Annotated in this window: 46 protein-coding genes; 16 read left to right on the plus strand and 30 right to left on the minus strand. The window is 72.0% G+C overall.

Annotated features, from left to right (window positions below):
• The 16 genes from ABEA77_RS25030 to ABEA77_RS25105 all read right to left on the minus strand — a co-directional run.
• Positions 1–192, minus strand: a 192-nt coding sequence (locus tag ABEA77_RS25030) for a hypothetical protein (RefSeq protein WP_345651846.1), incomplete at its 3' end; no start/stop codon positions are given.
• A 44-nt stretch (positions 193–236) separates the two neighbouring features.
• The gene (locus ABEA77_RS25035) at positions 237–1,154 is read right to left on the minus strand and encodes a LysR family transcriptional regulator (protein ID WP_345651848.1); all 918 of its coding nucleotides are present in this window, start codon (positions 1,152–1,154) and stop codon (positions 237–239) included.
• A 304-nt stretch (positions 1,155–1,458) separates the two neighbouring features.
• On the minus strand, positions 1,459–2,325 hold the full coding sequence (locus ABEA77_RS25040) for an alpha/beta fold hydrolase (RefSeq protein WP_345651851.1): 867 nt from the start codon (positions 2,323–2,325) through the stop codon (positions 1,459–1,461).
• Positions 2,326–2,396: 71 nt separating this feature from the next.
• On the minus strand, positions 2,397–2,807 hold the full coding sequence (locus ABEA77_RS25045) for a hypothetical protein (protein ID WP_345651854.1): 411 nt from the start codon (positions 2,805–2,807) through the stop codon (positions 2,397–2,399).
• 261 nt (positions 2,808–3,068) lie between these two features.
• Positions 3,069–3,266, minus strand: a complete 198-nt coding sequence (locus ABEA77_RS25050; protein WP_345651857.1) for a hypothetical protein — start codon at positions 3,264–3,266, stop codon at positions 3,069–3,071.
• A gap of 26 nt (positions 3,267–3,292) precedes the next feature.
• Complete coding sequence (locus ABEA77_RS25055) at positions 3,293–4,012, minus strand: ABC transporter substrate-binding protein (protein WP_345651859.1); 720 nt, start codon at positions 4,010–4,012, stop codon at positions 3,293–3,295.
• A gap of 14 nt (positions 4,013–4,026) precedes the next feature.
• Positions 4,027–4,668 (minus strand): 3-oxoacid CoA-transferase subunit B, encoded by a 642-nt coding sequence (locus tag ABEA77_RS25060; RefSeq protein ID WP_345651861.1) that lies wholly within the window; start codon positions 4,666–4,668, stop codon positions 4,027–4,029.
• A complete protein-coding gene (locus ABEA77_RS25065; RefSeq protein WP_345651864.1) occupies positions 4,668–5,417 on the minus strand; it encodes a CoA transferase subunit A in 750 nt (249 codons plus the stop codon). Before ABEA77_RS25065 ends, ABEA77_RS25060 begins: the two co-directional genes overlap by 1 nt.
• Positions 5,414–6,619, minus strand: coding sequence for a fumarylacetoacetase (gene fahA / locus ABEA77_RS25070; RefSeq protein WP_345651867.1), 1,206 nt, complete (start codon positions 6,617–6,619; stop codon positions 5,414–5,416). Before fahA ends, ABEA77_RS25065 begins: the two co-directional genes overlap by 4 nt.
• A gap of 16 nt (positions 6,620–6,635) precedes the next feature.
• Positions 6,636–7,487 carry a hypothetical protein gene (locus tag ABEA77_RS25075; protein WP_345651870.1) on the minus strand — a complete coding sequence of 284 codons (852 nt, stop codon included), beginning with the start codon at positions 7,485–7,487 and terminating at the stop codon, positions 6,636–6,638.
• Positions 7,484–8,686, minus strand: a complete 1,203-nt coding sequence (locus tag ABEA77_RS25080) for a homogentisate 1,2-dioxygenase (protein WP_345651873.1) — start codon at positions 8,684–8,686, stop codon at positions 7,484–7,486. The genes ABEA77_RS25075 and ABEA77_RS25080 overlap by 4 nt, the downstream gene beginning before the upstream one ends.
• A gap of 24 nt (positions 8,687–8,710) precedes the next feature.
• On the minus strand, positions 8,711–10,060 hold the full coding sequence (locus ABEA77_RS25085; protein ID WP_345651875.1) for an MFS transporter: 1,350 nt from the start codon (positions 10,058–10,060) through the stop codon (positions 8,711–8,713).
• A gap of 30 nt (positions 10,061–10,090) precedes the next feature.
• A complete protein-coding gene (locus tag ABEA77_RS25090) occupies positions 10,091–11,512 on the minus strand; it encodes an FAD-dependent oxidoreductase (protein ID WP_345651878.1) in 1,422 nt (473 codons plus the stop codon).
• A complete protein-coding gene (locus tag ABEA77_RS25095) occupies positions 11,512–12,324 on the minus strand; it encodes an SDR family NAD(P)-dependent oxidoreductase (protein WP_345651881.1) in 813 nt (270 codons plus the stop codon). Before ABEA77_RS25095 ends, ABEA77_RS25090 begins: the two co-directional genes overlap by 1 nt.
• Complete coding sequence (locus tag ABEA77_RS25100) at positions 12,317–13,168, minus strand: SDR family NAD(P)-dependent oxidoreductase (protein ID WP_345651884.1); 852 nt, start codon at positions 13,166–13,168, stop codon at positions 12,317–12,319. The genes ABEA77_RS25095 and ABEA77_RS25100 overlap by 8 nt, the downstream gene beginning before the upstream one ends.
• A 58-nt stretch (positions 13,169–13,226) precedes the next feature.
• A complete protein-coding gene (locus ABEA77_RS25105; protein ID WP_345651886.1) occupies positions 13,227–13,637 on the minus strand; it encodes a nuclear transport factor 2 family protein in 411 nt (136 codons plus the stop codon).
• Positions 13,638–13,843: 206 nt separating this feature from the next.
• Here ABEA77_RS25105 and ABEA77_RS25110 point away from each other — a divergent pair, with 206 nt between their 5' ends.
• Both ABEA77_RS25110 and ABEA77_RS25115 read left to right on the plus strand, forming a co-directional pair.
• On the plus strand, positions 13,844–14,512 hold the full coding sequence (locus ABEA77_RS25110; RefSeq protein WP_345651889.1) for an IclR family transcriptional regulator: 669 nt from the start codon (positions 13,844–13,846) through the stop codon (positions 14,510–14,512).
• Between the two features lie 333 nt (positions 14,513–14,845).
• Entirely contained in the window at positions 14,846–15,007 is a 162-nt protein-coding gene (locus ABEA77_RS25115) for a hypothetical protein (RefSeq protein WP_345651892.1), read from the plus strand.
• Between the two features lie 131 nt (positions 15,008–15,138).
• Here ABEA77_RS25115 and ABEA77_RS25120 read toward each other — a convergent pair whose 3' ends face one another.
• Positions 15,139–16,158: an NAD-dependent epimerase/dehydratase family protein gene (locus tag ABEA77_RS25120; protein ID WP_345651893.1), complete on the minus strand. Its 1,020-nt coding sequence runs from the start codon at positions 16,156–16,158 to the stop codon at positions 15,139–15,141.
• 72 nt (positions 16,159–16,230) lie between these two features.
• Here ABEA77_RS25120 and ABEA77_RS25125 point away from each other — a divergent pair, with 72 nt between their 5' ends.
• Positions 16,231–16,845 carry a TetR/AcrR family transcriptional regulator gene (locus ABEA77_RS25125; protein ID WP_345651896.1) on the plus strand — a complete coding sequence of 205 codons (615 nt, stop codon included), beginning with the start codon at positions 16,231–16,233 and terminating at the stop codon, positions 16,843–16,845.
• A 328-nt stretch (positions 16,846–17,173) separates the two neighbouring features.
• Here the strand turns inward: ABEA77_RS25125 and ABEA77_RS25130 are convergent, their stop codons facing one another.
• Positions 17,174–19,939, minus strand: a complete 2,766-nt coding sequence (locus ABEA77_RS25130; protein ID WP_345651899.1) for an AAA family ATPase — start codon at positions 19,937–19,939, stop codon at positions 17,174–17,176.
• A 186-nt stretch (positions 19,940–20,125) separates the two neighbouring features.
• Here ABEA77_RS25130 and ABEA77_RS25135 point away from each other — a divergent pair, with 186 nt between their 5' ends.
• The 11 genes from ABEA77_RS25135 (at position 20,126) to ABEA77_RS25185 (ending at position 34,641) form a co-directional block, all read left to right on the plus strand.
• The gene (locus ABEA77_RS25135) at positions 20,126–22,885 is read left to right on the plus strand and encodes a helix-turn-helix transcriptional regulator (RefSeq protein ID WP_345651902.1); all 2,760 of its coding nucleotides are present in this window, start codon (positions 20,126–20,128) and stop codon (positions 22,883–22,885) included.
• 179 nt (positions 22,886–23,064) lie between these two features.
• Positions 23,065–24,054, plus strand: coding sequence for a polyprenyl synthetase family protein (locus tag ABEA77_RS25140; protein WP_345651905.1), 990 nt, complete (start codon positions 23,065–23,067; stop codon positions 24,052–24,054).
• Between the two features lie 33 nt (positions 24,055–24,087).
• Positions 24,088–26,187 (plus strand): tryptophan 2,3-dioxygenase family protein, encoded by a 2,100-nt coding sequence (locus tag ABEA77_RS25145; protein ID WP_345651908.1) that lies wholly within the window; start codon positions 24,088–24,090, stop codon positions 26,185–26,187.
• Positions 26,188–26,293: 106 nt separating this feature from the next.
• Positions 26,294–27,319, plus strand: a complete 1,026-nt coding sequence (locus tag ABEA77_RS25150; protein WP_345651910.1) for a polyprenyl synthetase family protein — start codon at positions 26,294–26,296, stop codon at positions 27,317–27,319.
• The gene (locus ABEA77_RS25155; RefSeq protein WP_345651913.1) at positions 27,316–28,764 is read left to right on the plus strand and encodes an MFS transporter; all 1,449 of its coding nucleotides are present in this window, start codon (positions 27,316–27,318) and stop codon (positions 28,762–28,764) included. Before ABEA77_RS25150 ends, ABEA77_RS25155 begins: the two co-directional genes overlap by 4 nt.
• Before the next feature lie 107 nt (positions 28,765–28,871).
• Positions 28,872–30,083, plus strand: a complete 1,212-nt coding sequence (locus ABEA77_RS25160) for a cytochrome P450 (RefSeq protein WP_345651916.1) — start codon at positions 28,872–28,874, stop codon at positions 30,081–30,083.
• 20 nt (positions 30,084–30,103) lie between these two features.
• Positions 30,104–30,325 carry a ferredoxin gene (locus tag ABEA77_RS25165; RefSeq protein WP_345651919.1) on the plus strand — a complete coding sequence of 74 codons (222 nt, stop codon included), beginning with the start codon at positions 30,104–30,106 and terminating at the stop codon, positions 30,323–30,325.
• Positions 30,326–30,380: 55 nt separating this feature from the next.
• Positions 30,381–32,174, plus strand: coding sequence for an FAD-dependent monooxygenase (locus tag ABEA77_RS25170; RefSeq protein WP_345651921.1), 1,794 nt, complete (start codon positions 30,381–30,383; stop codon positions 32,172–32,174).
• Positions 32,171–32,578: a limonene-1,2-epoxide hydrolase family protein gene (locus ABEA77_RS25175; RefSeq protein WP_345651924.1), complete on the plus strand. Its 408-nt coding sequence runs from the start codon at positions 32,171–32,173 to the stop codon at positions 32,576–32,578. The genes ABEA77_RS25170 and ABEA77_RS25175 overlap by 4 nt, the downstream gene beginning before the upstream one ends.
• A gap of 2 nt (positions 32,579–32,580) precedes the next feature.
• A complete protein-coding gene (locus ABEA77_RS25180; RefSeq protein ID WP_345651926.1) occupies positions 32,581–33,777 on the plus strand; it encodes an acyl-CoA dehydrogenase family protein in 1,197 nt (398 codons plus the stop codon).
• Between the two features lie 54 nt (positions 33,778–33,831).
• Positions 33,832–34,641, plus strand: a complete 810-nt coding sequence (locus ABEA77_RS25185) for a transmembrane-type terpene cyclase (protein ID WP_345651929.1) — start codon at positions 33,832–33,834, stop codon at positions 34,639–34,641.
• On the opposite strand, the gene ABEA77_RS25190 is transcribed toward ABEA77_RS25185, so the two are convergent.
• The 4 genes from ABEA77_RS25190 to ispH all read right to left on the minus strand — a co-directional run bounded on the left by ABEA77_RS25190 (position 34,621) and on the right by ispH (position 39,617).
• On the minus strand, positions 34,621–35,259 hold the full coding sequence (locus tag ABEA77_RS25190) for a helix-turn-helix transcriptional regulator (protein ID WP_345651932.1): 639 nt from the start codon (positions 35,257–35,259) through the stop codon (positions 34,621–34,623). The two genes, ABEA77_RS25185 and ABEA77_RS25190, sit on opposite strands and share 21 nt — an antisense overlap.
• Positions 35,260–35,635: 376 nt before the next feature.
• Positions 35,636–36,787, minus strand: a complete 1,152-nt coding sequence (gene ispG, locus ABEA77_RS25195; RefSeq protein ID WP_345651935.1) for a flavodoxin-dependent (E)-4-hydroxy-3-methylbut-2-enyl-diphosphate synthase — start codon at positions 36,785–36,787, stop codon at positions 35,636–35,638.
• Complete coding sequence (locus ABEA77_RS25200) at positions 36,784–38,580, minus strand: 1-deoxy-D-xylulose-5-phosphate synthase (RefSeq protein ID WP_425588384.1); 1,797 nt, start codon at positions 38,578–38,580, stop codon at positions 36,784–36,786. Before ABEA77_RS25200 ends, ispG begins: the two co-directional genes overlap by 4 nt.
• 38 nt (positions 38,581–38,618) lie before the next feature.
• Positions 38,619–39,617, minus strand: a complete 999-nt coding sequence (gene ispH / locus ABEA77_RS25205; protein ID WP_345651938.1) for a 4-hydroxy-3-methylbut-2-enyl diphosphate reductase — start codon at positions 39,615–39,617, stop codon at positions 38,619–38,621.
• A 217-nt stretch (positions 39,618–39,834) separates the two neighbouring features.
• Between ispH and ABEA77_RS25210 the strand changes: the two genes are divergently transcribed.
• A complete protein-coding gene (locus ABEA77_RS25210; RefSeq protein WP_345651941.1) occupies positions 39,835–40,647 on the plus strand; it encodes an IclR family transcriptional regulator in 813 nt (270 codons plus the stop codon).
• Between the two features lie 817 nt (positions 40,648–41,464).
• Positions 41,465–42,697 carry a D-arabinono-1,4-lactone oxidase gene (locus tag ABEA77_RS25215; RefSeq protein ID WP_345651944.1) on the plus strand — a complete coding sequence of 411 codons (1,233 nt, stop codon included), beginning with the start codon at positions 41,465–41,467 and terminating at the stop codon, positions 42,695–42,697.
• A 53-nt stretch (positions 42,698–42,750) separates the two neighbouring features.
• Here the strand turns inward: ABEA77_RS25215 and ABEA77_RS25220 are convergent, their stop codons facing one another.
• The 8 genes from ABEA77_RS25220 to ABEA77_RS25255 all read right to left on the minus strand — a co-directional run bounded on the left by ABEA77_RS25220 (position 42,751) and on the right by ABEA77_RS25255 (position 52,411).
• Complete coding sequence (locus tag ABEA77_RS25220) at positions 42,751–43,521, minus strand: SDR family oxidoreductase (RefSeq protein WP_345651947.1); 771 nt, start codon at positions 43,519–43,521, stop codon at positions 42,751–42,753.
• Positions 43,518–44,411, minus strand: coding sequence for a dihydrodipicolinate synthase family protein (locus ABEA77_RS25225; protein ID WP_345651950.1), 894 nt, complete (start codon positions 44,409–44,411; stop codon positions 43,518–43,520). Before ABEA77_RS25225 ends, ABEA77_RS25220 begins: the two co-directional genes overlap by 4 nt.
• Positions 44,412–44,469: 58 nt before the next feature.
• Entirely contained in the window at positions 44,470–45,843 is a 1,374-nt protein-coding gene (locus ABEA77_RS25230) for an aldehyde dehydrogenase family protein (RefSeq protein ID WP_345651952.1), read from the minus strand.
• Between the two features lie 24 nt (positions 45,844–45,867).
• Positions 45,868–46,761, minus strand: a complete 894-nt coding sequence (locus tag ABEA77_RS25235; protein ID WP_345651955.1) for a dihydrodipicolinate synthase family protein — start codon at positions 46,759–46,761, stop codon at positions 45,868–45,870.
• A gap of 81 nt (positions 46,762–46,842) precedes the next feature.
• Positions 46,843–48,315 carry an aldehyde dehydrogenase gene (locus tag ABEA77_RS25240; protein WP_345651958.1) on the minus strand — a complete coding sequence of 491 codons (1,473 nt, stop codon included), beginning with the start codon at positions 48,313–48,315 and terminating at the stop codon, positions 46,843–46,845.
• A gap of 60 nt (positions 48,316–48,375) precedes the next feature.
• Entirely contained in the window at positions 48,376–49,437 is a 1,062-nt protein-coding gene (locus ABEA77_RS25245) for a proline racemase family protein (RefSeq protein ID WP_345651960.1), read from the minus strand.
• 86 nt (positions 49,438–49,523) lie between these two features.
• Positions 49,524–50,450, minus strand: a complete 927-nt coding sequence (locus ABEA77_RS25250; protein ID WP_345651963.1) for a transporter substrate-binding domain-containing protein — start codon at positions 50,448–50,450, stop codon at positions 49,524–49,526.
• A complete protein-coding gene (locus ABEA77_RS25255; RefSeq protein ID WP_345651966.1) occupies positions 50,447–52,411 on the minus strand; it encodes an FAD/NAD(P)-binding protein in 1,965 nt (654 codons plus the stop codon). The genes ABEA77_RS25250 and ABEA77_RS25255 overlap by 4 nt, the downstream gene beginning before the upstream one ends.
• Positions 52,412–52,485: the final 74 nt, after the last annotated feature.

Consider the following 52,485-nt stretch of genomic DNA (forward strand, 5'->3'; position numbering starts at 1 on the left):
CCCGGCCCCTACCCGGCCGAGGCGGACGGAGTATTCCGGCGCGCAGCGAGCCGCGAGCGCCGGGCGCCGGCAGCCGATGCCCAGCACCGCCACGGTCCGCAGCCGGCGCTCCGGCCCCTGCGGGAGGGCCGCCGCCAGGTCGGCGTTGCTTGCCCCGGCCCCTCCCCCCAGGCCGTGGACGATGACGGGCACGGTGATGGGCTGCTCGCCCTGTGCCGCCGTACTCGCGGCGCATGTCAGTGCTGAGAAGAACGCGGCCGGTCCGCCGCGCGGGCACCGAGGACGCCGCGGGCCGACGCGACGAGGTCGTTCACCAGAGGCGCGGCCGTGTCCCGCCGCCATGCCAGCACGACGGTACTGCCGGACAGGTCGTCGACAGGAACGAAGGCGAGCCCGGGGCGCGCGTAGTACCTCTGCGAGGACGATTGCGTGAAAGCGATCCCCCGGCCCGTCAGCACGGCTTCCAGGCATTCGTCGACCGTCGACACCTCGGCTCCCACGCGAACCGGGTGTCCGTACCGGTGATCGACGCCGAGCCAGAAGTCACGCCACTCCTGGGGCGCGCGGCGCGCGACGAACGCCTCGTCGAGCACCATCTCCACGGACACGGCGGGGCGTTGGGCCAGCGGGTGGCGCTCCGACAGGATGAGAACCCGCTCCTCGTGGAGGAGGGGGAGACAGTCGACGTGGGCGTCGGGCCGCAGAGGCGGCCGGACGAAAGCGGCGTCGACGTCTCCTGACGCGAGCCCCGCCAGCGGATCGGCGAAAGCGTACTGGCGCATGCGGACATCGACATGCGGATGCCGGCGGCTGAATTCCTCGACGACCGCGGGGGTGAGTTCTGCTGCCGCGTTCGCGACGAATCCGATGTCGAGACGGCCCGATCCGCGGGCGATGTTGCGCGCCACAGCCACGGTGTGATCCGCCGCCGCGAGTGTTCTGCGGGCCTCTTCGAGGACGGCCTCGCCGGCCGACGTCAGCTCTACATGCCTGCTGTCCCGCAGGAACACGTCGACGCCGAGGAGTCGTTCCAGTTTGCGAATCTGAACACTGAGAGCGGGCTGCGATATATGCAGCTTGTCGGCCGCCCGCCCAAAGTGCAGGTCTTCGGCAACGGCGACGAAGTACCTCAGAGAACGCAGCTCCAACTCCATGAGCCGGATCCTACAGCCGCGGAACCCCTCGGCCCAGATGCGCGTATCTCCCGCTGGGCACCGTGGATTGGCACCTGCTATATCGCCGAATCGCCCACCGCTCGGGAATCGATGGGGCGGAGGTGTGGACCGCATCGACAGAGGGAAATTCCGTCCAGCCTCCGGTGGGAACGCACATGCGGGCATGGACGGAGCGAACTGATGGGGCGGTGCCGGCCCGCCGCTCCTCGCGGCGGGCCGGCACCGGCCGGCTGCGCACGGCCTCTGACGGCCCGGTCAGGGCTGCCGCGCGGCCGGGAGACGGTCAGGCGGCGGAGCCCTTCACCGCCTGGAGCCGCTCAAGGGCCTCCAACAGGTGGACGCGGAAGCGGTCGTGGTTCTCGCTCATCGGGAAGTGGCCGATCTCGGGCATCTTGATGAACGACCCGTTCGTGATCTCGGACGCGGTCCTCGCGCTGTCCTCGGGAGTGGTGAGGTAGTCGTACTCTCCCGTCATCATCACCACGGGGCAGCGCGTACCGTCGATCTCGCCCAGCCGGCCCCGCAGATCGTGGTCGACGGAGTAGAAGTGCAGATCGCCCTTGAACGCCTCCGAACCCTGGGAGTAGTAGAACCAGGTCTTCCACCGGTCCGACTCGGGCGACTGCGGGGCCATGAGGTCCCAGGTGCCGCTCGCGCACACCTGCGCGGCGTTCGCGTGCGGGTGCTGCCACCAGTCCAGGTAGAAGCCGGGAGAGTAGTCGGCGCCCTCCACACAGAGCACTCCGGCGAACCGCTCCGGGTGGCGCAGCGCCAGTTGCAGAGCGACGTTGCCGCCGAACGACGAGCCGATGAAGATGGGGTCGTCCAGCTCCAGGGCGTCGCAGAGCGCCACGATGAAGTTGACGAAGTGGTCCGCGGTGAGCTTGTACTCCTCCTTCCACCACTCCGTGTTCTCCGGCGGGTCCGACTTGCCGTGGCGGGGGAGGTCGTAGGCGATCACACGGTAGTTCGCGGTGATCTCCTCGTCCTCCAGGAGCCCGCGCCACTGGTGGTTGTGGCACCCGGCCGTGTGCTGCGCGACCAGGGGCTGCCCGGTGCCGTTCTCAAGGTAGAAGACCTTGTATGCGAGGCCGTCCACCTCGATGGTGACGTAGCGTCCTGTGACCGGGGAGATCTTGCTGTTGCTCATGCTTGTGCTTCCTTCTGGCTGGGCGAGGCCCCGCGGAGGGCCGAGGTCGGTCCGTGCGGTCCTGCGGGGGGTCAGACCGGGGAACCGATGGCGCGCAGCAGTTCGATCTGCCGGGTGACGCAGCGCAGGTTCTGCATCAGGACGAGCACGTCGCCTTCGAGGCGCATGTCGCGCTGGAAAGAAGCGGCCCAGATACCGTGGTACATCGGTGCGGGAACCTCGGCCCCGAAACCGCGCCACGTCTCGGCACTGGCACGGATCGCGAACTGGTAGGGCTCGTCGAGGGGGCCCGGGTCGACGGCGACATTCGTCACCGTGCCCGACTCCGACTTGATGACGTAACTGCGCTCGCCCGCATCGAGAAGCCATGAGCACGAGAAGTACTTTCCGTGTGCCTGGATCTCCGGGTCCGAGTTGCTCGCTTCAGTGAAGGCGGTCGCCCATTCTTCAGCGGACCGGGCAGTCGTAGGCGCCGTTGTCATACGACACTTCCTCTCGTCTCGACCTCGTGGACCCACCCGCGTCACCCGGCTGACAAGCCCGTGGCGGGGCGGTGCCGAGTGCGGTCATTCGCTGGTGACCCTGGGATGGGCATCACCAGCAAATCCCTGATTCGGTCAGCCGTCCAATATCAGACACTCTCCGATCAATAACTCAACGCTATTGATCGGCCGAACGGCCGCACCGGCGCCGGTATTCCACGAGCGCGCCTTCCGCCTGCGACGAACGGTCCGGGAACTGCCTCAGTCGCGCAGCGCCTTCGCGAACAGGGGTACGGTCCTGCCGAGGGCGTACCCGATGGACAGCGCGGAGTTGGCGGCGAACGCCTGGCAGATGTCCTGGTTGTCCAGAACGACGGAGTGGCCCCTCCGCACGGCGGGGACGGTCTGGAAGAGCTTGTCCCCGGGGATCTTCTCCGGGCCGACGCCGACCGGTGCCATGACGACGAGGTCGGCGTCGGGCAGGTTCAGATTCTCGCGCGAGACCGCGAGACGTTGATGAGGAAGGTGCTGCTCCCCGCCTTGGCCCCGACGTTGGGGTTGTTCGTGAAGCCGGGCCTCTCGGCGAACGAGATCCGGCTGTCGCCCTTGACGCAGGCGCCGTACCCGTCACCGCTGGGCGCGCCGACCGAGATCGTCTCCCCCTCGGACTCGGGGCGCGCCTTCGCTGCCGCGACGAACTTCTTGTCGACGCCCGCGATCAGCCTGCTGCCCGCCCCCTTCTTCCCGAGGGCGGCGGCGATCATCCGGATCTGCTCCTGCCACGAGGTCTTGTACGCGTCTTGGCCCTTCGGCACGTCAACGGTGGGAGCGATCCTGCTGAGGGTCCGGTACGGCTTGGCGTCTCCGCTCGACGCGGTGTCCAGGATGAGGTCGGGCCTGAGGGCCGCGATCTTCCCCCGACTGGGCTCCAGGGTCCCGATGATCCCGGGCTTCTTCTTGTACGGGCCCTTGGCCCAGGGGCCCACACCGTCGCCGCCGGAGGCCAGCCAGTCACTGGCGCCGACCGGCTGTGCGCCCAGGTCCTGCGCGGGCTCCGCGTCACCCCGCCCCAGCGCGAGGATCCTGGCCGGCTTCTTGTCGACGGTGAGGGCGTCGTCCTCGACGCGGACCCCTCTTCTCTTCCCGCACCCGTCGACAGCGCCTTGCGCGGCGCCTCCCTGCGCTGACGAGTATCCCCAGGTCACGGTCGGGGCTGCCTTCAGGGGGCGGGGGGAGCGGCGACCTCCGCGTCGGTGGCGGCGCGTACCTCGTCGAGGGTGACGCCGGGGGCGAGTTCGACCACGGTCAGGCGGGGCGGGGTGATGTCGAAGACGCCGAGGCCGGTGATGACGCGGTCCACGCACGCCGTCCCGGTCAGCGGCAGGGTGCAGGCGCGCACGATCTTCGGGCTGCCGTCCTTGGCGGTGTGGTCCATCAGGACGATGACCTGCCGGGCGCCGTGGACCAGGTCCATCGCCCCGCCCATGCCCTTGATCATCTTGCCGGGGACGGTCCAGTTGGCGAGGTCGCCGCCGGTCGAGACCTGGAGGCCGCCGAGGATCGCGGTGTCCAGGTGGCCTCCGCGGATCATGCCGAAGGAGAGCGCGGAGTCGAAGAAGGAGGCGCCCGGTGCCAGGGTCACGGTCTCCTTGCCGGCGTTGATGAGGTCGGGGTCGACCTCGTCGGGGCGGGGGTAGGGACCGACGCCGAGGATGCCGTTCTCCGAGTGCAGGACGACGTCGACGCCGTCCGGGAGGTGATTGGGCACCAGCGTGGGAAGTCCGATGCCGAGGTTGACGTAGGAGCCGTCGGTCAGCTCCGCCGCCGCGCGCGCGGCCATGTCGTCGCGGTTCCAGGGCATCAGCGCACCGTCGCCTTCTCGATGGACCTGTCGGCGGCCTGCTCGGCGGTGAGCGGCACCACGCGCTGCACGAAGACGCCCGGCAGGTGCACCTCGTCGGGGCGCAGGGCGCCGTCCACCAGCTGCTCGACCTCGGCCACGGCGACCGTTGCGGCCATCGCCGCGAGCGGGTTGAAGTTGCGGGCCGAGCGGTGGAAGACGAGGTTGCCGTACCGGTCCCCGCGCGCGGCCCTGACCAGGGCGAAGTCGGTGGTGACCGACTCCTCCAGCACATAGGTGCGGCCTCGGAACTCGCGCTGCTCGCGGGCCGGGGAGGCCACCTCCACGGCGCCGTCGGCCGTGTACTTCCACGGCAGTCCGCCGTCCGCGACCTGGGTGCCGACGCCCGCCGGGGTGTAGAACGCGGGTATGCCGCAGCCGCCGGCGCGCAGCCGCTCGGACAGGGTGCCCTGCGGGATCAGCTCCACCTCCAGCTCGCCGCCGAGGTACTGGCGCGCGAACTCCTTGTTCTCACCGACGTACGAGGCCGTGACGCGGCTGATCCGGCCGTCGGCCAGCAGCACGCCGAGTCCGTGGCCGTCGGTGCCGCAGTTGTTGGACACCACCTTCAGCTCCCCGACGCCGCGCGCGTGCAGGGCGTCCAGAAGGACCGTCGGGATGCCGCACAGGCCGAAGCCGCCGACCGCGAGCGAGGCCCCGTCACCGATGTCGGCCACGGCCTCGCCGGCACTGGCGATCACCTTGTTCACGCGTCCTCCCGCCCGGCGACGATCCGGCCGCGGACCTCGCCGAAGCCGATCCGGGTGCCGTCGGGTCCGGGGGCGGTCGCCGTGATGGCGACCTCGTCGCCGTCCTCCAGGAAGGTCCGGACGGTGCCGTCGGCCAGCTTCAGCGGGTCCTGCCCGTTCCAGGTCAGCTCCATCAGGCAGCCGCGCTCGTCCGCGCCGGGACCGCTGACCGTGCCGGAGGCGTAGAAGTCGCCGGTGCGCAGGGAGGCGCCGTTCACGGTCAGGTGGGCCAGCATCTGGGCGGGCGTCCAGTACATGGAGGTGAACGAGGGACGGGCGACGACCTCGCCGTTGAGCCGCACCTCCAGGGCCAGGTCGAGGCCCCAGTCCTCGCTCTCGCGCAGGTAGGGCCGAAGCTCCTCGGCGCGCTCGGGCGGGGCGGTGCGCGCGGCGTCCAGCGCGTCGAGCGGCACGACCCACGGGGAGACGGACGTCGCGAACGACTTGGCGAGGAACGGGCCGAGCGGCACGTACTCCCACGCCTGGAGGTCCCGCGCGCTCCAGTCGTTGACCAGGCACACGCCGAAGACGTGCTCGGCGAAGTCGTCGACGCCGACCCGGGTGCCCTGCGCGGACGGGGTGCCGACGACGAAGCCGACCTCGGCCTCGATGTCGAGGCGCCGGGTCGGCCCGAAGGGCGGCGCGCCGCCGTCGGCGGGGCGGGTCTGGCCCCACGGCCGGACGACGTCCGTGCCGGAGACGACCAGTGTGCCGGCCCGGCCGTGGTAGCCGATCGGCAGGTGCTTCCACTGCGGGGTCAGCGGGTCCTGGCCAGGGCGCAGCATCCGGCCGATGTTCGCGGCGTGGTGCTCTGAGGCGTAGAAGTCGACGTAGTCGGCGGGCTCGAACGGCATCAGCAGCCGCACAGACCCGGCGGGGTGCAGCGCCGGCTCCACGGCCTCGCGGCGCGCGGGGTCGGTGAGCAGTCCGGTGATCTGGGCGCGGACCGACCGCCAGCGGGCGCGGCCCTGCGCGAGGAAGGCGTTGAGGGAGGGCCCGGCGAACGTTCCGTCGTCCAGGGCCCTGGCCAGGTCCAGGACGTGGTCGCCGATGGCGACGCCGACCCGGGGCGCGCCGCCCTCGGGGGCGAACACACCGTAGGGGAGGGCGTGCGGGGTGAAGGGGGAGCCCTCGGGCACCGGGACCCAGCAGGGGGAGGTCATCGCGGAAGCAGTCCTTTCAGGCGGCGCCGAGGAGGGTGCGGGCCTCGGACACCGGTGTACGGGTGGAGCATGAGCCGTAGGAGACGAACAGGGTGCGGGCGGCGGCCACGGCCGGTGCGGGCACCGCGGCGAGACCGCGTGCCAGGTCGTCGGCCGAGGTGGTCTCCAGCGCGTGCAGCACGGGCGCCATGGCGCCGGGGCCGGCGGCGGCGAGCGCGGAGGCCAGCAGGAGATTGAGGTAGCCGTGGTGGGTGAAGCCGGTCTGCCCGGCCCGATGGCGCACCGCGTGGTGCAGGCCCGCGGTCGCCTTGAACGGGACGCCGGCGCGCGCGCACGCCGTGACGAAGTGTGCGACCTCGGCGGGGGAGGGGAACTGCTCGGCCCGCAAGCCTCCGCAGCGCAGCTTGGCGCCCACCCCCGCGGTGCCCTGCACCGCGGCCAGCAGGGCGTCGACGCCGCGGGGTGCGGCCGGTTCGAGGAACACCGGCACCCCGGCGTCCGCGGTGGCGGCGAGCACGGCGGGGACCGCCCTGGCAGGGTCGGTGCCGAACACGGTCAGTGGCGCCTCGACAAGCGCCGTCTCCAGGCGCTCGTCGTCGGCGACTGCCGCCAGCGCGGCGCGCAGGCGCTCGCCCGCGTCGCCGGGACCGGCCGCGTCGGCGATCAGGCCGAGCCGCAGCCGATCCGCCGACCCCAGTTCGGCGCGGAGCCCGTCCAGCCGTCCGACCGGGACGAGGAACCTGAGGGTGTGCATCGGGTGTCCGGCGGTCTGGTCACGGCGGTGCCGCGCCACTGCCTCCGCGACCGGCAGGGCGGTCGGCGGGAACAGGCCGGCATCGTCGACGAGATGGGCGAGCAGCGCGTTCACGCGGCCGGCCCCCGGCCCGCCCAGGTCCAGGCATAGCCCGGGTCCTCCGCGGCGAGCGCGCCCTCGCCCAGCTCCAGCGGCCGGAACGTGTCGACCATGACGGCGAGCTCGTCGAAGAACTCCGCGCCGATGGACCGCTCGTAGGCACCGGGCTGCGGGCCGTGCGCGTGCCCGCCCGGGTGCAGCGACACCGAGCCCTGCCCGATCCCGGAGCCCTTGCGCGCCTCGTAGTCGCCGCCGCAGTAGAACATCACCTCGTCGCTGTCGACGTTGGAGTGGTAGTAGGGCACGGGAATGGCCAGCGGGTGGTAGTCGACCTTGCGGGGGACGAAGTTGCAGATCACGAAGTTGTCGCCCTCGAAGACCTGGTGCGCGGGCGGCGGCTGGTGCACCCGCCCGGTCAGCGGCTCGAAGTCGTGCACGCTGAAGGTGTACGGGTAGAGACAGCCGTCCCAGCCCACCACGTCGAGGGGGTGAGTGGCCTGCGTGAACACGGTGCCGAGCACCTCACCGCGCGGTCCGCGGTGTTTGACGTACACCTCGACGTCGGTGCCGGTGGCCAGCAGCGGCTCGGCGGGGCCGTGCAGGTCGCGTTCGCAGAACGGGGCGTGTTCGAGCAGCTGCCCGTTGCGGGAGAGGTAGCGGCGGGCCGGGGAGATGTGCGAGTTGGCCTCCACGCAGTACAGGCGCAGCGGCGCGTCCCCCTCGGGCAGCCAGCGGTGCGTGGTGGCCCGGGGCAGCAGCACGTAGTCGCCGGCGCGGGCGGTCAGCGCCCCGAACACGGTCTCGACGGTGGCCTCGCCGGCCTCCACGTACACGCACTCGTCGCCGATGCCGTTGCGGTAGAAGGCCGAGGCCGCGCCCACGACGGCGTAGGAGATGCGTACGTCGCCGTTGCCGAGCAGCAGGCGCCGCCCGGTGACCGCGTCCGCGGCGCGCCAGCCGTCCCCGGAGAAGAGGTCGTGCAGCTTCAGGTGCCGCGGCTTGAGCGGGTGGTTGGCGGCCGTCTCCTGGCCCGGCAGGTCCCAGGGGCGGGAGCCGGTGATCGCCGACGGGATCTCGCGGTGGTAGAGCAGCGAGGAGTCGGAGGAGAACCCCTCCTCGCCCATCAGCTCCTCGAAACGCAGCCTGCCGTTCGTATCCCGGTGCTGGGTGTGCCGTTTGGGCGGGATGTCGCCCACGCTGCGGTAGTAGGGCATCGCTGGTGTGCTCCTTGCTGTCGGTCAGACGCCTGCCGCGGTGGGCAGGGCGGAGGCGTCGTCGGTGTGCGGGGCCCGGGGCGCTTTGAGGAAGGCCAGCATCACGGCGCACACCACCAGGCAGGCGATGGGGAAGTACAGGCCGACGGTGACGTCGTCGGCCGTGGCGTTCTCGCCGATGATGTAGGGGCTGAAGAACCCGCCGAGCGCGGCGATGGAGTTGATGCCGGCCAGTCCCACGGCGGCCTGCTCCCGCGGCAGCACCTGTGCCGCCAGGGCCCAGTACGGCGCCATGTAACCGAGCACGCCGATCGCCACCAGAGACAGGCACACCATGGCGGGTACCGGGTCGTGCCGGAAGGCGATGGTGCCGCCGAGACCGAGCGCGCCGAGCAGCATCAAGCCCATGACGTGGTAGCGGCGCTCGCCGGTGCGGTCCGAGTTGCGCGCCACCAGCAGCATGCCGACCGCACCCACCAGGTAGGGAACGGCCCCGAGCAGGCCGATGTTGGTGGCCGAGTAGGACGGGTCCAACTGCTGCACGATCTTCGGCAGGAAGAAGGAGAATCCGTACAGACCGCACGCGGCGAAGAAGTTGGCGGCGGCCATGTACAGCACCTTGCCGTTCTTCAGGGCGCGCAGCTGGTCGCGCGCGGTCTCCCCGCGGGCGGCTGTGCCCGGATGCTCCCGGTCGAGTTCCGCCTGGAGCCAGCGGCTCTCCGCGGGGGTGAGGAACGCGGCGTCTGCGGGCCGGTCGGGCAACCAGAGGAGGGTGACCAGGCCGATGAGGATCGCGGGCGCGCCTTGCAGGATGAAGATCCAGCGCCAGCCGTCCATGTCGAACCAGTGGACGTGGTCGAGGATCCAGCCGCCGGTCATGCTGCCCAGGATCATGGCGACAGGCTGGGCCAGCGCCAGCATGGCGATGGCCCGGCCGCGCTCCTTGCCCCGGTACCAGAACGTCAGGTACAGCAGCAGACCGGGGAAGAGACCCGCCTCGGCGACGCCCAGCGCGATGCGCGCCAGGTAGAGGTGGGTGACGCTGTGGACGAGGCCGGTGACAGCGGTCACCAGCCCCCAGCTGATGGCGATCCGGGCCAGCCACAGCCGGGCCCCGACCTTCTTCAGCATCATGTTGCTGGGAATCTCGAAGACCACGTAGGCGAGGAAGAAGATGGCGGCGACCGCGCCGAACGTGGCCGTCGTGACGCCCAGTTCCTTCTCCATGCCGAGTTGGGCGTAGCTGACGTTGGACCGGTCCATGTAGTTGAACACGTACAACAGGCCCACGATGGGGAAGATCCGGTAGGTGACTTTTCTGGTGACTCTGCTGCCCAGGGCGGCGGTGTCCTCGGCGTTGAGGTGCGCTCCCATGACGGCTCCTGAAGGGGGAGGGTGAAAAGGTCAGTTGCGGCGGGCCGCGGTGCGGCCGGCGATGCGCCCCATGGTGAGGGCGTTGGCGATGGCGTTGCCCCCGCCGACGTAGCGCATGCCGAGCACGCCGCCGCCGGCCTCGCCCGCCGCGTACAGGCCGGGTACGGCGGTGCCGGCGGCGTCGAGCACGGCGGCGCGCTGGTCGATCTCCAGCCCGGTGTGTGTGCACACCAGCTCGGCGGGGAGGAGGCGGGCCGCGTAGAACGGAGCGACGGCGATCGGGTCGGGCGGCTGCGGCGAACCCTTGGCGGCGAGGGAGTCCTCGCGTCGGAAGCCGGGGTCCTCGCCGGTCGTGGCGAGTGTGCCGTTCCAGCGGGTGACGGTGGCGGTCAGGGCGTGGGCCGGGACGTCCATGGCGGCGGCAAGACCGGCCACGGTGCCGCTGCTGAGCAGGCGTCCGGCGCGGACCTCCTCGGCGATCCGCTCGGGTGTCCAGTCCGCGTACCCGGTGGGCAGTTCCAGCCGGGCCTTCTCGTCGAACACCGCCCACACAGGGCCGTCCTGGGCGAGGATGATGCCGCCGGAGACGGCGTAGGAGGCGTCTTCGTCCATGAAGCGGCGCCCGGCGCCGTTCACGTACACGCGGGACTTGGGCGGGAAGCCGGCCTGCCAGTGGTGGTACCGCTGGAAGTAGGCGGTCGGCAGCATCAGGCCCCAGCCGTGCCCGGTGAGCGCGGCGCCGGTCTGCTCCGCGAACGCCAGGTGGTCGCCGCGGCTGCCGGGTGCCGCGACCACGAACAGCGAGTCGCCCGCGGCGCGCGCCTCCGGGTAGTACCGGTCCAGCAGATCGGGCTGCTGCGCGAAGCCGCCGCTGGCGACGACCACAGCGCCGGCCCGGACCTCGACGCCGTCGGCGACCACGCCGACGACCCTGCCCTCCTCGACCAGCAGCCGCTCCACGCGGGTGTTGAGTACGGCCTCCACGCCGTGCCCGCGCCGGGCCCGGTCCAGGACCTGCACCAGGCCGTAGCCCTGGTCGCGGGGGACGTGGCCGCGCCAGACGTCCTCCACGCCGGCCCGGCACAGGCCCGGGGTGTGCGCGTCGGGCGACACCGTGGCCGGCACGTCAAGGCCGAGGCCCAGCAGCCACTCCAGGGTCGGCCCCGCGGCGGCGCAGAACGCCCGGATCAGACCGGGCCCGAGGCGCCACTGGTTGAGGTCCATGTAGTGCTGGTAGTGCCGCTCGGCGGTGTCCTCGATCCCCAGGCCGCGCTGCACGCTGGTGCCGGCGGCCGTGAACATGCCCGCGGACAGCTGCGTGGAACCGCCCAGTTCGCGTTCGGACTCGAACAGCACGACCTGGCGGCCGAGTTCGGCGGCGCTGACCGCGGCGGCCAGACCGGCACCGCCGCCGCCCACCACGATCACGTCGAGCGCGTCGAAGTCGGTCATCACAGTGCTCCTTCGGCGTCGTCGAGGATGCGGTGGTACAGGCCGTTGGAGACCAGGCCGCCGTCGAGGGTCACCTCGCTGCCGGTCATGTAGGAGCTGCGGTCCGAGAGCAGGAACAGCACCGCGTCGGTCACCTCGCGCACCTCGCCCAGCCGGCCGGCGGGGATACTGCGCCTCGCCGACTCCACGAACTCGTCGGAACCGGCGAGCAGGCCGGTGCCGACCAGCCCCGGATGCAGCGAGTTGACCCGGATGCCCCAGGCGGCCAGCTCACCGGCGGCCGACTTGGACAGCCCGGTCAGACCCCACTTGCTCGCCGAGTACGACGGTGAGAAGTAGCCGATCTGACCGCTGATGGAGGAGATGTTGACGACCGCACCGCCGCCGCTGTCCCGCATCAGCGGCGCGGCGGCCCGGATGCCGTGGAACGGGCCGTACAGGTTGATCTTGAGGACGCGGTCCCAGACCTCCTCGTCGGTGTCCATGAACCGCAGCCGCCGCGAGATCCCGGCGTTGTTCACCAGCCCGTCGAGTCGCCCTTCCGATCCCCGCAGGGCGCCGACGACACGGCGCCAGCCCGCGGGGTCGGTGACATCCAGTTCGTGCCCGGTGGCCCGGCCGCCCGCGGCGGTGATCTCCTCGACCACGGGCGCGCAGTCGGCCACGTCGGCGAGATGGACGTGGCTGCCGCGGCGGGCCAGCGCGCGGGCGTGCTCGGCCCCCATCCCGGCGGCGGCCCCGGTGACCAGGACGACCGACGGGTAGCGCACCTCCTCGCGGTGGCTTTCTGCGGCGGTGTGTTTCTCAGACATGGCGGGAACCGCCGTCGACGGCGATGCTGTGCCCGGTGACGTAGCGGGCGCTGTCGGAGAGCAGGAACAGCAGCACGCCCAGCACCTCCTGCGGTGAGCCGAGGCGGTGCAGCGGCACACTGTCCAGGGCGTGCCTGAGGGCGGTCGGGTCCTCCTGCACCCAGCGGGTCATCTCGGTGTCGATGTAGCCGGGCGCGATCGAGTTGACCCGGAGCCCCTTGTCGCCCAGCTCCACGGCGAGAGACTCGGTCAGGTGCGCCACCGAGGCCTTGGAGGCGCAGTACGCGCCGCGGCCCCTGCGCACCCGGACCGCGGAGACCGAGGACATGTTGACGATGGCGCCGCCGGGCCGCATGTGCCGGGCGGCGGCCTGCGAGCCGAACAGCACGCCTTCCACGTTGACCTTGAGCACCGCGTCGATCTGCTCGGGGGAAATGTCCGAGATGTACGCGAAGGGGAAGATGCCGGCGTTGTTGACCCAGTGGTCGAGGCCGGCGAACTCGGTGTGCGCCAGCCGGGCCAGCTCCTCGTGTCCGGCCGGGTCCGCCACGTCCACGGCGGCGGGGATGACCCGGCCCCTGGCGGTGCCCTCGGGGAGCGCGTCCTGTCGTGCGTTGACGGCCTCGGCGGTCGCCTTCATGGCGTCGAGGTCGATGTCGGCGGCGATCACGTTCACCCCGCGCAGCGCCAGGCCCTCGGCGAACACGGCGCCCATGCCGCGGGCGGCACCGGTGACGACGGCGGTGCTGCCGGCCAGTTCGGGATAGACGGCGGAGGGCGCCCGGCCCACCACCCGGCCGGGGCCTTCGGAGCCGGGGGCCTGTGGGTATGCGGTGTCGCTCATGGGTGTTTCCGTTCCTTCGTCGTTGAAGTGCCGTACTGGCGCGCCGCCGGGGGACTGCTCAGCGGCCGGGGGCGTCGTCCCGGCGGACGACGCGGGCGGCGATCCGCCAGCCCTCGCCGTCGGCGACGACCCGGTCGGCGAGGGTGGTGAACCGCTCGATGTGCGGTGCCCCGCCCCGGGGCGTGGCGACGATCTGGAGGTACGCCTCGACGCGCACCGCTCCGTCGTCGTCCGTGCCGGTCGCGGCCATGTTGGTGACCACGTGCCGACGTACCACGCCGTCGGCGGCGCAGCCCGCGGCGAACCGTTCGGCGAACCTGGTCAGGGCGGCGGTTCCGACCACCGGGGACGGATAGGTGGGCGAGTCGAAGGTGCCGTCCGCGGTGAAGGTGGCGGCCCACTCGGCGGCGCGGCCGCCGTCGATGAGGTGGCTCTGGAGGTGGTAGAGCTGCTGGATTCCGGCGTCCATGCGGGCGTCCCTTCGGCTCCTGGGTCCCGCGCCTTCGGCCGTCCTTGCGGCCGTGCGGGGAGCTTGCCGCACACCCGCGAGGTGTGCGATAATCGCACTCAGTGTGCGAATAATGGGAGCATAGGTAACGTGCTGGAAACCCGTCAAGGGATGGAACAGTGAACCCACCGCCACCGACCCGCTCGGCCCCCGAGTGGGATGCGGGCATGTCGAAGACGCTCCACCACGGGCTGCTGATCCTCAGAGTCCTGTCGGAACATCCGCAGGGGCTGACCGTCAGCGAACTGGGGGAGGCCGTCGGGGTGCACCGCACCGTCGCGCACCGCCTGGTGCGCACCCTGGAGGCGCACCAGTTGTGCCGCCGCGACCACCAGCGCCGGATCGTGCTCGGTACCGGCCTGGTCGCCTTGGCCGAGCCGGTCCAGCAGGACCTGCGCACCTTGGCCCGCCCGGTTCTGGAAGAACTCGCGGAGGCCACCGGCGCCACGGCGCACCTGATGGTCCGCGAGGGCGCCGCCGAGATGCGCGCGTTGATGGTGGTGGAGCCGCGCGGCGCGCTGGTCCATGTGTCTTTCCGGCCAGGCCAGGCCCACTCGATCGAGCGCGGCTCGGGCGGTCTGGCCCTGCTCGCCCACGGGCCGCGCAGGGAGGGGGAGCGCCCGGAGGTGACGGCCGCGCGCGCGAGCGGTTACGCGGTCACCATGGGGGAGGTGATCCCGGCAGTCACCGGCATCTCGGCGCCGGTCCCGCCGCGTGCGGGCGAGGCGACGACGAGCATCGGCATCTCGGTTTTCGACTCCGCGGGATTCGACGACCTGGGAACCGTGGTCGTCCGCGCCGCGATGCGGCTGGGAAAGATACTCAACGGCAGCTGAAGGGTGGTGCGGGACCCGCTCGACGCCGCTCTCGCACCGTGTTCGAGCAAGTGCGGCGGGGCGATGCCCCGTGCCGGGCGCCGCGGCGGCCCGTACGGGTCGCGGCGGCCGATCGGACACTCGGCGGCGCCGCCGGAGACCACGGAGCCGAGGCGGAGCGGGCTCCTGCTCCGGACCGCGCCCCACGGCTCACGGCCTCGTCCACTCCGGCCGCCTCGGCCTCGCCGACGACTCCGCCGCCACTCCCCGCGGTGTGGGCCGCCCCGTCTGCGAACGCCTCGACCGCTCCCGACGAGCCGCACCGCCCCGGACCGTCCGCCGCGCGGGCCCGCCATGAGTCCCGCGGTTCCGCGGGCGGTGTCCGCCCGGATCGTCCGTCCGGGCTGGGGTGTGGTGCGCCACCGCGTCGCTTTGGTCATGCCGGGCGAGGAGGAGCCGCTGTCGAACCGCTGCTTCACGCAGTTGTTCGCGCTCGTGTGGCAGAACGACCGCTGAGAGGTCGCGGCACTGCACAACGCGCGTCTGGTGCGGCTGGACACCGACTGATCGCGGCCGGCGGACAGCGCGTCGGCGCGGGCGCCCAGGGCGGGCGAGAGCCTCGGCAACCGGCTGGGGGATCCCGGAGTTCAGATGAGCCGGCGTTCGGCCAGGCTGCGCCCGGTTTCCTCGATCGCGTCGGGGACCGGCCGCAGCGGGTGTCCGAGGAGCGTCTCGGCGGGGGTGCGGTCGAAGCGTTGTTTCTGGCCGATCAGCCATCGGTTGTCGCGTAGTTGGGGTTCGAACGCGCTGGCGAGCCAGGTGAACCAGGTCGGCATCGCACGCTTGGGCAGCTTGTGGCTTGCCTGGGGGAGGCGTTCACGGATCACCCCGGCCACCTCGATGAGCGACATCGGGTCGGTGGCGATGATCGTGCGGCGGCCGCCGGCATGCGCGGAGGACATCGCGGCGATGTGGACGTCGGCGACATCCCGCACATCGACCCAGGGGAGCCGGAGGTCGGGGACCATCGGGAGTGCTCCCGACATGATCTGCTGGATCGCGGTGACCGAGGTTCCGGGATCGTCCGTCAGAAGCGGTCCGATCACCGCGCCGGGGTTGACGACGGCGAGCCGGTCCTGCGCCCCGCGCCGCTGCGCGAGCTCTCGCGCGGCACGCTCGGCCCTGACCTTGGAGACGGTGTACGCGTTGAGGCGCGGGTCGTCCGGGTCGGTCCAGTCGGAGTCGGTGCAGATGTGCCCCTTGGGCGTACGGGCGAACTGCATCGTCGCCAGCGCCGAGGTCATGACCACGCGCTCCGCGCCCGCGTCCAGGGCTGCCCCGACTGCCCGGGTCGCGCCCTCGGTGGCGGGACGGATCAGTGTGTACGGGTCCTTCGGCTTCTCCAGCACGAACGGGGACGCCACATGCAGCACGTAGCGGCACCCGGCTGCCGCCTCCGCCCACCCCTGGTCGGACAGCAGGTCGAGCCGGCAGATGTCGAGATCTGCCGGCTCGACGCCCGCCGCCGCCATCGCGGTATGCACCTCGCCGATACGAGAGGGCGACCGCACCGAGCCCCTCACCGAGTATCCGCGCCGCAGCAACTCGGCCGCGAGGTGACCACCGATGAACCCCGAGACGCCCGTGACCAGCACTCTGTCTGCCATTTCAGCTCCCATGCCCCCCATCTTGACAGTGAGCAGTTTACGGAGCATCTGCCCACTGTCAAGATGGGGGGCATGGGCAAGGAGACAGCCGCCGGAGATCACTACCACCACGGCAACCTGCGCGCCGCGCTGCTCGACAGCGCACTCGTGGTGCTGACCGAGAAGGGCGTCGCCGGGTTCAGCATGCGCGAGGCCGCACGGCGCGCGGGGGTGTCGCAGTCCGCTCCCAAGCATCACTTCGGTGACGCGCGCGGGCTGCTCGGTGCCCTCGCGACCCGCGCCTACCGGCGGCTCTGCGACCGGCTCGAAGGACTCGACCTTGCCGGGCTCGCCGCTCGGGAGCGGGTCGCGCGCATCGCCGCAGAGTACGTCTCGTTCGCGGGCGAGAACCGCGCCCTGTTCGACCTGATGTGGCGAATGACCCAGTTCGACTTCACCGCACCCGAACTGGCCGAGCAGAAACACCGTGCCCTGCGCGCCCTGGACCGCGGCCTGCGCGGCGAGAAGGCCGCACCAGTCCACGACACCGACCCCGCGCTGGTCCCGAGCTATGCCGTCTGGGCTCTCGTCCACGGATACACCACCCTCGCGCTGGAGGGCGCGATCGACAGCGGCAACCCGGACCCGCTCCACGGCGACCTGCTCCCCGCGATGCTCACGCTTCTCGCCGTACCCGACCTTCCGTAGGCGGGCGGCAGGCCGGGCACAGCCCCGCGGCCCCGAACGCGGCGAGCGCCTCCCGGGGCGGAGGGGCCGGCGCACCGCCGGCTCGCGTCAGCCTGTGTGACCGTGAGGGCACGGGGCGGGCCGGTTCCCGCCGGACCACGGCTCGGAACCGCACCGCGCGCGGAGCGGTTCCGAGCCGTGGTCGTCGGTCGCGACGCCGCGGATTCCGTACCGGCCCTGTCGAAGGGAAGCCCCGACCGTACCGCCGCCGTGGGCGAGGGCCGCTGCGGCGGGGCCACCGACGCGGGCATGGGCGTGGTCCCGCCGGGCTCGACCGCCGCCCTTGCGCTCAGAGCGGGTACTCGCCCGTCAGCACCGCCGAGGCGAGTTCGACCCGTGAGCGGTGGCCCGTGCGGCGGAAGAGCCGGCTCAGGCGGCCCTCCACGCTCTTCTCGCTGCGTCCGAGCACGGCCGCCAGCTCCCGGTTGGTCAGCCCCTCGGTCACCAGGGTGGCCAGCAGCCGGTCGTCCTCCGCGCTCGTCGCGCCGCGGCCCGGCACGCCGACGTCGCGTTCACGCATCATGATGCGCAGCCGCGCCCGCCGGAGCAGCGCGCCGAGGTCGCCGTACAGCGCGTACGCCTCCCGCAGGAGCACGGGGTCGGCCACTCCGTGCCGGACCGCGGTGACGATGGTGTCCGCCTGTTCCAGCGGCTGCCCGCGCCGCCGCGCGGCGCGCAGGGCCTCGGTCGCGGCCCGCGGGTCCCCGTGGACGAAGGCGGTGGTGAGCAGCCGGAACAGCCGGGCCCTTCCCGGCCCCGTCAGCTCGTCGACCCGCGTGACCTCGGCCAGGCAGCGCTCCGCCCCTTCCCGGTCGCCCGCGGCCAGCCTGGACTCGGCCTTGCGCGCCCACAGTTCGTCGGTGCCGACGAGCGTGCCGCGCTCGACGGCGCGGCGCAGCCCCTCCTCGACGGCCGCGTCGGCCCGCCCCGGCTCCCCCAGCGCGTGTTCGAGCTCCGCCTCGGGCACGGCCAGCAGATGCAGCAGGACGGGCTGCACGGTCCTCGCCCTCGCGAGCACCGCACGGGCCTGGGTGAGCCGGCCGCACGCGCCGAAGATCCGGCTCGTCTCCCGGCACATCAGCGTGTGGCTGGGCAGATCACCGACCGAGGAGTCCGTGACCAGGCCCTGCCGCGCCAGGTCGAGTGCCCTGTCCCACTGCCCGGCCTGGCTGTACGTCACCACCCTGTCGGGCAGGGTCCGGTACTCGGACGGCAGCGTGTGCGCCGCGAACAGCTCCTGCGCCGCGCCCAGTTCGCCGAAGGTGAGCGAGGTCCTCGCCAGTGTGGACAACCGCTCGAACCGGTGCCGCCTCCCGCTGCCCCACAGCGGCCAGCGCGTCGGGTCGGTGAGCGCCCGCCCGAACGCCTCCGGCCTGCCCAGATAGGCCGAGTCGCACTCCAGGATCAGCTGGCCGAGCCCGGCCACGACATCGTTGTCCGCGGTCCAGATCTCGCGGGTCGCCTCCAGGTGCTCGGCCGCCTCGCGCCAGCGGTCCAGATGGCTGAGGGCCGTGGCCCTGGCCACGATCCTGTGCCCCTCGCTGCCCGGTAGCGAACGCCAGCCGTCCGCGCAGATCTTGTCGAGCGCCGCGGCCTGGAAGGTGCCCGCGAGAGAGACGATGTAGATCATCTCCATTTCGAGCAGGGCCTCGGGCGGCACCTGGCAGGCATGGCGGGAGAGCACCTCGGCCGCGCTGCGCAGCGCGTCGGTGAAGCGCAGGTGGATGCAGCAGGTGGCAGCGTGCGCGAGCAGCGCCTTGACGCGCCGGCCGGGATCCGTGGACAGATCGGCGGCGGCCCGCAGCCAGCGCTCCGCGAGGTAGCCGTCGTCCAGCATGGCGGCGGCCCCCCGGGCGAGCAGCTCCTGCGCGGCCCTGCGCGGGTCGACGAATTGCCCCGCGACGACCAGCTGTTCTGCGAGGTACCTGTCGTCCGCCGCGGCCCTGCCCGCCCAGATCGCGGTGACGGCGAGCTGCGCGAGCCTGCGCCGCTCGTACTCGCCGAGGCAGGCGGTGAGCGCGGCGGGCAGGAGCGGCAGCCGGAAGCGCCAGCGGTCGGCACCCGGTCCCGCCCGCAACACGCCCTCGGCGCACAGCAGGGCCGCCGCGGCGCGGACGTCTTCCTCGCCGGTGCTCACGGCCTCCGCGACCAGCCGGACGGCGGGGGTGCCCAGCGGGTGCAGCACCGCAAGCGCCTTGGCCACCGGCCAGACCGGCTCGCCCAGCCCCCGCAGGTACGCGACGACCGGCAGGCCGGCAGGCCGCTCGGGTGGGCGGTCGGGCGGTACGAGGTAGGCGAGCCGGTCGTACACCCTCAGGGTGCCGCTCCTGCGGTGGCCGGCCAGAGCGGCGAGCACGGCGGCGGGGATGCCGCGGCAATAGCGGTGCAGGTGCGACGCCAGTGGTGCCGAAGGGACAGCCTCCAACTCGTGGGCGACCAGGGCGCGTACGGCCGGATCGCCCAGCGGCCTCAGGTTCACCGCCCTGACGAGTCCCGCGGCACGCAGCCGCCCCAGCAGGTCGCGGTGGCGGCCGAGGCCGCGCGGCGGGAACGCGAGGGAGCAGACGAGGGAGATCGGCCGGGTCGCCAGCATGCGCACCATCGGCAGCAGCAGCGCGAGGGAGTCGGCGTCCACCCACTGGGCGTCATCGACGAGGACCACGAGCTTGTCCCCTGCGGTGATCGCGGAGCGCAGCTCTGCGGCGAGGCGGCGGGCCGGCGGGCCCGCCGTGTGCGCCTGCCGCTCCGCGCCGAATCCCCTGGAGCGGGAGCCCAGTTCGGCGGAGAGCCGGGAGGCGAACGAGAAGGGGCGGGACCGGTCGACCGGCATCAGCCGCAGCGTCAGGGAGTCGACGGCGCGTCCCCGGAGCCCGTCCTCGACGGCCGAGAGCACCGAGCTGCGCCCGACGCCGATCGGGCCGGTGAGCAGGACGAGGGGAGCGGCCTCGGGGGCGATGGCGGTGTCGATGACCCGCGCGACGGTGTCCTCCCGGCCGAACAACGCGCGCCGCAGCGGCCGGCCGGCTTCGACCGGACCGGCCGAGTCTTCGATCACTTCACCAGTATGCCCGCCCCAAGTCGCCCTCGACAGACCGACTTTGTGCGGGCATTCTGCCATGGCGGGACAGGCGCGTGGGACGGCTCGTGGGCACCACGACGGCCACCCGGCCACGTGCTCACAGGTGATCCTCCCGGCAGGTCGGCCGCGTCCTTCCTGTCGGCATGTCGGGGAAGGGGACCGATGTCCACGGTCAGGGACCGGGCCGCAGTGCAGGGCAGGGACGACGAACTTGCTTTATTGCTGAGGGCCTTGACGGACAGTGCGCCGAGTCTCACCGTGCTGCGGGGGCCGGCGGGCGTCGGCAGGACCTCGTTGCTCGGCGCGGTGGGCAGGATGCTGCGGGCGGAGGGGTGGCGCGTGCTGCCCGCGCTCCCTGCGGGCGGCCGGGCCGACACCTTCGGCGCCACGGCGCTCGTCCGTGCCGTACGCGACCACTTCGAGCAGTTCGACGACGTCGGACTCGCGGACGCCCTCGGCCTGGTGGCCAGGGCCGACGCACTCGGCCCTGCGGCCCGGCCGGGCCATGCGGAAGGGCCGGCGGGCGCCGACTGGGACCCGGCGACGGTGGCCGCGTTCGATGTGCTGTTCGGGCGGCTCGCCCGGCAGGGCCGCGTCGCCGTCCTCGTCGACGACGCGCAGGACGTCGCCGAGCCCGCTCCGCTGCTCGCCGCGGCCCGCAGGGCCGGCTGCCCGGTGCTCGCCGCCGTCCGCGAGGAGGGCACGGCCCGGTCTCCCGGTCTCGCCGAACTGCTCGCCACGGCCGACCGGGTGGTCGCCCTGGGGCCTCTGGCCGACGAGGTCGCGGAGTCCCTGGTGCGGCGCGCGGCGGGCACGCGCCCCGACGAGGCGGTACCCGGAGCACTGCGGGCCGCCCTCGGCCCCCTGTTCACCCGCCCCGGCACGCTGCTGGCGACCGTCGCCGCGCTGCGCGAGAGCGGCCGGCTCGTGTCCCACCGCGGACGCACCTGCCTGCGCGACCCGGCGCGACCGATCGAACTGTCCGCGGACGACCACCTTCTGCGCCGGATCAGGGGGATGGGCGCCTTGGCGGAGCGCCTGACGGCGTCGGTGGCCGCGTGGGACGGAGCCGAGGTCGGCGACCTGCCGCTCCTCGCCGACGTGCTCGGGGTCCGGCTCGACGACTGCGGGCGGATGCTCGACACGCTGATCGACGCGGACGTGCTCGTCGTCGACGCGGAGGGACGGATGCGCTGCCGGTGCCCCGCCCTCGCCGCCTCCGTGGCCCGCAGATCACCCGACGGCTCGGGTACCGCTCTGCACGCGGCTGTCGCCGAGCGCTTGTTGGCCCGGGGCGCCGAGGCCGACTTCGCGGCGCTCGCCGACCACGTCGCACGCGGCGGGGCGGCCGTGCCGCTCGGCGCGGAGACGGTCGGCCGGCTGCTCGCCCTGGCGACGGCCGAGGCGGACGACCAGCCCGAGCGGGCGGCCCTGTGGTGCGCCGCCGCGCTGAGCCGCCTGCCGCAGTCCGGCTCCGCTTACGCCTCCGGGCTGACCCTCCTGGTCGGCCTGGTGATCCGCACCGGCAGGTACGAGGTACTGCGCGGTGTGCTCAGCAGGTACGCGGAGGACGGCTGCGCCGCGAGACCCCTGGCGGAGATACGTCTGGCCGCGGTGCTGCTCGCCCTGCACACCGGCGAACCGCCTGCGGAGGAGGCTCTGCGAGCCCTGCTCGACGAAGAGCTTCCCGGCCAGGAGCCGCTCTGCTTCTCGCTGTGGTGGTTCGGCCACCGCCTGGCCCCCACGGCGGGCAGGCCGGCGCCGCACGGGCCGGTCCACTGGGCCGGCGGCGACGCCCCGGTCAGCAGTGAGGAACTGGAGCTGCTGAGTGCCGCCCTGTACGGGAGTTCCGAAGGGTGCGAGCGGCTCTGGCACCGGCCGGGCGGTGCGGCGGACACGCCGGACCTGCGGCGGCTGAGAGAGGCGGCCTCGGTGGTCGACATGGCGGCCGTGGCGCGGATCGTGGCGGGCCCGCGCTACCGGCTCAGACCCGACGGGGTGCTCGGCACCTACCACAGGGTGGTGCGCGGCTACGGCTCGGGGGACTGGTCCCGCGCCATCTCCGCGGTGCGTGAGCTGGTGCTCTCGGGCTCCGCCGAGACGCTCGCGCATCACGCGGCCCGGCTGTTCGCGGCCGACATGTGCACCGCGCGCGGCGAGTTCCGGCAGGCGGCGGAGTGGCTCGCCGACGCCGCCCCCGTCCCACGGCTCGCCGCCCTGCGGATCTGGGTGCGCGTCGGCCTGTTCGCCAGGAGGGGAGAGAGCCGTGAGGCGATCCGGCTCGCCCGGCAGGCCGGTCGGCGACTACGGGCCGCCGGGCACTACGCCGGGCTCGACCTGCTGCTGACGCGGGCGGTGAGGGCCGCGGTCGACGCCCAGGACCACGAGGGCGCCGGCGCCCTGCTCGACGAGATCGAACTCCTCCACAGGGACGGCGCGCGCGTGCACGCGACGGACGAACTCCTCCTCGCACGCGGCCTGGTGCACCGCGACCTCCGCGCGACCCGGCACGCCGTCGGCCTGGCAAGGGACCGGGGGAACATCCCCGCGCTGCTCGAATCCTGCCTGGCCGTCGCGCGGCTCGCCGACGATCCGCGGCCCTGGCTGCGGGAGGCCCACGACCTGGCGACGCAGTGCGGCGCATCCCTCCTGATCAAGCAGATCCGGGCGCTGAGCCGCGAGCGCGGGGTGTCGGCGCCGCGGGCCCGCGGCCGTCGGGAGGCGCTCGCGGACGCCGAGCGGCGCGTCGTGGAGCTGATCGGGGAGGGCCTGACGAACCGGCAGATCGCGCTGCGCCTCCGGATGAGCGAGAAGACCGTGGAGCAGTACCTGACACGGCTGTTCGCCAGGACCGGCTGCCGCTCCCGGGTCGACCTGGTGGCGGCGGCCCTGGCGGGCCGGCTGGCCCCGGTGGAGCCCTGAGGACCTGAGGCGCGGGGCCCGGCGCGGGACGCCGCGTACGGCGGCCCGTCCGTACGGGAGCGCCTCCGCACAGGGCCGCGGGCCGCGCCGGGCCAAAGATGCCATCCCCCGGTCCCACTCGGGCCCAAGTCGCTCCGGGGTGCTGACGGTCGGCGAGCTGCCTTTCTAACGTCACACACATGACCGACATCGATGTGCCCCAGGTCGCCGACCGGAAGGTCGCTGCGATGGTGCGTGCCGAGGTCGAGGGCCGCTGGCCGAACGGCGTTTCGGACCTCGACGAGGTGGTGCGTTACGGGCTGGTGCCCTTCGGCAAGATGATGGGCCCCTGGCTGGTGGTGCGCTCGGCCCTCGCGGTGGGCGGCGACGTGACGACCGTACTGCCCGCCGCCGTGGCGCTCGAGTGCATCCAGGTCGGGGCCATGATGCACGACGACATCATCGACAGCGACGCCCAGCGGCGCGGCAAGCCCGCGGCCCACACCGTCTTCGGACAGCCGATGGCGATCGTGGGCGGGGACGGGCTGTTCTTCCACGGCTTCGCCGCGCTGGCCGAGTGCCGCGAGGCCGGAGCCTCGGCCGACAGCGTGACCCGGGCGCTGACCGTGCTGTCCCAGGCGGGGCTGCGGATCGGCAGCGCCGCCGTGCAGGAGATCCGCATGAGCCGCCGGATCTGCTCCGTCACCTCCTACCTCAAGATGATCGCCGACAAGAGCGGCGCCCTGCTGTGGATGGCGTGCGGTGTCGGCGCCACCCTCGGGGGCGCCGAGGACACCCAGCTCAAGGCGTTCAGCCAGTACAGCGACCAACTGGGCATCGCCTACCAGATCCGCGACGACCTGATGGCGTACGACGGCACCCGCGCGGGCAAACCGAACATCTCCGACGTGCGCAACGGCAGGCCCACCTTGCCGGTGCTGCTGGCCCACGAGCGCGCCCCCCTGGAGCGCAGGCGGCGCATCGAGCAGCTGCTCGCCGACGTGGAGGCGCCGGCGGCCGAGCGCCACGGCGCCATGGCGGAACTCGTGCACGCCTACGACGGGATCGAGGCGGCGCGCATGGTGTCCCACCACCATGTCCGGCTCGCCGCAGCGGCACTCGAAAGCCTTCCGCCCGGACCGCACCGCGATGCCCTCGCGGAACTGACCGTGCCGGGTCGCCTGGTCTGACAGCGCGCCGAACCCCCCCGAGAGGCTGACCCGATGACCTCCCCGAGCTATGCGACGTATCTGCGCCTGGAGGAACTGCTCGCCCTCCAGCACCCTCTGACGCCGGTGGAACAGCGCGATCTGAGCGACAGCGAGCGTCTGTTCATCGTCGTGCACCAGGTCTCCGAGACACTGCTCAGCCAAGTCCTCGTGGATCTGCGGCACATCGACGCCGGAGAGTGCGGCGAGCAGTGCTTCGCCGAGCGGGCGGAGCGTTCCGCCCGGCTCGTCGACGCCCTCGCGGAGCAGCTGACCCTGCTGCGGCGCACGCTGCGGCAGGAGGACTTCCTGCGGTTCAGGGACCGGTTCGGCACCGCGAGCGGACTCGACTCCGAGCAGTTCCGCGCGCTGTTCGCGCTGATGAAGGACCTGACCGCGGACGGCAGGGACGGCTTGCCCGTGCCGGAACAGCAGCTCAAGGAGCTGGACGGGGCCGTACGGCGCTGGCGCAAGACGCACTGGGAACTGGCCGGCCAGATGCTCGGTGACCGGCCGGGCACGGGGCAGACGTCCGGCGCCACTTTCCTCGCCGCACGGATCGACGAAGTGGAGGAAGCGGAGGAGACGGGCACGGGCGCCGCGGGCGTGGCCGGTTCGGAGACGGGCACAGCGCTCGCCGCCGGCGCGGACGCGGGCACGAGCGTGGACCCCGGGCGGCCGGGCGGCAGCGGAGCGGCCCACGGGCCGCGGGTCCGCGACGGCGGCCCGCGACGGGCGCCCGCCCTGCGCCCCGCCGCTGGGCGGCCCACGCTCGGCCGTGTGGTGGTGCTCGGCGGGAGCGTGGCGGGGCTGCTTGCCGCGCGCGTACTCGCCGAACGCGCACGGGAGGTGACCGTGCTCGAACGCGACCGCTACGAGGACGGCCCGCTGCCCCGCGCGGGGGTGCCGCAGTCGCGCCACACCCACGTCCTGCTGGCCGGCGGCATGAACGCCCTGGACGAGCTGCTGCCCGGCCTCGTCACCGAGCTGCGGGACGCGGACGCCCCGCAGCTCGCGGTGCCGGGCGAGGTCGGTGTGTGGCAGGCCGGGCGGTGGATCTCCCGCCGCAACCCGTCAGCGCCGATCATGACCCCGTCCCGGCCGCTGCTCGAACTGGCCATCCGCAGACGGGTGCTGGCCGACCCCCGCATCGAAGTCCTCACCGGGGTCGAGGCGACCGGCCTGCTCGGGCGGCCGGACCACGTGACGGGCGTGCTGCTGCGCGGTCGCGGGGACGACAGCGACACCCCGGAGGAACTCGCCGCCGACCTGGTGGTGGACGCGACCGGCCGCGCCAGCCGTACCCCGCGCTGGCTTGCCGCGCTCGGCGGACGCGCCCCGGCGGAGGAGGTGGTGGAGACCGGGCGGGCGTACGCGACCTGCGTCTTCACCGGCGACGGGCCCGCGGAGGACCTCAGGGGCTTCTACATCGTCCCCGACTCGGGGCAGCCGATCGGTTCGATCCTCCTGCCCGCCGAGGGCGACCGCTGGATGGTCACCCTGTCAGGCCCCCGGGGCCAGGAACCGCCCACCGACGTGGCGGGGTTCGTCGACTTCGCGAGCCTCCTCCCGCACCCCGCGCCGCACGACTGGCTGCGCTCCGCGCAGCCGGTGACCCGGCCGGTGGGCTATCGGCACACCGCGAACCGGCGGCGGCGCTACGACCGGCTGCCCAGGGACAGGCGCGGACTGCTGGTCGTGGGCGACGCGGTGTGCGCGCTCAACCCCGTCTACGGGCAAGGGGTTTCCGTCGCGGCCCTCAACGCCGTAGCGCTCGCGCGCGAGCTGGCGGGCGAGCAGCTGCCCCCGGTGCACGGCCTCCAGCAGGCGGTCGTGCGCTCGTCCCGCGCGGCCTGGTCCATCGCGACCAGCGCGGACAGCCCCATGCCCGAGGTGTCGGGCAACGCCGTGCGCTCCGGCCCCGTCACCCGTCTCCTCGTCCGCTACCTGGACCGCGTGCGCGACCACGTGCCGGGCGACCCGGTGGTGTGCGCGGCCAACCGCGACGTCCTCTTCCTGCTGGCGCCGCCCCGCGCCCTGCTGGCCCCCGGTGTCGTACGGCGCAGCCTGCTCGGCCCACCCGTCCCGACCCCCCTCGACCTGCCCACGCCGTGACCGCCTCGACCTCACAGGGAAGGTGCCCATGCGACACACCAGCGCGTCCGCCGTCCGTCCGCGCCCGCCCGGGTCCCCCTCCGGCCACGACGGATCGGCGGGTGCCATGACGACAGCGTCGGTCAACTCCCTCACCGAGGTTCTCGACAGCGGCAGGACGCTCGTCGGACCCGCCCTGCGCAGCGCCGTCGAGCGACACCTGGGACCGGAGATGAGCCGGGTCAGCGGCTACCACCTCGGCTGGGCGGACGCCGACGGCCGGCCGGCGGGCGCCTGGGGCGGCAAGCTGGTCAGGCCCACCCTCGTCCTGCTGTCGGCACGGGCGGCCGGCGCCCCGGCCGCCGACGGCGTGCCCGCGGCGGTCGCCCTCGAACTGGTCCACAACTTCTCCCTGCTGCACGACGACATCATGGACGGCGACGAGACCCGGCGGCGCCGGGCCACCGCCTGGACGGTCTTCGGCGTGCCGAGCGCCATCCTGGCCGGTGACGCGCTGATCACCGCGGCCACGTCCGTACTGGTCGAGGCGCCCGCGGCGGGCGCGGGGGCGGCCACGGCCGCCCTGATGGCCGCCACCCAGCGGATGATCAACGGCCAGGCCGCGGACGTCGCGTTCGAGCACCGCGACGACGTGCCGCTGAGCGAGTGCGTCCGCATGGCGGGCGACAAGACGGGCGCGCTGCTCGGCTGCGCCTGCTCCCTCGGCGCCGCCCTGGTGGGCGCGGGGCGCGACCTGGTCGACGGGCTCGCCGCGTTCGGCGAACACATCGGCCTGGCCTTCCAGTTGGTGGACGACCTGCTGGGCATCTGGGGCGACCCGGCGAGCACGGGCAAGGCGGTGGGCGCGGATCTGCGCGTGGGGAAGAAGTCCCTGCCCGTGGTCGCGGCGCTCAACGCCCCGGGGTCCGAGGAACTGCGCGCCCTCTACCTGCGCCCCGAGCCCCTCGACGAGGACGGCGTCCGGCGCGTCACCGCCCTCGTGGAGCGCGCGGGGGGCCGGGACTGGGCGCGCGAGGAGGCGGCGCGCCAGACCGCCGCGGCGGCGGAGAGCCTTGCCGCCTGTGGCGTCCCCGACGATGTGCGCGCTGAGTTCGCGGACATCGCCGAGTTCATCGTGGGCAGGAGCCTGTGACGCGGGAGGGCGCCCCCGACCAGCGGCAGGCCGACGCCCCGGCAGGCGCACGGCCGGACGGACCGCCGGGCGAGCGCGGGATCGTGGTGGTCGTCGCGCTCGCCGCCGGGGTGGCCGCGATGGCGCAGACCACGGTCGTACCGCTGCTCGGCGAGCTGCCGAGGGTGCTGCACGCGGGGGCGGCCGGCACCTCGTGGGTCGTCACCGCCACGCTGCTCGGCGGCGCGGTCACCAGCCCGGTCGTCGGGCGGCTCGGGGACCTCTACGGCAAGCGGCGGCTGGTGCTGACCGTGCTGGTGCTGGTGACCGCGGGCTCGGTGCTGTGCGCCGTGGCCGACTCGCTCGCGCCCCTGATCGCGGGCCGCGGGCTCCAGGGCATCGGCATGGGCCTCGTACCGCTCGGCATCAGCCTCCTGCGCGACGTGCTGTCCCAGCGGCGGCTCGGCTCGGCGATCGCGCTGACCTCGTCCGTGCTGGGCATCGGGGCCGCGGTCGGGCTGCCGCTCGCCGCGGCGGTGGCGCAGTTCGCCGACTGGCACCTGCTGTTCTGGGGCATCGGCACGCTGACGGCGGTCATCGGTGTGCTGGTGGCCCGGCTCGTCCCGGTGACGCCGCCGCTGGCGAGCGGGCGGTTCGACGGGGTGGGCACGTCGGCCCTGACCGCTGGTCTGACCGCGCTGCTGCTGGCCGTCTCGTACGGCGGCGAGTGGGGCTGGGCCGGCGCCGCCACGACCGGCCTGCTGGCGGGAGCCCTCGTGGTCCTGGTGCTCTGGGGTGTGTGGGAGCGCAGGACGCGCGACCCGCTCATCGACCTGGGCACCGCGGTGCGGCGGCCGGTCCTGCTGGTGAACGCCACCTCGGTCCTCGTGGGCTTCGCCCTGTACGCGCAGCTGCTGATGGTCCCCCAACTGCTCGAACTGCCCCGCACCACGGGGTACGGGCTCGGCCGCTCGCTGGTGCAGGCAGGACTCCTGATGCTGCCCGCCGGAGTGGCGATGATGGGCGCGTCGACGGTGGGCGCCCGGATCTCCGCGGCACGCGGCCCGAAGACGACCCTGCTCTCCGGCACCGTGCTGATCGGCCTCGGATACGTGGTCTCCCTGGCCGGGATGGGCTCCGTCACGGCGCTCGTCGTCGGCACCGTGGTGACTCAGGGCGGTGTCGGCTTCGCCTACGGGGCCATCCCCGCGCTGCTCATGACGGCGGTCCCGGCGACGGAGACGGGCGCGGCGAACGGCTTCAACACGCTGATGCGCTCCCTCGGCACCTCGCTGTCGGGCGCCGTGGTCGGGGCCGTCTTCGCGCAGCTGAGCGCGCCGCTCGGCGGCGCGACCGTCCCCCGGCGCGAGGCGTTCGTGCTCGTCGCGGCGGTCGGTCTGGCCGGGGCCTTACTCGCCTTGGCGACCGGCTCCGCGATCCCCGGGCGGTCGCGGCCCCCCGGATAGCCCCCGCTCCCTCTCTGCTCCCCGCCCCCGATCTTCCCCTGTTCCTCCCACCCCCGCACACACACGCACAGCCCGTTGTTCCTTTCCCGCACCAGAGAGGCGATCCCATGACCGAGCCCCACTCCCTTCCGATCGGGGGGCGGGCCGACACGTGCCCGTTCGCGCCCACCGCCGAGCTGTACGACGCACAGAAGGACGACGAGCTGCGCAGGGTCAAGGTGCCGAGCCCGCTGCTCGGCGAGTTCGACGCGGTGGTCGTCTCCCGGTACGACGACGTCAAGAGCGTCCTCGCGGACGACCGTCTGCGGATGGGCGGCGCCATGCCGTACCAGGCGGGCAACCTGCTGAGCTACGACGGCGCCGAGCACACGCGGCTGCGGCGCATGCTCACCGGGTCGTTCACCACCAAGCGTGCGCGGGAGCTGCGGCCGAGCATCGAGCGCGTCGTGGCGTCGGCGCTCGACGCGGTGGCGGAGGAGGGGCCGGGCGCCGACCTGGTACGGGTCTTCTGCGCGCCCATTCCCACGCTCGTCATCTGCGAACTGCTCGGCGTCCCCTACACCGACCGCGAGGAGTTCCAGCGCCGCACCGCCGCCGCGCTCGACTTCGACGTGAGCCGTGAGGTGCAGATGGAGAAGGCCGCCGAGATGGAGGCATACATGGCCGGCCTTGTGGCGCGTCACAAGGAGGCGCCGGGCGACAACGTCCTGGGACGCGTCGTACGCGACTTCGGCGACCAGCTGAGCGACAGCGAACTGGCCGGCATCGGCAACATGCTGCTCATCGCGGGCCACGAGACGATCGCCAGCACCCTCTCGGCCAGCATCGCCCTGCTGCTCCAGCACCCGGACCAGCTGGAGATCGTGCGCGACGACCCCTCCGCGACCGACGGCGCCGTCGAGGAACTGCTGCGGTACACAGCCCCTGCCACCATCCTGCCGCGGCAGGCGTCCGGGCCCATCCGCGTGCGCGGCCAGGAGATCAGGGAGGGGGAGCGGGTCGTGGCGTCGGTGCTTGCCGCCAACCGCGACGTCGCGTCGCCCGACCGGTCGCAGGACCAGGAGCCGCAGGAAGAGGCGGACGCCGACACGGATCTCGACCGCCTCGACGTACGCAGGCCGCCGCGGCGACACCTCACCTTCGGCTTCGGACCGCACCAGTGCCTCGGCCAGCAGCTCGCGCGCATGGAGCTGCGGGTCGCGCTGCCCGCGCTGTTCACCCGCTTCCCGACGCTGCGTACAGCCGTGCCGCACGAGAAGCTCGACTACCGCACCAACGCGCTGGTCTTCGGCGTGAACTCCCTGCCCGTCACCTGGTGACGCGGGAAAGAGAGGGAGAGATGGCCCTGAAGGTCGAGATCGACGAGGACCGGTGCGGCGCGATCGGGAACTGCGCCGCGCTCGCACCGGCCGTGTTCGACCAGAACGACGACGACGGCACGGTGGTGCTGCTCGACGCGGCCCCGCCCGCGGACGAGCACGAGCGGGTCAGGGACGCCGCCCTGCGGTGCCCCACGGCGTCGATCGCCCTGCACGAGACCCTGCCCGGCCATGACGAGTGACCGGCCCGCGGCAGGCCGGACGACACACCGCAGGACAACACACCAGGGGAGAGCAGTGTCCACCGTCGAAGTGCCCGTTCTCGTCGTCGGCGGTGGCGGCTGCGGACTCGCCGCGTCGGTCTTCCTCTCCGACCTCGGCGTGCGCCACCTGCTGGTGGAGCGCCGCGAGTCGACGTCGGTGCTGCCCAGGGCGCACTACCTGAACCAGCGCACCATGGAGGTGTTCAGGCAGCACGGCATCGCCGACGACGTCTACCGGATCAGCACACCGCCGGCCCATATGAGCGAGGTCGTCTGGCGCACCTCGCTGGGCGGTGACGGACCTGTGGACGCCCGGGAGCTGCACCGCATGGAGGCGTTCGGCGGCGGCAGCACCGCGGGCCCGTACGCCGCCGACAGCACGGGCCCCCCGACCAACCTCCCGCAGCACCGGCTCGAACCGCTGCTGCGCGGGCACGCGGAGCAGCGCGCCCCCGGGGACCTGCTCTTCCACCATGAGATGGAGGGGTTCACGCAGGACGACGAGGGCGTGACCGCGCGGGTGACCGACCGGTTCACCGGCGAGGTGACGACCGTACGCGCGCGGTACCTGCTGGGCGCGGACGGCGGCCGGAGCGTCGGCGCGGCGCTGGGGATACCGATGGACGGCGCGGGCGGCGGATTCACCATCATCTCCGTCCACTTCAGCGCCGACCTGTCCCGCTGGTGGTCGGACCCGGTGCTGATGACCCACATCTTCGGCACCGACGGCGAGGTGTCGGTACTCGTCACGTCGGGGCCCGAGTGGGGCCGGGCGTCCAGGGAGTGGGCGCTGCACTTCCGGGTGCCGCCGACGACCGCGGCGGGCGACCTGGGCGCGGAGACGGTCACCACCAGGGTGCGGGAGCTGCTGAAGCTGCCCCGGGACGTGGACGTACACGTGCACCATGTGAGCGAGTACCGGCCCGAGGCCGTCGTGGCGCGGGCGTTCCGGGCCGGCCGGGTCTTCCTCGCCGGTGACGCCGCGCACCGCCAGCCGCCCGCGGCGGGCGGCGGCCTCAACACGGCGATCCAGGACGTCCACAACCTCGCCTGGAAGCTCGGGGCCGTGCTGGCGGGGCAGGCGGGTGACGCACTGCTCGACACGTACGAGGCGGAACGGCTGCCCACGGCGCGGCGCAACGTCGGCTGGGCCATGCGCTGTCTGCTCAACTACGGCGTGCTCTTCGCCGGACTCGGCATCGCGCACGGGCAGCGGGCCGCCACCGAGGCGAACCTGCGCGAACTGCTCTCGGACACGCCGATGGGCGAGACCCGGCGCGCGGTGGTGCGCGAGGTGTTCCACACGCAGCGGATCGAGTACCAGGCGCACGACATCGAACTCGGCCACTCCTACGCGTCGGACGCCGTGCTGCCCGACGGCTCACCGCCGCCGCCCCGCGACCCGATGGGCGCGGTCCACCACCCGTCCACCCGGCCGGGGCACCGGCTGCCGCACGCATGGCTGCGGCACGGCGGCACCCGGGTGTCCACGCACGACCTGGTCGGTGACAGCGGCGGTTTCGTCCTGCTGACCGGGGCGTCGGGCGAGGTCTGGACCGAGGCAGCCAAGAAGGCCGCCGACACGTGCGGCGTGGCACTCACGGTGGTGCGCGTCGGCGGCGGGAACGACGCGGCGGACCCCACGGATGCCGAGGGCGCCTGGGCCCGCGTGCGGGCCACAGGCGACGACGGCGCCGTGCTGGTACGGCCCGACCAGCACGTCGCCTGGCGCGCCCGCCACGCCGGGCCGAGCCCCGACCTCGACCTCGGCGCCGCACTCCGCAGGGTGCTCGGCCGCCCCGACAGGGAACGGGGGGACGACGCGTGAACCGCACCGGAAGCGAGCGCGTCGTCCACGACTTCCTGACCCGGATGGGGCCGACCCCACAGCGTGTGCGCTCGGCGGTGGAGGACTTCCTGACCGACGACTGCGTGTGGGAGAACCCCGGTTCGCCGGTCTGCCGGGGCAAGTCGGAGATATGCGCGCTGCTGCCCGCCGACTTCGCCCGGCTCGACGTCCGCTTCAGGCACCTGGCCACGACCACAGACACAGAGAAGGCCACGGCCACCGTCCTGGTCGAGCGGACGGAGAGCATGTTCCGCACCGACGGCACGCCCATCGCGCTCAACCTGAGGGTGATGGGCGCGTTCGAGCTGCGGGACGGCCTGATCAGCGCCTGGCGGGACTACTTCGACCCCACCCATCTCATCACCGAGCGCACGGAGTGGTGACCATGACGAACGACCGACCGGACCAGAGCGAACTGCGCGCCGAACTGGTGGCCACAGCCCACAAGTTCGGGCCGACCCTGGCAGACGGAGCCGCCGAGGGCGAACGGGAGCGCAGGCTGCCCGACACGACGGTGCAGGCCATCGACGACTCCCGGCTGAGCAGGCTGTGGACCGCGCGCGCCTACGGCGGCCTCGAAACCGGCGTGAGGACCCTGAGCGAGGTCACCAAGGCCCTCTCGCACTACTGCCCGTCCACCTCGTGGGTGGTCAACAACATCAACGGTTCCAACCTGCTGGCGGCGAAGTTCCCCGGTGCCGCCCAGGACGAGGTCTTCGGGGAGAACCCGGGCGCCAAGCTGGCGTCGGTCTTCGCCGCCACGGGCACCGCCGTGCAGACCGGCGGCGGCTACCTGCTCTCCGGCGCCTGGCCGTACGCGACCGGCGTCCTCCACGACGACTGGGCCATCCTGGTGGCGCGGGAGACGGGCCCCGACGGCCGGCCGGTGCGGGGGCTCTCCGTCCTCGTGCCCGTCTCGGAGCTGACGATCGAGGACACCTGGCACACCGTCGGGATGCGGGCCACCGGCAGCCACACCGTCGTGCTCCACGACGCGTTCGTCCCCGGGCACCGGGTGATCTCGGGCGAGGTGCAGCGGGGCCGCGAGAACGCGACGGACACCACGCTGCCGCCGCTGTTCAGGACGGCGGCGATCGCGGCCATGGCCGTCATCTGCGCCTCCGTGGTGCTCGGCATCGGCCAAGCCGCGCGTGACTTCGTCGTCGACAAGGCCCCGGGGCGCGGCATCGCGCCCAGCCACCGGTTCAGGAGCCAGCCGGAGTCTGCGGCCTTCGTGTCCGCGCTCGGCAGAACGGCGTTGACGATCGACGCGGCCGAACTGCACGTCGACCGCGCCGCCGACGTGCTCGACGCGGCGGCCGAGGCGGCGCGCGGGGTACCGGAGAACGAGCTGCGCCGGATCAGGGCCGACGTGGGCCAGGCGGTCAACCTGGTCACCGTCGCGCTCGACGAGCTGATGTGGGCCCACGGCGCGGCGGCCTTCGCGGAGTCGAACCCGCTCCAGCAGTACTGGCGCGACGCCAACACGGCGGCGCGGCACGCCATGCTCAACCCGCGCATCGGCCAGGAGCTGTACGGCGGTTCGTTCTTCGGCCTCGACCTCATCGTGCCCAGCCTCTGACCGCACCGCCCACCCGTTCGCCCCCCGCCTGTCCCGGTCCCGCGAAGGATTCCCATGAGCTGGCTGCCGCCCTTCCTCTTCCCGCTGTCGCACGTCCCGCCGGTCACGGTGGGGGCCGCCGACGTCCCTGACGGGCTCTTCGCCCTGGTCGCGGGGCCGACCGTGGTGGGCTGGATCGTGACCTACGTCCTGGCGATCAGGCAGGCGGCGCGGGACGGACGGGTCGGCATACCCGCCTTCCTCGTGGCGGTCGACTTCGCGTGGGAGTTCAGCCTGACCTTTCTGCTCGAACAGACGCCGCAGCAGCGGCAGATCAACTTCCTGTGGGTGCTGTTCGACGCCGTGCTGCTGTACCAGGCGCTGCGGCTCGGCCCGCGCGACTACCCGGCCGTCTCACCCCGCCTGGTCCGCTGGGCACTTGCCGGCGTGCTCGTGTGGGCGTCGGTGATCGTCGTGGTCGGCGCCAACGAGTTCCACGACGACGACGGGATGTACACGGGGATGATCATCCAGGTGCCGCTGAGCGCCTCGTTCATCCTGCTGCTCAAGCGGCGCGGCTCCAGTGCCGGCCAGTCCATGTACATCGCCGTCGCCAAGGCCGTGGGCTCCTTGTTCGCCGGGTTGACCGCCTTCGTCGTCCACCCCGACCACCACCTGCTCCAGGTGCTCGTGCCGACCTATGCGGCGCTCGACATCGCGTATGCGGTGCTGCTGCACCGGACGATGCGCAGGGAGGGGCGCCCCCCGTGGGCCTTCCGCGCACCGCGGCCGGATGCCCGCCTGCCGCGGTCCGACAGCCCCGTACGGCGGTCCGATGCCCCCGTACCGCACCGCGCACCGCAGTCAGATGACGCCACTCCGTAGGGCGTACGCCACGGCATGCGGCCTGTTGCGCAGGTTCAGCCGCTGCGTCATCCCGAAGATGATCCGCTTGACTGCACGCTCTGACAGGCACATCTCCACGGCGATCTCCGCCGTGTCCAGGCCCTCCGACATCAGCCTCAGGACGCTGATCTCCCTGGGGGTCAGCCCTGAGGTGTGCAGGCCGTGCGGCGAGAGGACCTCGCGTTGCATCCGCTCGACCTGACGGAGGAGCTCGCCGAGCAGCTCCGAGGGGAGCACGCCCCCGCCGGACGCGGCGGTCAGGACCGCGCGTTCTATCCGGTCGCTGGTCGCCGCCGCACGCGGCAGCACCGCGACGACGTTGCACTCGACCGCGGTGAACAGGTCGGCGCGGTCGATCTCGGACGGGATCAGGACCACGGGGGCCCGCAGGGCGCTCTTGATGCCCCGCAGCAAGGACGTCACCTCGACGGTCATGCGCTCCGCGACGACCACCGCGACGTCGACCGGGCCGCCCGGGACGACCGTGATGTCCGGTGCGGCACCGAGGTGGTTGCTGATCGCGTTGCTGGTCAGTGGATCAGGGGCGCGGACCAGGGCTTTGACAACGTTTTTCTTCTTCACGGTGTCGACAGTCACAGTGAACCTCCAGGAATTCACAGCATGCCGGCGGTGCCGTTCAGCTCCCGCGCCGACGCCTGATCGCCGCGGGTCGAAACTGCGCCGTCTCCCGGATTTCTCCCGCCGTTCACCTAAGGGCAGGGAAACGGCCGACACGGCCGGTGGCAGCGGCCGCCGGCCGGGAACGGCCTGGGCAATTACCCTGCGCCCTCGGGGAGATGCGCACCGTAGAGAGACCCGAATTCACATCTCGCCATCACGTCAGAAACTCCCCGAAACGGGCCACAATCGGTCTTTCGCAGCCGGGAGGGCAACTGAAAGAACCATACTGTGGCCGACTTCGGGGAGTTCGCCCATTCGGGCTGTTCCGGTTCCCCTCAGGGGAATCCCTCATTCAGAGCGTGACGACGGTCGGGCTCCCTTCGGCGGCCGGACCCATCTCCTCGGCGATCTTCATCGCCTCTTCGATGAGCGTCTCCACGATCCTGGATTCCGGCACGGTCTTGATGACCTCGCCCTTGACGAATATCTGCCCCTTGCCGTTGCCCGAGGCGACGCCGAGGTCCGCCTCGCGGGCCTCGCCCGGGCCGTTGACGACACAGCCCATGACGGCGACGCGCAGCGGCACCTCCATGCCGGTCAGGCCGGCCACGACCTCTTCCGCCAGCTTGTAGACGTCCACCTGGGCCCGGCCGCAGGACGGACAGGAGACGATCTCCAGCTTGCGGGGCCGCAGGTTGAGCGACTGGAGGATCTGCCCGCCCACCTTGGCCTCCTCCACCGGAGGAGCGGAGAGGGAGACGCGGATGGTGTCGCCGATGCCCTGGCGCAGCAGAGCGCCGAAAGCGACCGCGGACTTGACGGTGCCCTGGAAGGCGGGCCCGGCCTCGGTGACCCCCAGGTGCAGTGGATAGTCGCACTGCTCCGCCAGGATCTCGTACGCCCTGATCATGACGACGGGATCGTTGTGTTTGACGGATATTTTTATATCGTGGAAGTCATGTTCCGCGAAGAGAGAGGCTTCCCAGAGCGCGGATTCGGCCAGTGCCTCGGGTGTCGCCCTGCCGTACTTCCGCATCAGGCGCTGGTCGAGAGAGCCGGCGTTCACCCCGATACGGATGGGCGTTCCGTGGTCCTTGGCCACGCGGGCTATCTCGCCGACCCGGTCGTCGAACTTCTTGATGTTGCCCGGGTTGACCCGTACCGCGGCACAACCGGCCTCGATGGCCGCGAAGACGTACTTGGGCTGGAAGTGGATGTCGGCGATGACCGGGATCTTGGACTTGCCGGCGATGGCGGGCAGGGCCTCGGCGTCGTCGGCGCTCGGGCAGGCGACGCGGACGATGTCGCAGCCCGCCGCGGTGAGTTCGGCGATCTGCTGGAGTGTGGCGTTGACATCGGCCGTGACGGTCGTGGTCATGGACTGCACGGAGACCGGATGGTCGCTGCCCACCCCCACGGAACCCACCCGCAACTGGCGGGTCTTGCGGCGTTCCGCGAGGGTGGCGGGGGGCGGCTGCGGCATGCCGAGGGCGGTCTTGGTCACCACGGGGTCCTTTCGAGACGGGAGCGGCGCGGTGTCCGCGAGGCACCGTGCAGGGCGAGCGCCGTGTCCGCGACGGACTGCGCGGTGAGGCCGTGGGCGGCGAGGATGGCCCCGCGGTCACCCTGGTCGAGGAACTCGTCGGGCAGGCCGAGGACCTGCACGGGCGTACGGATCCGGGCGTCGGAACACGCCTGCGCGAGCGCGGCGCCCATCCCCCCGGAGCGGATGCCGTCCTCCAGCGTGAGCACCACGCCGTGCCGGGAGGCGAGATGGACCAGGTCGGGGCCGACCGGCAGCAGCCACCGCGGGTCGACGACGGTGACCCCGATGTCCTCGTCGGCCAGCGCCTCGGCCGCCTCGACGGCGGTGCCCGCGAGGGTGCCGGCGGAGACGAGCAGGATGTCGAGCGGCCGGGACCGCGTGCGGTGCAGGATGTCGAGGCCGCCCATGCGGCCGAGGGCCGGGAGGTCGGGCCCGGCGGCCCCCTTGGGGAAGCGCAGCGCGGTGGGGCCGTCCTGTGTGGAGAGCGCCTCGCCGAGCAGTTCCGCGAGCCGGGCGGCGTCCCTGGGCGCCGCGACCCGCATCCCCGGCACGGCCCCGAGCAGCGACAGGTCCCACATGCCGTGGTGGCTCGGCCCGTCGGGTCCTGTGACGCCCGCGCGGTCGAGGACGAACGTCACGGGCAGACGGTGCAGGGCCACGTCCATCATGATCTGGTCGACGGCGCGGTTGAGGAAGGTCGCGTAGAGGCAGACCACCGGGTGCAGCCCGCCCATGGCGAGCCCCGCGGCACTGGTCACCGCATGCTGCTCCGCGATGCCCACGTCGAAGACCCGCTCGGGGAACCTGCGGCTGAACGCGTGCAGTCCCACCGGCCTCAGCATCGCGGCCGTCAGCGCCACCACGTCGGGCCGCTCGGCTCCGAGCCGCTCTAACTCGCTGCCGAACGTGCCGGTCCAGCCGGCTGGGGAGCCGGCCCGCGCCCGACCGGTGACAGGGTTGATCACCCCGATGCCGTGCATGCGGTCGGCCTCGTCGTTCTCCGCCGGCGCGTAGCCGCGGCCCTTCTGCGTGACGCAGTGGACCACGACAGGGGCGCCCAGCGCGGCGGCCCGGTGGAGCGCGTCCTCCAGGGCGGCGATGTCGTGGCCGTCCACCGGGCCCACGTAGGCGAAACCGAGGGCCCGGAACAGGTTGCCGGCCTCCCGCGCGCCCTCGCGCAGGGCGGCCAGGTGCTCGGCGAGCCCGCCGACCGTCGGGTCGTAGGAACGGCCGTTGTCGTTGAGTACGACCACCACGGGCTCCTCGCCCCGGCCGATGTTGTTCATGGCCTCCCAGGCCATGCCGCCGGTCAGGGCCCCGTCGCCGACCACCGCGACCACGCGGCGGCCCCGCTCGCCCAGCAGCCGCTGCGCCTTGGCGAGACCGTACGCCCAGGACAGCGAGGTGGAGGCGTGCGAGTTCTCGACGTGGTCGTGCGGGGACTCCTTGCGCATCGGGTAGCCCGAGAGGCCGCCCGCGGCGCGCAACGTGTCGAAGGCGTCCTGCCGGCCCGTGACCACCTTGTGCACGTAGGACTGGTGCCCGGTGTCGAAGACGATGCGATCGGCCGGCGAGTCGAACACACGGTGCAGCGCGAGAGTCAGCTCCACCACGCCGAGGTTCGGCCCCAGGTGACCGCCCGCGGCCGAGACCTTGTCGACCAGGAACTCCCTGATCTCCCGTGCCAGCACGGGCAGTTCGTCCGGGCGCAGCGTCTTGACCCGGTCGGGCCCTGTGATGCGGCTCAACACGGTGGGCGTCCTCGCTTTCCCGTCTTCCCCGTCCCCGCTCACCGGGCACCGCCGTCCGCCGTCCGCCGCGCGCCGCCGCGCGCCGCCGAGGGGATGTCGAAACGCACGGTCTCCCTGGTCAGTTCGCGTTCCTCGACGGTGACGGGCCCGTAGGAGCCCAGCGCGGTCACGACGTCGGTGACCAGGTCGGGAGGTGCGGAAGCCCCGGCGGTGAGCCCGACGGTGCGCACACCGTCGAGCCACTCGGGCCTGATGTCCGCCGGGCCGTCGATGAGTTCGGCGGGGGTGCCCTCGCGGCGCGCCAGCTCCACCAGGCGGACGGAGTTGGAGGAGTTGGCGGATCCGATGACCAGGACGAGGTCGGCCTCGGCCACGATCGAGGCGAGTGCGTGCTGCCGGTTGGTGGTCGCGTAGCAGATGTCCTCGGACGCCGGCTCGTGCAGCAGCGGGAACCTCTCCCGCAGCGCGTCGACGACCCCGGCCGTCTCGTCGACGCCGAGGGTCGTCTGGGTCAGGTAGGAGACCTGCCGGCCGTCCCCGGGGACCGAGGCGACCTCCTCGGCGGAGGACACGAGGACCATCGACTCCGGCGCCTCGCCCAGCGTCCCCTCGACCTCCTCGTGCCCGGCGTGGCCGATCAGCACGACCGTGTCGCCCCTGGTTGCGAAGCGGCGCGCCTTGGCGTGGACCTTGGCGACCAGGGGACATGTGCCGTCGATGACGTCGAGGTCGCGGCGGGCCGCCTCCTCCCGTACGGCGGGCGAGACGCCGTGCGCGGAGAACACCACCGTCGCACCGTCCGGCACCTCGTCGAGTTCCTCGACGAAGACGGCCCCGCGGCGTGCGAGGTCGTCGACGACATGGACGTTGTGCACGATCTGTTTGCGGACGTGGACCGGGGCGCCGCGGGTTTCGAGCGCCCGTTCCACGATGTCGATGGCCCGTTCGACCCCCGCGCAGAAGGACCGGGGCCCGGCCAGCAGTACGCGACGGGCAACGCCGTCCTTGACTGGCTCGTCTGTCCGTACATCAGCCATGCTCCGGAGAGTAGGGACGCCGTGCGCGTCCGCTCAACGGAGGTTTCTGCTTTCCGGAACGGTTCTTGGATCCGGGCCGCGGCCCGTCGCCCGCCGCCCGGCACAAAGGGACCGATCGAACGGCTTCGCGGGACAGCGGCCCCCGTCGATCTTGAGCGGGCGCCGTGGACGCGGCGACCATGGGGCTTCGGTGCGCTTCGGCGACAGGAGCATCACGGTGGACGGCGGACGGCGGTTGCAGGAGCCATCCCCTGGGGCGGGCGGGACGTACGGCGCGGGCCGGGCGGAACCCGGGCCGCCGGGCGCCCCCCTGCGCAAGGCGCTCACCGTCCTTGAGGCGCTGGCCGAGGCGTCGCGCCCGCTGACACTGTCGGAGCTGGCACGTCTGGTCAACCTGCCGAAGTCGTCGCTCCACCGCATGCTGCGGGTACTGACCGACCTGGGCCTCACCGTCCGGATGGAGTCCAAGTCGTACGAACTGGGCGCGGGCCTCCTGCGGTTGGCCGCCGCGGGCGCCCCCGCGAGGACCCAGCGGCTCGGCTACGCGGTCACCCCGTTCCTGATCGAGCTGTTCCAGCGCACCCGCAGGATCGTCAGCCTCGGCACACTGTCGGGCACGAACGTGCGGCATGTCGGCACCCTCTACGGCCGGGAGCACACCGGCCTCGCCATGGCGCTGCGGCAACCCGTCCCTGCCCACTGCTCGGCGGCGGGCAGGCTCCTCCTCGCGACGGCCATGCGGGACCCGGCGCACTGCACGGAGGCCGGGGCCCCGGGGCTGACGCCCGCCGACACGGACTCGATGCGGCGCGACTTCGAAAGGATCCGCCGTACCGGCCTCTCCTATGCGCGCAGCGCGCACATACCCGGCCTGGTGGAGCTCGCCGCCCTCGTGCGCCTCGGCAGAACCGGCACCGTGGCCGCGGTCGTCGTGGCCGACAACGTGCACAACACGGACCTCCGCGACGCGGGCCAGGCCCTCCTGAACACCGCGACCGCCATAGAACAAGGGCTCACCGACACACCCTGAGCCCCGCCCCGCCGGCCGCCGTCACCCTCGGCGGTCCTTCATTGCCCGGACCGGTGAGCCGACCACTGGCTGAGGGGCGCTGACCGGTGTTTTCGGCTTTGCCCTGGACCTCTCGGACGCGGTACGGGGCGGATGGAGCAGGCAGGCGGAGCGGTTCCCGGCGTCCGGGTGTACGACCATCGCCGACGCGCTCACCGGGGTGGCGACCGACCTGCTGGTCTCGCGAGTTCCCCGACCGAAACGAGCCGACGGGCACCCGGCCCGTTCGGCTGCCGCGGCTCGCGCCCGACGCGGATGACCACTCGCCGCGGTCCGGCCGTGCACCGATGACAGCACGAACCGACTCGCCGACGAGCAGTCGCCCTCTTTGCTCCAGCACGCCGAGGAGATGTTCGAGGCGTTCGCCAAGCACGTGACGCGCTGATCGCCCGTACCGGCCACGCCGAACGGTGTGCGCACCCAGTTGGTGTCCCTGGTCCTGTGGCCCGCCCGGAAAGCCGGGGCGCCGGTGCAGTCGGTTTGCGCGCATCGCGCGGTAGGAGCGTGCCCCCGCGGCTCGCGCGCCCAGGGAATCGTCATCGTGGCAGCTCTCGTGCCCATGCCCCGGGAATGAAAAAGGGGTTTGCGAGTGTGCGTGGGCATGGTGTCCAGGGTTGATCAAGGGTGCCGGTCGGGTGTGGGACGGACTCGTAAGGTGTCCCACTGCGCGAGCTGGACCGCGCCGTTGTGAGGGGCCGGGAAGAGGTAGTACTTTACCGGTAACCGGTTGCCGTATTGAGTGGCGATGCCGATCCACTGCTTCAAGAGGGGTGTGCGCATGCAACTGTCCAGCGACGGGCAGACCTGGCAGAACTGGGCGGGCAATCAGAGCGCTACGGTGAAGGAAGTGCAGCGCCCCGCGAGCCTCGCCGAAGTCGCCAGTGTCGTCGCCCGCACTGCGGAGAGCGGGGAGCGGCTCCGTGTCGCGGGCAGCGGACACTCCTTCACACCTCTGGTGACGACGTCCGGGACCCTCATGGACCTCAGCCGCCTGCCGGCCGAGGTCTCCGTCGACTCGACGACCTCGACCGCGCGCGTCTCCGGGCAGATGCGGCTGTCGGAGGTGGGGCCGGCCCTGTGGGAACGCGGCTTCGCGCTGGCGAACCAGGGCGACGTTGACGTGCAGACCCTTGCCGGCGCCCTGGCGACCGGTACGAAGGGGTCAGGGCCCCGCCACGGAACGATGAGTTCCCGCGTACGAGGGATGGGGCTCATCACCGGTACGGGAGAGCACCACGAGATCACCGGCAGGGACCAGCGGCTCCTGCACGCGGCCCAAGTCTCCCTCGGCTTGCTCGGGGTGGTGACCCACGTGGATCTCTCCGTGGTACCGCGCTACCGACTGCGCGAGGACAACGCCGTGATGAGCGTTGACGAACTCCTGGACGTGTGGGAGGGGGCCAAGGACGCCTACCACCACTTCTCCTTCTGGTGGATGCCGACTTCCTCGTCGTCCGAGATCTACGGGTTGCCCCCGGTGCCCGCCGATCACGCCTATGTGAAGATGCTGACCGCCGAGCCGGCCGGGGACGGAGCCGAGGTGGCGGGCGGTTCAGGGGCGCGCAGCGGCCCGGCGTACCTCATCTACCCGGACACGGAGCTCGGCGACCCCTTCTACGAGCTTGAGTACGTGGTCGACGCCGGCGACGACAAGGAGACCTTCCTGGAGCTTCGCGAGCTCATGCGGCACGGGTTTCCCCAGGAGGCGACGCCGCTCCAGGTCCGTTGGCAGGCGAGGGACGAGGCATACCTGTCACCTCAGTACCGGCGCGACGCGGTTTCGCTGTCCGTCTCGGGGATGCCCGGTACGGACTACGTGCCCTTCCTGCGAGCCGTCGACCGCCGACTGCGCGACCGCAGCGCGCGGCCGCACTGGGGCAAGCTCCACTTCCTGGATCGGGACAGGGTGGAGGAGCTGTACCCCGCGCTGGACGATTTCCGTGCTGTTCGGCGCTCACTCGATCCTCGGAATGTCTTCCTCAACAAGCACCTCAGTGACCTGCTGGTCTGACGACGATCTGCGCGACCGGGCCGCCCTCCCGCAGCGGGCCGCCTGTGGTGTGGTCATGCTCCTTGGGAGGTCGGAAGGAGTGTCATCTCGCTGACCGACAGCCCTGCGGGCTGGCTCACGAGCCAGGTCACAGCCCGGGCCACGTCCCAGGGCGAAAGGGGTGTGACGGCATGCAGTTCCGGTGTACGGGCCGTCATCCGCCTGAGCTTGTCCGGGGGATTGGCTGCTCGCAGGGATGTCGCGGTGAGCCCGGGCTCCACTAGGCAGACCCGCACGGACGTGGGGGCCAGTTCCTGGCGAAGGCTGTCGGTGAAAGCACGTAGCCCTGCTTTCGTGGCCGCGTACATCGCGCGGCCCGGGCTCGGACGGCGGCCCGAGATCGAACCGACGACCACGATGTCGGCGCAGCCGCGCGACCCTTCCGACACCTCGACGAGGTGCGGCAGGGCCGCGCGCACGCACTCGGTGGCAGCGGTCAGGTTGACCGCCGTCATCGTCTGCCAGTCGGCGGCCGAGGCATCGGCGACATCGTCGATCAGCATCGCTCCCGCCGCCGCCACGAGGATGTCGAGGCTCCCGAGTTCCTGGGCCGCGCGGGCGACGGCATCCGCGCAGCCGCCGGGACGGGCGAGGTCGGCCCTGAGGGGCCGTACACCCCCGGCCGGTTCCTGCGCGCCGCGCGCGGCGGCGACCACCTCGGCCCCGTGCTCCGCAAAGGAGCACGCAATTGCCCGGCCGATACCGGAGGAACCACCCGTCACCAGTGCTCCCCGCCCCGCAAGGGCGTGCCTCACCAACCGGCTTTCTTCGACATCCCGGGTCATGCGAAATACGACGGATCGAGGGCCTTGATGTGCCGCTCCAGTTCCTTGCGTCCCTCCGAGCCGATCGCGGGAAGCGGCGCGCGGACGGGACCCACTTCATGTCCGAGCAGTTCGCAGGCGGTCTTGACCGCACTCGTGTACGGGTGGGAGACGAGGCACACGACGAGCGGGAGGGTCTCGCGCGTCAGCCGGGCGACGGTGGCGTCGTCGCCCTCCCGCGCTGCGCGGATCATCTGCGCGTACACCGGCATCATGAAGTTGAAACTACCGGTGACGAGTCCGCGGGTGCCGATCGTCAGGGCTGTGCTCACGAGTACGTCCTCACCGCAGAACGTGCCGATCTCGTCGCCGTGTTCCGATACCAGAGTGCTCAGCAGGGCCGCGTCACCGCTGGAGTCCTTGACATAGCGGATGTTGTCGTGAGTGTTGGCCAGGCCGACGATCAGGTCGGCGTCCATGGCCAGGCCCGTGCCGTTCGGGTAGTTGTAGAGCATGACCGGCAGTTCGGTCGACGCGGCGACCGTCCCGAAGTAGTCCTCGGCGGCCGAGCGCGACAGGGCCTCGTAGAACGGCGGCGTCACCATGACCCCTGCGGCGCCCACCGACGCCGCGTGCTCGGTGTGGCGCAGGGCCTCGGCCGTGGAGAGCCCGCCCGTCTGCGCGAACACCGGGACGCGGCCCGCGGCCTGGTCGACGGCGACGGCCACGACCTGCTGCCGCTCCTCAGGTGCCAGCGCGATGAACTCGCCGGTCCCACCACAAGCGATGATGCCGTCGGCGCCGCCGTCGATGGTGCGGTCGACGAGATCGCGCAACGACTTCTCGGCGACAGCCGATCCGTCGGCAGTAAAAGGTGTGACGATCGCGGAGAACGCGCCGTGAATGCTCATGTGCTGTGTCTCTCTTTCTTGGTTCGTTCTCTTCGGGGCTCTGGCGTGCGTCCGCCGGTCAGCCGGCAGGCGGTGGCGTGAGGGTGATCGTCCTGACCGACGAGTAGAAGTCCAGCGCAGCCAGGCCCTGTTCGCGAGGGCCCGCACTGGATGCCTTCTCGCCCCCGAACGGTGCGTGGAAGTCGACTCCTGTGGTCGGCGCGTTGATTTTGATCATTCCCGTGTCGAAACCGCCCACGGCCGTGAGCAGATGCCCGAGATCTCGTCCGTGCACCGATGTGACGAGCCCCTGGTCCACGTCGTTGGCCAGTCTCACCGCCTCCCCGACCGACGCCGCCGGAAGCACCGATGCGATGGGCCCGAACGTCTCCTCCTGGTTGACGGGGTGCCCGGTGGGTATGCCACGCACCACAACAGGAGAAGCGAAGCTGCCTTCGTCCGGCGCCTCCCACTTCGTCAGCACCTCGCCACCGGAGTCCCGGACCCGCTGCGCGGCGTTGTGCACGGCAGCGACCGCGTTGTCGTCGATCACCGGACCGACCACGGTGGACAGGTCGTCCGGATCGCCGACCGGCAGGCGCCGCACGGCCGCGAGCAGCGCCTCGGTCAGCGGGGCGGGGTCCCCGACCACGATGATCCGGGATGTGGCCGTGCACTTCTGGCCCGCGTACCCCATGGCCGCACCGGCCAGGACACCGGCGGTGTGCTCGACGGGGGCGTCGGGCAGCACGACGGCGGCATTCTGCCCACCCATCTCGGCCTGCACGGGTATGCCTCGCGCGAAGGCCCGCGCCGCCACCTGACGGCCGACGAGCGTCGAACCGGTGAAGGAGACGACGTCCGCCGCGTCGACGACGGCGGTGGCGGTGTCCCGGCCTCCGGGAAGAACCTGGAACAGATCTGCGGGTAGTGCCGGGCGCAGCACCGATTCCAGCAGCCTGGCACAGGCCATGGCAGGCGTCGCCGGCTTCAGCAGCACCGCGTTGCCGGCGGCGAGCGCGGGCAGAGACTTCCAGAGCGGGATCGCGGCGGGGAAGTTCCACGGTGTGATCAGGCCCGCCACACCGTGCGGGCGGTGCTCGGTGTAGAGCATGCCGGATCCGCTCGGAGGGAAGACGTCGCCGGTGCGCAGCAGCGTGGCCTGGGCGTAGTACTCCACGATGGAACGAGCGCGGAGGACCTCACCGCGCGCCTCGGAGCGCGGCTTGCCGACCTCCCGGACGATGAGATCCTCCAGTTCGACCGCTACGCCGGCGAGGGCCCGGGCAGCCGCGCCCAGAGCCGCGGCACGCGTCTGCGCCGTCTGCGCCCACCATTCGCGGGCTGCCTCGCGGGCACGGTCCGCGGCGGCCGCCACCGCCGCAGGCGAGGTCGGTGTCTCCGTTGCCACCACATCGTCCGGCTGTTGGGGGCTTCTGCTGATGAGACTCACTGTCTTGCGGTCCTCTTCTCGGTGTCAGGCCGCGGCGGACAGCGCGGCGAACGCCCGCTCGAAGTCCTTGCGGGCGCGCGCCTCGGACTCGGTGTCCAGCGGCAGCCGGGGCAGGCGCACCGGGCCGCCGTACCGGCCCGCCATGTCCATCGCGAGCTTGATCGCCTGGATGAAGGTGTGTCGCGAGTCCCACGCGAAAGCGTCGTGCACCTGCTGGTAGAGCGGCAGGGCCTGGGCGAGGTCGCCCGCGACGGCCAGGTCGTAGAGCTTGCGGCACTCGCGCGGGAAGGCGTTGGAGAAGCCGCCGATCCAGCCCTTGGCTCCGACGAGGACCAGTTCCAGCAGCACGTCGTCGGCGCCTGCGATCACATCGATCTGCGGCGCGAGGCTCTGGATCTGGTGGGCGCGGCGGACATCCCCCGAGAATTCCTTCACGGCCACGATGTTGTCGAACTCGCCGATCCGCGCGATCAGTTCCGGGGTGAGGTCGACGTTGGTGTCGAACGGGTTGTTGTAGGCGACCACCGGCAGGCCCACCTCGGAGAGTTCCCTGTAGTGCGCGACGACCTCTTCCTCGCTGGCCCGGTAGGCGTTGGGCGGCAGGGACAGCACGCCGTGGGCGCCGGACTCCAGGGCCTGCTCGGCCCAGCGGCGGGATTCCGCGGCACCGTAGGCACCGGTGCCGGGAATGACGGAGAAGCCCTCCGGTGCCGCCTCGACCGCGGCGCGCACGACATCGGCGCGCTCCTGCGGTGTGAGCACCTGGTACTCGCCGAGGGACCCGTTCGGGCTGACGCCGTCGCAGCCGTTGGCGGCGAGCCACGCCACGTGCTCCTGCACCTTGTCGTAGTCGATCGAGAGATCGTCCTGCTTGAGCGGCAGCGCCGCGGCCACCACAATTCCGTGCCACACAGCCATGGGAGTGCTCCTAATCGTCCGTCATGATCGGTAGTGCTCTGCGGGGTGGTACGGGGCGCTGCCGCGCCCCGTACGGGAGGGTCAGTTCAAGGCGAACCAGGTGGTCTTGAGCTCGGTGTACTGGTCGAACGCCTCGATGCCCTTGTCGTGGCCGCCGAAGCCGGACGTCTTGAAGCCCCCGAAGGGGGTGGTGACGTCGCCCTCGCTGTAGCAGTTCACCGAGACGGTGCCCGCCCTCAGCGCGCCCGCCACTCGGTGGGCGGCGTTGAGGTCGTCCGTGAACACCGAGGCGGCCAGGCCGTAGGGGGAGTCGTTGGCGATGCGGATCGCCTCCTCCTCGGTGTCGAAGGCGAGCACAGAGAGGACCGGGCCGAAGATCTCCTCGCGGGCGATCGACATCTCCGGGGTGACATCGGTGAAGATCGTGGGCTCGACGAACCAGCCGCCGCTGTCCTGGCGCACCTGCCTGCCGCCGATGGCGACCGTGGCGCCGGCCTCGATGCCCGCCTGGATGTAGCCCGTCACCTTGCGCAGGTGCGCCTCCTCGATCAGGGCGCCGATCTTGGTGTCCGGATGCTGCGGATCACCGACGGTCCAGCCGGCGGCCTGGGCGACCAGTTCGGACACCAGGTCGTCGCGCAGGCTGCGGTGGACCAGGATGCGCGAGCCGCAGGTGCAGTTCTCGCCCATGTTCCAGAACGCCGCGCCGGCGAGCTCCTCCGCGATACCGGCGAGCTTGCCGCCCTGGTCTGCGAGGACGAGCTGCGGGCTCTTGCCGCCGCATTCCAGAACGATCTTCTTCAGGTTGCTGTCCGCGGAGTAGCGCAGGAAGTGCCGCCCCACCTCCGTCGAGCCGGTGAAAGCCACGACGTCGACGTCGGGATGCAGGCCGAGTGCCTTGCCCGTCACATGCCCGAGACCCGGGACCACGTTGAAGACGCCGGCGGGCAGGCCCGCCTCGGCGGCGAGTTCCGCGGTACGCAGGGTGGAGAACGGGGACAGCTCAGCGGGCTTGATGACCACCGAGTTGCCGGCCGCGAGAGCCGGGCCGATCTTCCAGGAGAGCGTGGCCATCGGGAAGTTCCAAGGCAGCACGCCGGCCACGACCCCGACGGGTTCTCGGGTGATGAGGCCCAGATTCCCCGAGCCGGTGGGGGAGATGTGCCCGAAGACCTTGTCGATGCTCTCGGCGTACCAGCGGATGGTGCCGATCGCGTCGGGCAGGTCGAGTGTGCGAGTGTCGGTGATCGGCTTGCCCGCGTCGATCGAGTCCAGCAGGGCGAGCTCGTCCACGTGCTCGTCGAGCAGGTCGGCGAAGCGCAGCAGTACGGCCTTGCGTTCGGCGGGGGCGGCCCGGCTCCACACACCACTGTCGAACGCGGCACGCGCCGACGCCACTGCCGCGTCTACGTCGGCCTGGCCACAGGCCGCGACCTGGGCGATCACTTGGCCGGTCGCGGGGTTGACCGAGTCGAAGGTCTCTCCCGTGAGCGGGGCGGTGAGCTTGCCGTCGATGAAGGGCTGGGTGATGAAAGTCGGCTGGCGGTCGGACACGGTACTCCTGCTTGTCTCGTTCGGTACGGGGGCGGGTGGTCGTCCCGGGAGGACGGTTGGTCAGAGGGGCGCGAAGCCGTCGCCGAGAGCGTCGAACGGATCGGCGACGATCCGGGAGAACCCCGTCACGTGCGCGGTGCCCGTCAGGACCGGTGTGACGGCGAGCCGTCCGCCGCCATCGTCCACTCGGGCCGCCCTGACCGCGAAACGGCTGTCGATGATGCTGCGTGTGGTCAACGTCGCCCCGGGGTCGATCTCGCCGCGCGCGAGCCGCAGTGCCAGCAGTGCGCTGGAGCCCGTCCCACAGGGTGAGCGGTCCAGTGCGCCGGGTGGCGCGGAGACCACAACCCGGCACGAGGGAGAGTCCTCGTCGTCGAGTCGTTCGTAGAACAGGACCTGGTACACGTTGAGGCTGTCGCCCGTGAGCGGGTCACGCGGCGGGCTGTCAGCCAGGGCCGCGGCCAGCTCGCGGGAGAGGGCGACGATCTCCGGAGCGGACTCGGGCCGTAGGGACAGTCCGAGTTCGGCCGCGTCCACCGCGGCGTAGTGGTCTCCGCCCCAGCTCAGGTCCACACGTACGCGCTTCCCGCCCAATTCCTGGTACCAGCTGTCCACGAACCAGGAGGGGACATTGGTCAACTCGACGGCGCCGGCTGCTCCGTCGCCCCGCAGGACAGCGGCCTGCACCAGACCCGCGGGGGTCCTGATCCGGATGGTGCGGCGGCCGTCGGCAGCGACCGTGCCTGGTACCAGGCCGAACTCGTCGACCACGGTGGCGAGTCCGATCATGCAGTGCCCGCACATGGGCGGGTAAGAACCGGGTTCCAGGATGACGGCGCCCAGATCGTGGTCGGGGCCGGTGCTCGGCAGTGGCACGACCGCGCAGGTGAGTCCGCCGCCCCGGGGTTCGTGCACCAGGCGGCGCCGCACCCAGTCGGCGGAGTCCCGCAGCCATGCCTGTGCGGCGGGGACTTCGCGGACCTCCTCCGGGAACACAAGCCCTCCGACGACGATCCGGGTCGGATTCCCCGCGGTGTGGCTGTCGATGACGTCGAGTGAGGCGCCGGCGTGGGTCGAGGTCCACTCCGTGCTGAACGTCGTCAGACCGGCCTTCCGTATCATGCCGAGATCCCTAGGTAGTGGGTAACGGGTAACATCTTACGTGAGTCGGGGGTTCAGGGGAAGAGGGCGAAGGTCCTGTGTGCTCGTCAGTCCCCGTAGGTGGGAGGTGTGTCGCCGCGACGGTAGACGGTGGGCTTCTTGATCGCGCCGTACTCGGTTCCCCAGCGCTTGTGAATGGCCCGGTAGGTGCCGTCCTTGATCAGTGTGCGGTAGGCCGCGGCGATGGCCTCGGCCAGCCCCGCGTCACCGGGATCGCGGCTGACCGCGGTCGCGGTGGGACCGCCTCCCACTGATCCGGTGGCCTTGATGGCCACCCCGTCCTGTTTGAGTGCGACGCCCACCTCGTGTCCTGTCAGAACGGCGTCCACCCGGAGGCTGGTCAAGGCGAGCACGGCGCCGCTCATCACCGAGTAGGTCTGCACCTGCGGTGCGGGAGCACCCGCGGCTGCGCACTTCGTCCTGGCGGACTCCATGGCCGGCGGACCGGAGGAGCCGCTGAGTACGGCGATCCGCTTGCCGCACACGTCCGCGAGCGATCGCGGCCGGTAGCTGCTGGCCTCGTCCACGACGAAGGAGTCGTGGTTGCTCCACTCGGTGACGAAGTCGGCCACCTTGAGCCGGTCGGGGTAGACGAAGTACTCGCCCATGCCGATGTCGTAACGGCGCGCCTGCAGACCGGTGAGGATGGAGGAGAAGTCGACGTCGGAGACCTGGGCCTTGAGCCCCATCACCTGTGCGACCGCCGTGACCATCTCGGGAAGCATGCCGGTCTGCCGCCCGGCGACAGTGTAGGAGAAGGGCTTGTAGTTGTTCACCGTCGCGACCCGCAGCACACCTCTTTTCCGGACCGCGGCGGGGACCAGAGCCCGGACCGCGGCGTCGGTCCGCTCGCGCGGAGGCGGAGAAGCGGGTGTCCTGGTGGCCTCGTCGGCGTTCGAACACCCGGCTGCGAGGATCGCGGCCAGGGCTGTGAGCGCGATCGCGCGCAGCGCCCCCGCGCGCAGCCCGGTCATGGCAGCCTCCTGGTGACCGTGTGCTGCTGTTGCGAAGCGGTGCTGGGGGACCCGGGGGCGGGTAGACCGAGGAGGTCGCGTGCCAGTGCGTCGTTCTGCCGGAAGAAGCCCGCGTTCTGGCGTGGCCTGGGGAAGGCGTGTGCCCAGCCCGCGCCGATGACCCAGGGGCCGGCGGCCCACCGGCCGGGATGGGCGCGGCCCTCGGCGCCGATCAGCCGCCCGCGGTGGTCCACGAGGATCCTGCCGCTGCTGACGCCGCTGATGCTGTCGCTCACCTCGTGCCGTTCCGTGAGCGAGCGCAGCAGGGGATCGACGGTCCTGGTGATGTCCGCCGGTGGCAGCCGGGCGTCGATGAGGCACCGAGTGGCGATATCCCGCCCCGAGGTGTCACTGGTGGCCCGGAAGAGCCCGGTCCGCTGGTCGGCGGTGACCCGTAGCCCGCTGCCGAGGAACACCACGACCCCCGCGTCGGCCATCGCCGCGAGCTGGGCGAGGCGTTCCGGTGGAGGACCGCTCGTGACATGGCTGAACAGGCCGTGGACCCAGCCGTCGATGTCTCTCACGATCGTCGACGGGGACAGCTGCCGTGCACGCACCATCTGCCCGCAGACGTCGTACAGGGAGAAGAAGGCGAGCGCCACAGCCGAATCCACACTGCATCGCGGGTCGTCGATCCGTGCCAGAAGTCGCACTACGAAATCGGTGACCTGCTGATGTGTCTCCTGAAGGCCCGTGGCGCCCGAGCCGGCGAGCGGTGTTGCGAGCGTCGCCATGTCGAAGCGGTCCTGCGGCGCCGGTATCGCCTGTTCGAGGAGCTCCGCCAGCTCCCCGCTGCCGTAGTCCAGAGGGGCCAACCTCTCGAAGAACTCGGCCCATTCCATGGTCACCAGGTCCGGGTGGCCGTGGAACAACTCGTGGCAGTGGGCGTAGAGAACCTCCTTGCAGGCCAACGGCCACAGGTCGGTCACGAAGTCCACCGACCGCGGATCGGGATACCGCTGGAGGACGGTTGAGACATCGAAGAAGCACGGTAGTGGAGGACGCTCGGCGCGCAGGGGCGAGGTGAGCTTCGGGTGATAGGGGACGCCACGCCGTGAGCCGGCGTGGATGATGGGTTCGCGACCCGAGGGGTGGTAGCGCAACCGGCCGTCGGGCCCGGAGGTGAAAACACCGCCCCGGCTCTCGCCGAGGAGCACCATCCAGTCGATGAACGCCAGCCCCAGGCCACTGACGATGATGTTCTCTCCCTCGGGCACCCGGTCCACGTCGCAGTCCGCGGTGTAGGCGGGAGGCATGTAGACAAGGCCGTGGGCGTCCGCGAACTCCCCGAAGGAGCGCTCCCGGGAGTCGAGTTCGTCGTCGAGATGGCCCTGCGCGAGCACCACTCTGTCGACGGCGGCGGTCCGTCCCGAGGCCGTTCTGACGAGTTGGGCGGGTCCCGGGTCCGGCCGTGGGAGATCGACGATGTCGACGACGAGGTCCTGGTGGGGAACGACCACGATGCGCTCGGGCGCAGTGGCAACGATGTGTTCGTAGGCCCACTTCAGGTACTCGCTCTGCAACGCGCGCGAGACGAACGTGTCACCGGTCGCCGCGGCCACCTCCTCGGCGAGCCCGGGATCCGCGAGCAGGGCGTCGCGGTGCTCCGCCATCCACTCGGCGAGTGTCGGGCCCGGACGCAGCCGGCCCGCGAGACGGCATGTCTCGTCGGCGAACACGGTGACGCCCGACGCGGGCACGTTCATCCACAGCAACGACGGCTGGTCGCGCCGCCACACCCGTCCTCCGCCGATGGGGTAGGGGTCGAAGAGGTGCACCACCACCTTGCCCTCTCCTGGGGGGAGTTCGGCGACGTTGGCACACAGTCTGTCCAGGACTCCCAGGCAACGGGGGCCCCCTCCGACGATGGCGATGGCCAAGTCGGTGGTTTGCGCAGCCGTCGGCTCCAGTGTCTCGGTCATGTCCTGTCCTTGGCGTGGTGCCTGTGGTGGGTGGCGTCGGTGGCGTAGCCGACGCCGAATCCGTGGGGGTAGGG

The sequence above is a fragment of the Streptomyces tremellae genome, from assembly GCF_039540215.1.
In the GTDB taxonomy this organism is placed as follows: Bacteria; Actinomycetota; Actinomycetes; order Streptomycetales; family Streptomycetaceae; genus Streptomyces; species Streptomyces tremellae.

What these genes read in the sequence shown, in the direction of transcription:
- ABEA77_RS25035 (WP_345651848.1), bottom strand. Translation starts at nt 1,154, where the DNA reads ATGGAGTTGGAGCTGCGTTCTCTGAGGTACTTCGTCGCCGTTGCCGAA.
- ABEA77_RS25040 (WP_345651851.1), bottom strand. Translation starts at nt 2,325, where the DNA reads ATGAGCAACAGCAAGATCTCCCCGGTCACAGGACGCTACGTCACCATC.
- ABEA77_RS25045 (WP_345651854.1), bottom strand. Translation starts at nt 2,807, where the DNA reads ATGACAACGGCGCCTACGACTGCCCGGTCCGCTGAAGAATGGGCGACC.
- ABEA77_RS25050 (WP_345651857.1), bottom strand. Translation starts at nt 3,266, where the DNA reads ATGGCACCGGTCGGCGTCGGCCCGGAGAAGATCCCCGGGGACAAGCTC.
- ABEA77_RS25060 (WP_345651861.1), bottom strand. Translation starts at nt 4,668, where the DNA reads ATGCCCTGGAACCGCGACGACATGGCCGCGCGCGCGGCGGCGGAGCTG.
- fahA (WP_345651867.1), bottom strand. Translation starts at nt 6,619, where the DNA reads ATGACCTCCCCCTGCTGGGTCCCGGTGCCCGAGGGCTCCCCCTTCACC.
- ABEA77_RS25080 (WP_345651873.1), bottom strand. Translation starts at nt 8,686, where the DNA reads ATGCCCTACTACCGCAGCGTGGGCGACATCCCGCCCAAACGGCACACC.
- ABEA77_RS25085 (WP_345651875.1), bottom strand. Translation starts at nt 10,060, where the DNA reads ATGGGAGCGCACCTCAACGCCGAGGACACCGCCGCCCTGGGCAGCAGA.
- ABEA77_RS25090 (WP_345651878.1), bottom strand. Translation starts at nt 11,512, where the DNA reads ATGACCGACTTCGACGCGCTCGACGTGATCGTGGTGGGCGGCGGCGGT.
- ABEA77_RS25095 (WP_345651881.1), bottom strand. Translation starts at nt 12,324, where the DNA reads ATGTCTGAGAAACACACCGCCGCAGAAAGCCACCGCGAGGAGGTGCGC.
- ABEA77_RS25100 (WP_345651884.1), bottom strand. Translation starts at nt 13,168, where the DNA reads ATGAGCGACACCGCATACCCACAGGCCCCCGGCTCCGAAGGCCCCGGC.
- ABEA77_RS25105 (WP_345651886.1), bottom strand. Translation starts at nt 13,637, where the DNA reads ATGGACGCCGGAATCCAGCAGCTCTACCACCTCCAGAGCCACCTCATC.
- ABEA77_RS25110 (WP_345651889.1), top strand. Translation starts at nt 13,844, where the DNA reads ATGTCGAAGACGCTCCACCACGGGCTGCTGATCCTCAGAGTCCTGTCG.
- ABEA77_RS25115 (WP_345651892.1), top strand. Translation starts at nt 14,846, where the DNA reads ATGAGTCCCGCGGTTCCGCGGGCGGTGTCCGCCCGGATCGTCCGTCCG.
- ABEA77_RS25120 (WP_345651893.1), bottom strand. Translation starts at nt 16,158, where the DNA reads ATGGCAGACAGAGTGCTGGTCACGGGCGTCTCGGGGTTCATCGGTGGT.
- ABEA77_RS25125 (WP_345651896.1), top strand. Translation starts at nt 16,231, where the DNA reads ATGGGCAAGGAGACAGCCGCCGGAGATCACTACCACCACGGCAACCTG.
- ABEA77_RS25135 (WP_345651902.1), top strand. Translation starts at nt 20,126, where the DNA reads ATGTCCACGGTCAGGGACCGGGCCGCAGTGCAGGGCAGGGACGACGAA.
- ABEA77_RS25140 (WP_345651905.1), top strand. Translation starts at nt 23,065, where the DNA reads ATGACCGACATCGATGTGCCCCAGGTCGCCGACCGGAAGGTCGCTGCG.
- ABEA77_RS25145 (WP_345651908.1), top strand. Translation starts at nt 24,088, where the DNA reads ATGACCTCCCCGAGCTATGCGACGTATCTGCGCCTGGAGGAACTGCTC.
- ABEA77_RS25150 (WP_345651910.1), top strand. Translation starts at nt 26,294, where the DNA reads ATGACGACAGCGTCGGTCAACTCCCTCACCGAGGTTCTCGACAGCGGC.
- ABEA77_RS25160 (WP_345651916.1), top strand. Translation starts at nt 28,872, where the DNA reads ATGACCGAGCCCCACTCCCTTCCGATCGGGGGGCGGGCCGACACGTGC.
- ABEA77_RS25165 (WP_345651919.1), top strand. Translation starts at nt 30,104, where the DNA reads ATGGCCCTGAAGGTCGAGATCGACGAGGACCGGTGCGGCGCGATCGGG.
- ABEA77_RS25180 (WP_345651926.1), top strand. Translation starts at nt 32,581, where the DNA reads ATGACGAACGACCGACCGGACCAGAGCGAACTGCGCGCCGAACTGGTG.
- ABEA77_RS25185 (WP_345651929.1), top strand. Translation starts at nt 33,832, where the DNA reads ATGAGCTGGCTGCCGCCCTTCCTCTTCCCGCTGTCGCACGTCCCGCCG.
- ispH (WP_345651938.1), bottom strand. Translation starts at nt 39,617, where the DNA reads ATGGCTGATGTACGGACAGACGAGCCAGTCAAGGACGGCGTTGCCCGT.
- ABEA77_RS25215 (WP_345651944.1), top strand. Translation starts at nt 41,465, where the DNA reads ATGCAACTGTCCAGCGACGGGCAGACCTGGCAGAACTGGGCGGGCAAT.
- ABEA77_RS25220 (WP_345651947.1), bottom strand. Translation starts at nt 43,521, where the DNA reads ATGACCCGGGATGTCGAAGAAAGCCGGTTGGTGAGGCACGCCCTTGCG.
- ABEA77_RS25225 (WP_345651950.1), bottom strand. Translation starts at nt 44,411, where the DNA reads ATGAGCATTCACGGCGCGTTCTCCGCGATCGTCACACCTTTTACTGCC.
- ABEA77_RS25235 (WP_345651955.1), bottom strand. Translation starts at nt 46,761, where the DNA reads ATGGCTGTGTGGCACGGAATTGTGGTGGCCGCGGCGCTGCCGCTCAAG.
- ABEA77_RS25245 (WP_345651960.1), bottom strand. Translation starts at nt 49,437, where the DNA reads ATGATACGGAAGGCCGGTCTGACGACGTTCAGCACGGAGTGGACCTCG.
- ABEA77_RS25250 (WP_345651963.1), bottom strand. Translation starts at nt 50,450, where the DNA reads ATGACCGGGCTGCGCGCGGGGGCGCTGCGCGCGATCGCGCTCACAGCC.
- ABEA77_RS25255 (WP_345651966.1), bottom strand. Translation starts at nt 52,411, where the DNA reads ATGACCGAGACACTGGAGCCGACGGCTGCGCAAACCACCGACTTGGCC.